The following is a 57,671-nucleotide window of genomic DNA, read 5'->3' as shown; positions in this document are numbered from 1 at the left end:
ACGTACCGCGTTCAGTTCAAGGACTTCAGCCTGAAGCAAGATAGCTTCCAGCAATTCATCAATACCCGTACCTGCTTTGGCAGACACATTGATGAACTGGTTTTCACCGCCCCAATCCTCTGGCATGATGCCGTATTGCGACAATTCAGTCTTCACGCGATCCGGATCAGCTTCTGGCTTATCGATCTTGTTCACCGCAACAACAACCGGTACGTTGGCCGCTTTAGCATGTTGGATAGCTTCGATGGTCTGAGGCATCACGCCATCATCTGCCGCTACAACCAGAACAACGATATCTGTTGCTTTCGCACCACGGGCACGCATGGAAGTAAACGCAGCATGGCCTGGGGTATCTAGGAAGGTGATCATGCCTTTTTCAGTTTTCACATGATAGGCACCAATGTGCTGGGTAATGCCACCCGCCTCTCCAGAAGCCACTTTCGTGGAACGGATATAGTCCAACAGGGAAGTTTTACCGTGGTCAACGTGACCCATGATGGTAACAACTGGCGCACGAGATTCTGCCAGTGTTTCACCGGTATCACGATCGCTCATCAGCGCTTCTTCCAGTTCGTTTTCACGACGCAGGATAACTTTGTGCCCCATTTCTTCGGCAACCATCTGCGCTGTTTCTTGGTCGATCACTTGGTTGATGGTGACCATGGCGCCCATGTTCATCATCGTCTTAATGACCTGGGCACCTTTGACGGCCATTTTGTTAGCCAATTCAGCAACCGTAATTGTCTCACCAATCACAACGTCACGGTTAACGGCAACAACCGGTTTCGTGAAGCTCTGCTGTAAAGTACTAGGTTTACGTTGTTTACCTTTGGTACGACCCACAGCACGCGCTTCTTCGCGATCAGCTTTCGATTCAGAATGTTTGTTATTCTTCTTCTGGCGGGATTTGCCACCACGGGAGCGGGAACGACGATCGCCTTCTACTTTGGCGTCATTTTCATCTTCCGCATCACGAGCATAGCGGGAAGTGGTTATGTGGTAGTCACTATTGTCATTATTATCAGAATTATCAGACCATTTGTCTTTATTCTCTTCTGCCATTCGACGTGCTTCTTCTGCAACACGCTTCGCTTCCTCTTCCACCTTACGGCGAACTTCTTCTTCAGCTTTACGTTTTAAATTTGCAGCTTCAGCTTCACGACGCGCTTTTTCATTTTGCGCAGCAGGATGAGTCTGAACTGATTTTGGTTTGTTTTCGGTATGTTGCTTAGTCACTTTTTCTTTTTCCGCCGCCTCACGCTGAGGCAGTTTAGCCTCTTCACGCTTGGCTTTTTCTTCTGCTACACGTCGAGCGCTCTCTTCTGCTTCACGTTTTGCCTTTTCTTCGGCTTCACGTTTAGCTTGCTCTTCCGCGAGTTTTTTCGCTTCAGCTTCAAGCCGCGCCTTCTCTTCTGCCTCGCGCCGAGCTTGCTCTTCCGCTTCACGCCTCGCCTGCTCTTCCGCGTTAACCTGTTCGGCATCGCGGTTTACATATGTGCGTTTTTTGCGGACTTCAATCGCTACCGATTTACTTTTGCCACCGGTGCCAGGAACGTTCAGTGTACTGCGTGTTTTACGCTGTAGTGTTAATTTACCCGGCTGACCGCCAGAACCGCCTTGTTCGCGGTTCAGGTAGGCCAGCAAAGCTTCTTTTTCTTTCTGGGAAACAGAGTCAGTTGCGGTTTTCTGAATGCCAGCATCAGCAAATTGCTGGATTAGACGTTCTACCGATGTCTGGATCTCTTCTGCCAGTAATTTTACGGTTACCTCTGTCATTCTGTTCCTTCCTGCTACAGTTTATTTATGCATCATCGCCAAACCAACAGATATTACGGGCTGCCATAATGAGTTCTCCTGCTTTCTCATCATTCAGTCCTTCGATATCAGATAAGTCGTCGATACCCTGTTCTGCAAGATCTTCCAGAGTACAGATGCCACGGACAGCCAGGTTAAACGCCAAAGTACGCTCCATGCCGGGCAGATTCAATAAATCTTCGGCAGGTTGCTGATCACCAAGGCTCTCTTTCTGAGCCAGTTCCAGCGTCGTTAAGGCCGCTTTAGCGCGTTCACGAAGAACTTCAACAGTTTCTTCATCAAGGCCTTCTACTGCCAGAAGTTCATTGATTGGCACGTAAGCCAGCTCTTCCAGTGTAGAGAAACCTTCCTCAACTAATACAGTGGCGAAATCTTCATCAATGTCGAGATGCTTAGTAAATGTATCAATAGAAGCATGAGCTTCTGCCTGATGTTTTGCTTGTAGCTCCTCCGCAGTCATGACATTCAATTCCCACGTGTCATCACCACGATGCTTTTTCAACAGTTGCGCCGCCAAACGAACGTTTTGGCCATTACGCCCAATCGCCTGAGCAAGATTACTGTTTTCTACGGCAACATCCATTGTGCAGTTGTCTTCGTCCACCACAATCGATGCAACATCCGCCGGAGCCATAGCATTAATGACAAACTGCGCAGGGTTATCGTCCCACAGCACGATGTCAATTCTTTCACCGCCCAACTCACTGGAAACGGCCTGAACCCTTGCACCACGCATACCGACACAAGCGCCAACAGGATCAATACGCTTGTCGTTGGTTTTCACTGCGATCTTGGCACGGGAACCCGGATCACGGGCAGCCGCTTTGATCTCAATGATCTCTTCACCAATCTCAGGCACCTCGATGCGGAACAGTTCAACCAGCATCTCTGGGCGAGAGCGAGTGATAAAAAGCTGTGCACCACGTGCTTCTGGGCGAACATCATACAGAACACCGCGCACGCGGTCACCTGGACGGAAGTTTTCCCGTGGCAACATATCTTCACGTAAAATGACCGCTTCAGCATTATTACCTAAATCCAAGGTAATGTTTTCACGGTTCACCTTTTTGACCTGACCGGTCACAATTTCGCCCTGTTGTTCACGAAATTGATCAACCACCATCGCACGTTCAGCTTCACGGACTTTCTGTACGATAACCTGTTTTGCCGTCTGGGTCGTAATACGGTCAAAAGTGACTGATTCAATTTGATCTTCAATATAACCACCCAGGTCAATTTCTGGGTCGTCAAATTGTGCAGCATCCAGGGTGATTTCGCGCGTTGGTTGAGTCACTTCTTCTACAACTAACCAGCGACGGAAAGTATCAAAATCACCTGATTTACGATCGATGCAGACGCGAACATCGATCTCATGCTCATACTTTTTCTTGGTGGCTGTCGCCAGCGCAATCTCTAATGCTTCGAAGATTTTTTCGCGAGGGAGTGATTTTTCATTAGAAACCGCTTCCACAACAGCCAGAATTTCTTTATTCATCCTAGTTGCCTCATCCGAACTTTAAAAGTGGGGTACCAGGTTCGCTTTCTGGATGTTGCTCAGTGCGAACACTTCGTCTTTTCCATTCACCGCAACCGTAATCATTTCACCATCTACAGCCTTGATGATACCTTGCCATTTGCGACGGTTCTGCATTGCCATGCGTAACATCAAACTGACTTCTTCACCAATAAAACGCTGGTAATGTTCAGCCTTAAACAGTGGACGCTCAAGCCCTGGTGAAGATATTTCCAGGTTATAAAGACCTGGAACCGGATCTTCAACATCAAGCACTGCACTGACCTGGTGGCTAACATCAGCACAATTATCAACAGTGATCCCCTCCTCACTATCGATATAGACCCGCAACGTTGATACACGAGCGCGAATAAACTCCAGGCCAACTAATTCAAAACCCAAAGCTTCAACTGGTGCTGAAATTATCTCTGTTAATTTTTGCTCTAATGTGGACAAGCCCACCCCCAAGACATAAAAAAAGGGCTATATTAGCCCAGTAATTCTGCTGTCAAATAACAAAAAACCCCGATACTCGGGGCTTTATGCAACTGGACCCTGTTTACTGCCAGCGGTCTCAACCAGCTTCTTTGTATACCTTTCAAAGCAACCTGTCAAATCAGGATAGATATTTCAATGGCTGCTGAAGATGACTGCTGAAAAGGTACATGTTATTAAGAAGTGGTTGCGGGAGCCGGATTTGAACCGACGACCTTCGGGTTATGAGCCCGACGAGCTACCATGCTGCTCCATCCCGCGTTCGAAAACGTGGCAAATCTTACGCTGATAATACTAAAAACGCAAGTTTCTAGATTAATGGTGCCGAGGACGGGACTTGAACCCGTACGCCCGTTGTTTAGGCACTACCACCTCAAGGTAGCGTGTATACCAATTTCACCACCTCGGCACTGATTTTATAGGATTGTTATACTGTTAAAATTAACAATCCTATTTTCAATTCTGTTACTGAATATTACTGTGGGATATCACTATTTGGTTTTGCTGGCGTTGCCGGAACTTCTGTCTGTTTTTCAACTTGTACAGGTTCGACAAGGTTATCCCATTTACTGCTGGAACCCGTTTTATTGCTGGTCATGTTACCAAGAATCAGGCTGATAACAATAAACAGCGTGGCAAAAACAGCCGTCATGCGGGTCATGAAGTTACCGGAACCTGATGAGCCAAACAGCGTGTTAGATGCACCCGCGCCGAAAGAAGCACCCATATCAGCACCTTTACCCTGCTGTAGCAGAACCAGAGCAATTAGCCCGATACCAACCAGCAAGAATATACCTAAAAGAGCTTCATACATATGTTGTACCCGTTTCCTCGTGGGACTTACCACAATTTCGTAGCGACGTTATATTACATCACCCGCTCACAAAATTAGAAAAATTAACTTATTGAGCGGGTGTGAATACTAACCAAAGCGTATCAGACACGCAAGATTAATTTTAAATACTGGCTCTAATCGGGTAAAAAATCAACAAATCAACCTGTTTTTTTCACAGCATCTGCAATACGATGCGCCAATGCAGTGACTTGTTCTTCATCTTCGCCTTCTACCATGACACGAATCAATGGCTCTGTACCCGATTTACGCAGCAAAACACGACCGTGGCCATTTAATTCCGCCTCAACAGATTTTACGGCGTCAAGCACTGATTCTGATTGCAGAGGATCGATATTACCCGTAAAGCGAACGTTAACCAAAAGTTGAGGTAACAGTTTCATGCCACTGCACAGGTCATGCAGGCTCATATTATTGCGTACCATGGCACTTAAAACTTGTAATCCTGCAACAATACCGTCCCCTGTTGTGGTTTTGTCCAGCAAAATCACATGACCTGAGTTTTCGGCACCCAAACGCCAGCCTTTTTCCTGCAATCTCTCCAGCACATAGCGATCGCCGACTTTCGCACGTTCAAATGGGATACCAAGCTGTTTCAGTGCCAGCTCCAGCCCCATATTGCTCATCAACGTGCCTACGGCTCCACCACGTAACTGGCCTTGCCTTAACGCTTCACGCGCAATGATATACAGGATCTGATCACCATCAACTTTTTCGCCCAAGTGATCAACCATGATGATACGGTCACCATCACCATCAAATGCCAGACCAACGTGCGCCTGTTCTTCCAGTACACGTTTTTGTAATAGCCGAACATCTGTTGCACCACATTCTTCATTGATATTGATGCCATTAGGCTCACAACCAATGGCAATCACCTCAGCACCCAGTTCTCTGAGAACATTCGGAGCGATATGATAGGTCGCACCATTGGCGCAATCCAACACCACTTTCAGTCCATTTAAACTTTGCTCACTGGGGAATGTCCCTTTACAAAATTCAATGTAACGCCCCGCTGCATCAACTATCCGATTTGCCCGCCCCAACTCAGCCGATTCCACACAGGTCAAGGGTTTTTCCATTTCTGCTTCAATTGCTTCTTCAACATCATCAGGCAATTTAGTGCCATCAATAGAGAAGAATTTAATGCCGTTATCATCGTAAGGGTTGTGGGAAGCAGAAATCACAATACCTGCTTCTGCCCGGAAAGTCCGTGTCAGATATGCCACAGCAGGTGTTGGCATCGGGCCGGTGAAGGATGCCGATAAACCGGCGGCGGCCAATCCTGCTTCCAGCGCAGATTCCAACATATAACCTGAGACTCGGGTATCTTTACCAATGATGATCTTGCGAGAACCATGACGCGCCAGCACTTTTCCCGCAGCCCAACCCAGTTTCAATACAAAGTCAGGGGTAATTGGGGTATTACCCACTCTGCCACGGATACCGTCAGTACCAAAATATTTACGGTTACTCATCAATTTCTTTTTCCTTTGCTGAACGTATTCTCTGCTCACAGCGTGTTTTTTGCTGACATCATGTTCTTTACAAACGGGATATTTTACAAACGATATGTTTTCTGAACATGTATTCTTTTCAGATACCTTACTCTGTATGGGCAATGTTGACAGACTGTGTTGCATGAACAATTTTCATTGCCTGAACCGTTTCTTTGACATCATGCACACGGATAATCTGAGCACCTTTCAGCGCTGCAATCACGGCACAAGCAACACTTCCTGTCACCCGCTCCTGCGGCGGTACATCAAGCAATTGACCAATCATGGACTTACGTGACATTCCCGCCAGAATAGGTAGTCCCAAATGATGGAATTCTTGCAAGTGAGCCAATAACTGATAATTATGCGATAAGTTCTTGCCAAAACCGAAGCCAAGATCAAGGATCAGGTTGTTTTTTGCGATACCGGCCGCAACACAGTGCTCAATTCGCTGCATCAGGAATGTTTTGACTTCCGATACAACAACTTCATAGTGAGGTTCTGTCTGCATTGTGCGAGGTTGCCCCTGCATATGCATCAAACAGACCGGTAAACCACTTTGTGCTGCCGCATCAAGTGCCCCGGGTTCCTGTAACGCACGAATATCATTGATAATGTGCGCCCCTGCTTTGGCGGATTCCCGCATAACAGCAGCTTTTGAGGTATCTACGGAGATCCAAGCATCAAAACGTTGAGCCAGCGCTTCAATCACCGGAACAACACGATCCAGTTCCTCCTGTTCACTCACCTCATTCGCGCCGGGACGGGTCGATTCTCCTCCCACATCAATAATGGTTGCACCCTCTTTGATCATCCAGGCGGCATGTTCCAGTGCGGTATCAAAGGTATTATGGATGCCACCATCAGAGAAAGAATCGGGAGTCACGTTCAAAATTCCCATTACTTGTGGGTGGGAAAGATCGAGGACGCTGCCTCTGGCAGTCAGTTTCATCGCTAGATGCCTTAATGTCAAAACCCCAGGACAAGCCTGGGGTTTAATTTAAGAAATAAATACGTTACGTTATGCGGTTGGATTTCCATCCACAGGCTTCGAAGCTTGCTGCGGAGATGGTGTGTTATGACGGTTATTATTATTACCGCCATTATTATCACCATCCCAACCTGCTGGTGGACGTACAGTTGTACGATTCATCAGATCATCAATCTGAGGGGCATCAATCGTTTCATACTTCATCAACGCATCTTTCATTGAATGAAGGATATCAAGATTATCCATCAGAATCTGGCGAGCACGTAAATAGTTACGATCGACGATAGCCTTCACTTCCTGATCGATTAAACGCGCTGTGTCTTCAGACATATGTTTTGCCTTGGCAACCGAACGACCGAGGAAAACTTCACCTTCTTCTTCCTCATACAGCAATGGCCCCAGTTTTTCTGAGAAGCCCCACTGGGTCACCATGTTGCGTGCAATGGATGTCGCCACTTTAATGTCATTGGACGCACCAGTAGAAACATTATCTACACCATAGATAATTTCTTCCGCTAACCGCCCACCGTATAAAGTTGAAATTTGGCTTTCCAATTTCTGACGGCTTGCACTGATTTGATCGCCCTCAGGCAAAAAGAACGTGACACCCAACGCACGGCCACGCGGAATAATCGTCACTTTATGCACCGGATCGTGTTCCGGAACCAAACGACCAATAATGGCATGCCCTGCTTCATGGTATGCCGTGGCTTCTTTCTGTTCCTCCGTCATCACCATTGAACGACGCTCTGCGCCCATCATGATCTTATCTTTGGCTTTTTCGAACTCAACCATAGAAACAACGCGCTTGCTACCGCGAGCAGCAAACAAAGCGGCTTCGTTCACAAGGTTAGCCAAATCTGCGCCGGAGAAACCGGGTGTACCACGAGCAATGATTGATGCGTCAATATCCGTATCCAGCGGAATGCGGCGCATATGCACTTTCAGAATTTGCTCACGGCCACGAACATCCGGCAGGCCAACCACGACCTGACGGTCAAAACGGCCGGGGCGTAACAAGGCTGGATCCAGAACATCAGGACGGTTAGTCGCTGCGATAACAATAATACCTTCGTTACCTTCAAAGCCATCCATTTCAACCAGCATCTGGTTCAGTGTCTGTTCACGCTCATCGTGTCCACCACCCAAACCAGCGCCACGTTGGCGACCGACTGCATCAATTTCGTCGATAAAGATGATGCACGGTGCAGCTTTTTTCGCCTGTTCAAACATATCACGGACACGAGAAGCACCGACACCAACGAACATTTCAACGAAATCAGAACCCGAAATGGTAAAGAAAGGGACTTTCGCTTCACCAGCGATAGCTTTCGCCAGCAATGTCTTACCCGTACCAGGAGGGCCAACCATCAGGATGCCTTTGGGGATTTTGCCCCCCAGTTTCTGGAAACGGCCAGGTTCACGCAAATACTCAACCAATTCGCCCACTTCTTCTTTTGCTTCGTCACAACCCGCAACATCGGCAAACGTGGTTTTGATCTGATCTTCCGTCAACATACGGGCTTTGCTTTTACCAAAAGACATCGCCCCTTTACCGCCACCACCTTGCATTTGGCGCATAAAGAAAATCCAGACGCCAATGAGCAGTAGCATTGGAAACCATGAAATGAAGAGGGTCGCCAACAGACCTTGTTGTTCTGGTGGTTCACCAACAACTTTTATCTGCTTATTGAGTAGGGTATCCAGCAGCTTTTCATCCTGAACTGGCATATAAGTGCTGTATTTTCCACCGTTGTCTTTCTTAGTGAAATCAATGTCACGACCCGAAATACGTACTTCGCTTATTTGATTCTGCGATATCTCAGTGATGAAACTAGAGTAATCTACCCGACGACCGCTAGAGTCGCTGGGACCAAAACTCTGGAACAATAACATCAAGACAACTGCGATGACTAACCAGAGAATCAGGTTTTTCGCCATGTCACTCAAGGGATTAACCTCATATTACAACTGTGTTAACAAATAGTAGTCAGGGTACTACACTTTCCGCCCTGTCGCTACAATGTATACTTCACGTGATCGTGCCCGCGAAGCTTCTGGTTTACGAATTTTTACCTTCGCAAAAAGGGAGCGTATTTCCCTCAGGTATTCATCAAAGCCCTCTCCCTGAAACACTTTGACAATAAAACTGCCCCCAGGGGCCAGCACATCACGACACATATCCAACGCTAACTCAATCAGATACATGGATCGGGGAATATCGACCGCGGGGGTTCCACTCATATTAGGAGCCATATCCGACATGACGACCTGGACTTTATTATCACCAACTCTCTCAAGTAATGTTTTCAATACAAGTTCATCGCGAAAGTCCCCTTGCAGGAAATCGACGCCAACTATCGGGTCCATTGGCAAAAGATCACACGCAATAACTCGTCCACTATGACCAATCTCACTCACTACGTATTGAGACCATCCACCCGGAGCAGCGCCTAAATCAACAACAGTCATGCCCAGTTTAAAGATTTTGTCGCTTTGCTGTATCTCATCAAGTTTAAACCAAGCGCGAGAGCGAAGCCCTTTTTTCTGCGCCTGAAGAACATATTTATCACTAAAATGTTCCTGTAACCAGCGACTTGAGCTTGCTGAGCGTTTTTTATTGGCCATTGTTCTTTCCAACTCTACTAATAGGGCGCCTTATTTTTTGCGCTCTCTTGTCAAACCACACCACACTTTTATGGTGATAGGTATGAGATGGCGGTAGAATATGTCGTTTTCAATCCCAACTAAGCAAAAAAACGATGACTCTTAACAAAAAACAAGTCCAATACCTGAAAAGCCTCGCTCATTCACTAAAGCCTGTCGTTATGATCGGCAACAATGGGCTGACCGAAGGCGTGTTGGCTGAAATCGAACAGACTCTTTCACATCACGAGCTTATCAAAGTCAAAGTTGCAGGCGAAGACCGCGAAATAAAAACTTTGATCGCTGAAGCGATTGTTCGTGAAACTGGTGCACATAATGTGCAAATCATTGGAAAAATGTTAGTTCTCTACCGTCCATCAGAAGAACGCAAAATTAGTCTACCTAAATAATCACGGCCTATTTATACAAAAGTGCCATATTGATTTGTGATGATAAAAAAGGCCAGCAACTGGCCTTTTTCTTTCACGCCAGCACAATATATACCAGCACAATAGCCGATGATCATGGTATTTTAGAGATAATCCACGTTCAAAACTTCGTATTCCACTTGACCGCCAGGCGTCGTAATCACAACCACATCATCCACTTCTTTACCAATCAGGCCACGGGCAATGGGTGAATTGACTGAAAGAAGATTTTCTTTGATATTGGCTTCATCATCACCAACGATACGGTAGGTCTGCTCTTCGTCGGAATCCACGTTCAGTACCGTTACCGTTGCGCCAAAAATCACTCGGCCATTGTTGGTCACCTTCGTGACATCAATCACCTGTGCATTGGAAAGTTTAGCCTCAATTTCCTGAATACGGCCTTCACAAAAACCCTGCTGCTCACGGGCGGCATGATATTCCGCGTTTTCTTTCAAATCGCCGTGCTCACGCGCCTCGGCAATTGAAGCAATAATTTGCGGGCGACGTACATTTTTCAAATATTCTAATTCTTCGCGCAATTTATCCGCGCCACGTACCGTCATCGGAATTTGTTTCATTTATTAAACCTCTAAATCAATCCTAAGCCCAAACAACATCTTCCTGATTTTTGTAATAACAGCACAATGAGCACACCCTATCAGGCGGGCTTACAGATAATTAATAAAATAATAAAAGAAGTGTAACTCAGCACAATCTGAAGTCCACATGCCTATTTACCTGCCAATCTATTATTCTAACTTAGAGTTGATGATGGATCATCGTTTACTTTTCCTTTCAATGACACCTTAGTATGATTAATACAAATATTCTTGGGATACCCCAACCTTCATATGCGAGACCTATGGCTCTTTTAAAAATTACCTGCAAAATAGCTTGTGTGCTCAGTTTAATCCTGAGTATTTTCAGTGCGAATGCCGCTTCCAATGTCTCTTCCATTGAGAAAAGTGCCCAATATTTGCCTACGGGAACTCATGTTTCATTTATTGCCCAAGCTGTTGGCTCAAAAAATCCCTTAATTGATTATCATGGGCAACAAATGGCGTTACCTGCAAGTACGCAGAAAATCGTGACAGCATTGGCAGCGCTATTGCAGCTTGGTAAGGATTACCGTTTTATAACAACCCTGGAAAGTAATGCCAATATTTCAGATGGTGTATTAGAAGGTAATCTAACGGCTCGCTTTGTCGGCGATCCCATGCTGACACGCTCACAACTGCGCAATATGGCCGAGGCTTTAAAACAATCGGGGATCAAACAGATTACTGGCGACCTTGTCATCGATGTTTCGATTTTCTCCAGCCACGATAAAGCCCCTGGCTGGGTATGGAACGATATGACCCAGTGTTTCAGTGCCCCTCCATCAGCCGCAATCGTGGATAAGAACTGCTTTTCTGTGTCACTTTACAGCTCAGAACAACCTGGCGAACAGGCTGTTGTCCGTGTGCCCTCTTTTTATCCTGTCGACGTATTGAGTGAAGTCAAAACCCTGGCTAAGGGATCACCAGAAGCGAAGTATTGTGAACTTGATGTGACATCAGGTGACTTGAATCGGTACACCCTTACAGGTTGCCTGACACAGCGCGATGAACCACTCCCATTGGCATTTTCCATCCAAAATGGGCCGAGTTATGTTGGCAAAATCCTAAAAAATGAGCTGAATACGGCGGGCATCGAGCTAAAAGGCTATATACGGCGCCAATCGGTTCCCCAACCAGCAGAAAAGATCCTCGCCATAAATCAGTCTGTACCACTCACTAATATGCTCAAAATCATGTTGAAAAAATCAGATAACATGATTGCAGATACCCTCTTTCGTACCCTTGGTCACCGTTATTTCAACGTCCCAGGAACATGGCGGGCAGGTTCCGATGCCGTTCGCCAGATTCTGAGACAAAAAGCCGGCATTAATTTAGGCAATACCGTCATGGTGGATGGTTCCGGCCTTTCACGCCACAATTTGATCGCTCCTACGACGATGATGGAAATATTACAATTTATTGCCCAGCATAATGATGAACTGGACTTCATCTCAATGTTACCCAAAGCGGGATATGATGGGACGTTGGCTTATCGCCCCGGCCTGCATGAAGCGGGACTTGATGGTAAAGTTTTTGCCAAAACAGGATCATTGCAAGGCGTTTATAATCTGGCAGGGTTTATGACTGCCGCCAACGGACAACAAATTGCTTTTGTCCAGTTTGTCTCTGCCTACTCTGTTCCACCGGAAGATCAGCGAACCCGCCGTGTCCCGTTATCGCGTTTTGAACACGATTTGTATAAGTCGTTATATCAAAACTATTAAACGTAATGCACACGAACGCAAGTAATGATGTAACACACATTGATCAAAATAAAAAAGGGCGATAATTACAGCGCCCTTTTGTGATATTTGAATGTTTATTGAAGATTACTGCTTATAGATAAACTCAACGCCTTCGTCATCTTCTTCATCCCAGTCATCATCCCACTCTTCATCAGATGCTTGCTGTAACTGTTCCTTATGGTAGTCATCCCACATGAATTCAACTTTTTCAGGCTGAGATTCTTCCGACGTTTCCAGACTACGGGGCTGTGCCTTCATGAATTCCATAATATCCCAGCAAAGCGCTTTCACACCCTGACGGTTTACGGCTGAGATCATGTAATAATCGCCTTCCCAACCAAGCGCATCGGCAATGGCTTTTGCCCGCTGTTGCGCTTCTTCTGGCTCCGTGAGATCGACTTTGTTAAATACCAACCAGCGCGGTTTTTCTGCCAGTTTTTCACTGTACTTATGCAGCTCTTTGATGATGATACGAGCGTTTTCAACCGGATCCGATTCATCAATAGGGCAGAGATCAATCAAATGCAGCAATACGCGGCAACGTTCCAGATGCTTCAAGAAGCGAATGCCCAATCCAGCACCCTCTGATGCACCTTCAATCAAACCAGGAATATCCGCGACGACAAAGCTTTGTTCGTTATCCATACGCACAACGCCAAGGCTTGGCACCAAGGTTGTAAAGGGATAATCAGCCACTTTAGGTTTTGCGGCCGATACCGCACGAATAAAGGTGGATTTACCAGCATTTGGCATGCCCAGCATTCCCACATCAGCCAGCAGCATCAATTCCAGCATTAGCTCACGGCTTTCTCCCGGTGTCCCCATTGTTCTTTGACGTGGGGCACGATTTACCGAAGATTTAAAACGAGTATTGCCAAGGCCGTGGAAACCGCCTTTTGCCACCATAAAACGCTGTTCATGATGCAGCATATCCCCAATCACTTCTCCCGTGGCAACATCACGCACACGCGTTCCGACCGGAACCTTAATGGTAATGTCCTGACCACGTTTGCCGGTACAATCGCGGCTTTGTCCGTTTTGACCACGTTCAGCGCGGAAAGATTTTTCAAAACGGTAATCAATCAGTGTATTGAGGTTTTCATCTGCCAGCAGGAAGACATCACCACCATCACCACCATCGCCGCCGTCCGGCCCACCTTTTGGAATATATTTCTCACGACGGAAGCTGACGCAACCATTGCCACCATCTCCCGCGACAACCAGAATCCTGGCTTCATCTACAAATTTCATCACTTTTCTCCGTAGGATAGCCACTATAAAACTGGATGGCAGCTAGTGCCCAGAGATGGCGTAATCCAGAATATAAAAAGCCCCGCAACACACATTGCAGGGCTTCTATTCGATTAAGAGTCAAAAAACTTATTCAGCTTCAATGCTGATAAACTTACGGTTTTTTGGACCTTTAACTTCGAACTTAACTTTCCCGTCAGCTAATGCGAACAGGGTGTGGTCACGGCCACAACCTACGTTGTTGCCTGCGTGGAACTTAGTACCACGTTGACGAACGATGATGCTACCTGCCAAAACAGACTCACCACCAAAACGTTTTACACCCAGACGTTTGCTTTCAGAATCGCGACCGTTACGAGTCGAGCCGCCAGCCTTTTTGTGTGCCATTAATCTGCTCTCCTAAAATCTTAAGCGATGCCAGTGATTTTAACATCAGTGAACCACTGACGGTGGCCCTGCTGCTTACGGCTGTGTTTACGACGACGAAACTTAACGATTTTAACTTTCTCGCCACGACCGTGCGCAACAACTTCAGCTTTAACTTTAACGCCTTCAACTACTGGAGCGCCGATTTTGATGTCTTCGCCATTAGCGACCATCAGTACCTGGTCAAACTCAACAGTTTCACCTGTTGCGATGTCCAGCTTTTCCAAGCGAATTGTTTGGCCTTCGCTTACTCGGTGTTGTTTACCACCACTTTGGAAAACTGCGTACATATAAACTCCGCTTTCCGCGCACCCCCTAAAAATGCTTTCCAGAGCGCGCTATAAAATATTCACAATAGGGCGCGAATTCTACGCAAAAACCGCCTAGAAGACAAGTGCAGAATTAGAACAGATGAGAAAAAAACAGAGTTTTTCAATTGTCATTTATTTGAACGGTTTTTCAAGTACAATCGATATATCTTGATATCTATTGATATGCTAATTAATGAGCACAGCTCTGAATCAGAGTCCAAAGCCAAAACATGAATTTAGAATCGATAATTAAACTTACCGCTGATGATATGGCAGCGGTTAATGAAACCATTCTTAACCAATTAAATTCTGACGTTGCGCTGATCAACCAACTTGGTTACTACATTATCAGCGGTGGTGGCAAGCGCATTCGCCCAATGATTGCCGTACTGGCAGGTAAAGCCCTTCATTGCGCAAGCGAAAAACACATCAAAGTTGCTGCTTTGATTGAATTTATCCATACGGCAACCTTGCTGCACGATGATGTCGTTGATGAATCTGATATGCGCCGAGGAAAAGAGACAGCCAACGCCATTTATGGCAACGCTGCCAGTGTCCTTGTCGGCGATTTTATCTATACGCGCTCATTTCAAATGATGACCGATCTTGATTCCATGCGCGTATTAAAATTGATGTCTGACGCTACCAATGTCATTGCTGAAGGCGAAGTCATGCAGTTGATGAACTGCAATGATCCGGATATTTCAGAAGATGACTATATGCAGGTCATTTACAGCAAAACCGCCCGCCTGTTTGAAGTCGCTGCCCACTCAGCCGCCATTCTCGCCAACGCCACGCCTGAGCAAGAAGCCGCACTGCGTGATTATGGCCGTTATCTGGGGACCGCATTTCAATTAATTGACGATCTGTTGGATTATGACTCAGATAACAGCACACTCGGCAAGAATACGGGGGATGACCTGAACGAAGGCAAACCAACATTACCCCTTTTGCACGCCATGAACCACGGAACGCCGGAACAATCTGCACTGATCCGCCGTGCCATTGAACAAGGTAATGGCCGCCATTTGTTGGATACGGTACTGACAACAATGAAACAGTGTGGTTCACTTAAATACACCCGCCAACGGGCAGAAGAAGAAGCTGATAAGGCAATTTCAGCATTGCAAGTACTGGAAGATTCTCCATACAAGGCGGCCCTTGAGGGATTGGCTCATGTCGCCGTACAGCGACTTTCCTGAACGAAATCAATCAGTGCCCCAGATAATTCAATCTGGGACACTGTCTTTATTATCAATATCTTGAATACCGACATATTGGACAAGGCTGGCTAGCCCTTTTCTCAAAATGAACTTAACCATGCGTTCCCTTTCGGATTTGCTCAACTGGTAATAAGCCTCCACCCAAATCATAAAGGGGTCTTGTCGCTTATTCCGATAGTATTCGACTGAACTTTCACTCACAGTCAATAGATTCAGTACTTCTTCGGGCAAACTGTTGACATTATATTCGAGCGCCTTTCCCTGTACTCCACGCTTACGGCGTTGTTCCCAACCCTCGCGCCTGGCCATCAGATTGACTCCTTGGGGAGACGATGGCAGCCCTGCGAGGCCGATGAGCTCCTTTGCAGAATACCATTCTTTTTTCATCTCTTTCTCCTCGCTTGATACTGGAGCAGTGAAGAGAAAGCCAAATTTTAAACATCTGGCTTTTCAAAAGCTGTCTCAAGTAGCTATGATTTTTTCCAAAAAACTTCTTATGCCATCTCGTAATATCACTTCGGTAATTACCTCCTTTTCTTCCTCTGTGAGTAAATTAAATGCACTTACCCAAATGGATAGAGGATCTTGTTTCTGAACCTGATAGTCTGCTGATGTTTCATTCAGTTCCAAAGCGGTCAAAGTGGATTCAGGAAAACAAGAGTAATGGTATTCAATGGCTCTGCCTTGAACACCCGATCGTTTTTGCCTCAACCACTCTTCACGTTTTGCTTTGGCATTAACTCCTTGTGGTGATCTAGGTAACTCACCTACACCGGTCAACTCCATTGCCGTATACCACTCTTTTTTCATAATGTTTCTCTATTTTTGTAACCAAGTTCAAAAAAGAAGTTATTAAGAAAAAATTAGAAATATTTTTAGAAAAAATAATGTTATTTTATTTTCTTAATAACAGGTTCGTGTTCGTTATTAATTTCACATTAACGCTTTAGTTATACCACTAATGTGGCTTCAAATTTAATAGAAAAGGATTAAAAAAATGATTTCTATGAAATCGGATTGGCATCCTGCTGATATTATTGCCGCTTTACGTAAACGTGGAACGACGTTAGCCGCCGTTTCCCGTAAAGCAGGGCTGAGTTCATCAACTTTGGCGAATACACTTTCTCGCCCATGGCCCAAGGGAGAATGGATAATAGCGAATTACTTAGAACTGCATCCGTCTGAAATATGGCCGAGTCGTTATTTCGACCCCCACACAGGAGAACTACTAGAAAGGAAAGTTAGAGAGAAAAAGAATAATTAGCTATCAATATCATTATTGAAAGAAAAACCGCTAGTGATTTCTAACTAGCGGTTTCAGTTATCTAATATATTTAACTTAATTCGTATATTAATAAATAATTAATAAATGAATTAGCTGTTAATAAACGTCTCACCCAATTCAATATCTTTTTTCAGAACATCCAGCATGTTATCTAATGCCTTTTGTTCGAAATCACTCAATTTGCCAATATCTAAACGCTCTTCGATACCATTTTTACCTAAGCGAACAGGCTGCGCAAAGAAACGAGCGTATTTACCCTCACCTTCAACATAGCTGCACTCAACAATATTACTTTCGCCTTGCAAGCCACGGATCAGAGACAAGCCCAAACGTGCCGCTGCCTGTCCCATAGACAGTGTTGCAGAGCCGCCACCCGCTTTCGCTTCAACAACCTCAGTACCTGCATTTTGGATACGCCTGGTCAATGCTTCAACTTCTTCATCAGTGAAGCTAACACCTGGAATTTGAGACAGCAAAGGCAGGATAGTAACACCGGAATGCCCGCCAATAACCGGAACGTCTATTTCTTCTGCTTTCTTACCTTTCAATCCGGCTACAAAGGTGTTGGAACGAATGACATCCAAAGTGGTGACACCAAACAAGCGGTTTTTATCATACACCCCTTCTTTTTTCAGTACCTCAGCGGCAATCGCGACCGTGGTATTGACCGGGTTAGTGATAATGCCAATTAATGCTTTTGGACAAGTTTTAGCAATCTGCTGAACCAGATTACGAACGATACCGGCATTGATATTGAACAAATCGGAACGATCCATACCAGGTTTACGCGCCACACCCGCAGAAATCAATACGACATCTGCACCGACCAGTGCAGGGGTTGCATCTTCGCCAGCAAAACCAGTGACTTTGACTTCCGTTGGGATATGGCTCAGATCGGCTGCCACACCTGGGGTCACCGGAGCAATGTCATACAAGGAAAGGTCTGAACCTGAAGGAAGCTGGGTTTTGAGTAGAAGGGCAAGTGCCTGACCAATACCACCGGCTGCACCGAGAACTGCAACTTTCATCCTGATACTCCTTAAATATAAGTACTGTAATCACTACGTATTAAAAACAATCTGTTAACAGCCAGATTATCCACTTAATGACCTGATGATGGAACACCAAAGTTGCTTTATTCTAGACAAAATGCTTATCTGTTAATGAGATAATGGACACTTTTTTGAGAATTATTTCAGCTGTATTCCTCATCAATTAGCGAATGACCTTACTCTTCCCCTGCTCACTAAACAACACCATTTAGTTAACAATACATTTACTCTGCTTAAATAGCGTTTCAAAATGAATAGGCGAGAATCTTGTCCCGTGCACCGAGCGGGACAAGATTACAAACTCTTACTATGATGAATATTTATTTAAATTGGCGAAAAGAAAGTCGAGTAAAAAGAAAATAAGCAGAAATAAAATAATCACCATCGCCAGACAATCTTCTTCTCTTTCTTGAATAAAAATTCACTTTTTCGCATAATGTTAGCCTGATAACGGATTCAACGATGGTGAAATATGCGTGTTCCTTCGAAACAGGAAGATTTGGTAAAAGCTTTCAAGGCATTATTGAAAGAAGAAAAATTCAGCTCTCAAGGTGAAATTGTTTCAGCACTTCAGGATGAGGGGTTTGAAAATATCAACCAATCTAAAGTTTCCAGAATGCTGACGAAATTTGGTGCTGTCCGAACCCGTAATGCAAAAATGGAAATGGTCTACTGCTTACCGGCAGAATTGGGCGTTCCCACTGCCACCAGCCCATTAAAAAATCTGGTATTAGATGTCGATTATAATCACTGCGTTGTCGTCATACGAACCAGCCCTGGTGCAGCACAATTAATTGCACGCCTGTTAGATTCATTGGGGAAAGCCGAAGGCATTCTTGGCAGCATTGCTGGTGATGACACCATTTTCTCTACCCCAGCACAAAATTTTACGACGAAGCAACTCTACGAAGCCATTCTCAACCTGTTTGAACAGGAACTTTAATCTTGCAGGTCTGCCACATAGGCCAATCAAATTATGTGCACGGTACATGCCTTACCGTAGGAAATATTGGCCTGAAAGATTAAAGAATATGTGATGAAAAGGGGATCGTCCTATGGGCACGATCCCCTTGTTACTGAGTATCTTATAATGAATTAAGCTGCGTTTGCTTTTTTCTTCAATGCCGCCAGTAGCTTCTCATGAATGCCGCCAAATTCACCGTTACTCATCATCAGAATATGGTCACCCGGCTGTGCCGTTTCGACAATCATCCTGACCAAAGTATCCGTATCTGCACTCCAACGAGCAGGTTGAATACACTGTTCAGCAATTTCAACCACCTGCCACGGAATATTGGTCGGCTGATAGAGAAAGACTTCATCCGCGCGTCCCAAAGAAGGCGCAATATCATTTTTGCTCATCCCCATTTTCATGGTATTCGAACGAGGCTCCAGTACAGCAAGAATGCGGGCCATGCCACCAACTTTGCTTCTCAGCGCTTCCATTGTCGCTAAGATGGCCGTTGGATGATGGGCAAAATCGTCGTACACCGAGATACCATTGACTTCGCCGCGTAATTCAAGGCGACGACGGGCATTCATAAATTTGTCCAGCGCCTGACAAGCATCCGCAGGTTGAACCCCCACATGATGGGCTGCTGCAATCGCCATCAAGCCATTATGCATATTGTGTTCACCGACTAATGACCACGTCACTTCTCCAACCGGTTCCCCCTGATGGAATACTTGATAATGACTGCTGTCCTGACTGGTTTTCTTCACCTGCCAATGACCGCTTTCTCCAATCTGCTCCAGCTCACTCCAGCACCCCATTGAGAGTACATGCTTCAAGTTAATATCATTATCAGGAACGATGATCTTACCGGTACTCGGCACAACCCTGACGAGATGGTGGAATTGTTTTTGAATAGCACCCAAATTTTCGAAAATGTCGGCATGATCAAATTCAAGGTTGTTCATGATCAGTGTGCGGGGGCTGTAATGAACAAATTTCGAACGCTTGTCAAAAAAAGCACAGTCGTATTCATCCGCTTCAATCACAAAAAACGGGCTTTCACCCATTTGTGCTGAAACCTCAAAATTCCCTGGTACACCACCGATCAGGAATCCGGGTTTATAACCACAGTCTTCCAAAATCCAGGCCAACATACCCGCCGTCGTTGTTTTGCCGTGGGTTCCTGCGACAGCCAATACCCAACGCTCCGGTAATACATGATCATGCAGCCATTGCGGACCAGAGGTATAAGGAATACCACGATCCAGCACGGCTTCCACACAGGGATTGCCGCGTGTCATAGCATTACCAATGATCACCATATCTGGAGCAGGATCGAGCTGTGCCGGATCGTATCCTTGGATAAGCTCGATGCCCTGTTTCTCCAGCTGCGTGCTCATGGGGGGATAGACATTGGCATCGGAGCCAGTGACTTCATGCCCCTGTGCGCGTGCGAGGATCGCCAATCCCCCCATGAAAGTACCGCAAATGCCAAGAATATGAATACGCATTATTTCTACCTGATATCATGAACTGTATCACTATTCTAACCACCAAATCAGAGATTATAAATGCAATAGCCTATGAATCATTTGATTCTTTGGCTAAACTGCCTGCGTATAAGTGCAGCACAGGCAAAACAAAAAGTGAAGCACACTCCCTAAAACCACAATTAAATTCAAGGCCCTTGTCATGAAAACATTAGGCGAATTTATCGTCGAAAAGCAGCAAGATTTTCCGCATGCAACAGGTGAACTGACTGCACTGCTGTCTGCCATCAAATTAGGTGCCAAAATTATCCATAGGGATATCAATAAAGCGGGTCTGGTGGATATTTTAGGCACAAGTGGCGTCTCTAATGTTCAGGGAGAAGTTCAGATGAAACTGGACTTATATGCCAATGAAAAACTCAAGGCAGCCCTGAAAGCACGCGGCGAAGTGGCTGGTATTGCTTCCGAAGAGGAAGATGAGATCGTTGTTTTTGATGGCGGCCGAGCAGAAAATGCGAAGTATGTTGTTTTGATGGATCCATTGGATGGTTCTTCAAATATTGATGTCAACGTTTCCGTTGGGACGATTTTCTCCATTTACCACCGAATTACCCCGATAGGTCAGCCAGTCACCGAAAACGATTTTCTGCAACCGGGGGATCGTCAGGTTGCAGCAGGTTATGTGGTTTATGGTTCATCGACCATGCTGGTTTATACCACAGGCTGCGGTGTCCATACTTTTACGTATGACCCTTCCCTTGGTGTGTTCTGTCTGACCCATGAGAAAGTCCAGTTTCCAGAACAGGGTAATATGTACTCTATTAATGAAGGGAACTACATCAAGTTCCCACTGGGTGTGAAGAAATACATCAAATATTGTCAGGAACAAGACGAAGCAACCCAACGTCCTTATACGACCCGTTATATCGGTTCTTTGGTTGCTGATTTCCACCGCAATCTGTTAAAAGGTGGCATCTATATCTACCCAAGTACGGCAAATCATCCAACCGGAAAACTGCGCTTACTTTATGAATGCAACCCAATCGCATTTCTGGCAGAACAAGCCGGTGGTAAAGCCAGTGATGGCACCAGCCGTATTCTGGATATTGTGCCAAATAAACTGCACCAACGAGTACCTTTCTTTGTCGGCACAAAATCTATGGTAGAAAAAGCAGAAAGTTTTATGGCGAAATATCCTGATGAATAAGCGGTTTGATTAAGCCATAAATTAGAATGAAGTCATCATGTAAAAGAGGTAATATTTGCGCCTCTTTTATTATTCATTTTTTCCTGTTTCAATCACGCTCTTCCTGAAACCAATTTGATTATATATTCCCTCTGATACGCCAGTCATTACTGAAAAAATACTGCTTTTGCATAAAGTTTTTTTTGCAAGATAAAATGCAATTTCAACGCAAATAAATCGATAACTTTTTGTTATCGGTTGATAATAATTTTTCATTACGCACAACAACAAAATTTTTCCTAATGTATGTAGGTATGGGAAATATTATCTTTTTATATTAATTAGATATCTATACCCAATAAAACTGAAAATTGGAACATCAAAGGTGTAATGCTAAAGCGCTGGCGACAGCCCATATTTTATGAGGAATTCATATATGGACTCGTATATTAATCATAAAGTTTTTAGGCTTTCTATTCTCATGTATTCGTTTTTTTTACCTTTTGCGTCTACGAGTGCGCTTTCAGCAGGTGAAAAATCGCAAGAGAATAGAATAAAAGAAACAACACTATTACAAACACTAGCCCATGAAAATCACACAAATAAGGTGGAGAACAATCAAGCGACTATTGATGAAAAAGTGGGTGTCATCGCACAAAATATCCATAGGGTGACTAATATTTTATCCTCCTCACCCTCTCAGTTAACTGAGCAGGCAAAATCCTACGCATTGGGGAAAGTCAATAGCGCTATCTCCACAGAAACGCAAAAATGGTTGTCCAGATTTGGCTCTGCCAATATTCATCTTTCCATTGATAGAAAAGGAAAATTGGATGACAGTGCCTTGGATCTGCTGTTACCTCTCTACGATAATAAAGCAGAATGGCTATTTTTCTCTCAGTTAGGTTATCGTCATCATGATAGTCGCGATACCCTAAATATTGGCCTTGGTGGACGTTATTTCACGTCCAGTTGGATGTATGGCTTAAATACCTTCTTTGACAATGACTTTACGGGTCAACATCAACGGTTGGGAGTTGGAAGTGAGGTTTGGACGAATTATGTTAAATTGTCTGCCAATACTTATTGGCGTTTGAGCAAATGGCGTGAATCACCAAAAGAGCTGGACTATGAAGAACGACCCGCCGACGGCTACGATATCAATGGGGAATTTTTCTTACCTGTTTATCCCAACCTTGGGGGGAAATTGAGTTATGAACAGTACTTCGGTGATAACGTCGCTCTGTTCAATCGGGAAACCAAGCAAAAAGATCCTAGCCTTACGCGATTTGGCCTGAATTATACCCCTGTTCCTCTGGTGACAATGGGCGTGGATTATAAACTCGGAAACAGTGGACACAGTGAGACACTCTTTCTGGCCAATCTGAATTACCGCTTTGGTATCCCTTTTGCGGATCAGGTTTCACCAGGTAGTGTTGCTTCCATACGCACACTGGCTGGAAGCCGTTATGATATCGTGGAAAGAAACAACAACATCGTGCTGGACTACAAGAAAAAACCCAAATTCAACCTTGCCTTGCCAGGTACCTTAGTCGGATACAGTACCCAACAACATGTTTCAATCATTCCTAATATTACCGCTGAAAACAAACTGAAGAAGTTATCATGGCAGGCTGATGAAGCGTTCCATAAAAATGGAGGAGTGATCATACCGGGTAGTCAATCTGCTGACATCGATCTACCGAAATATTCTGCCAAGGGGATAAACAGCTATACCCTGTCTGCTACTGCTGAAATCTCAGATAGCGATAAGCCTACGACAACTCACATGAATGTGGTTGTAGAACCTTTTGCCATTAAAGATCCAAGCATCACACCAGGCAACGACCCGATGATTTCCAATGGCAAATCGGCTTATGATCTGGCCGCCACAATCACCTATGGCAATAAAAATAACCCCGTTATTATTCAAAATAGAGTCATGCCAAATGTAAAATGGAGCATCGACCCGCCGGATCAACATACAAAATTGAACTGGGATCCATCAGGCAAAACCAATGATAAAGGTCAGTTAACTGCAACATTGACTAGTACCAAACCTCTTGAACCAAAGACGAAGATTTATCTGTCAGTGGATGATCAACCTAATTTAGAGGTAAAAGGCGACACTTCGCCCACTTTTGCCGTTAAGGCCAAAGACTTTGTGTTTGACCAAAAAGGACCTTATGAGGCAACGGAAAACAAACCCATCATTGTGACTGCGACCGTGTTCGATTTGGATGGTAATACACTCAGTAAGAAAATGGATATGAACTTACAATGGACCACAGAGCCTTCTGACCTACAGGGATTATCGATTAAACCCGCTCCGGGCTATGAAAACTCCACGGATGAAGACGGAAAAATCAAGGCGATTGTGACCAACACCCAAGTGGTGAAAGGCGCTAAAGCCGGTGTGTTGATTAATGGAACACATCAAAGTTTCTCTGAACCATTCGATTTTATCGCACCGGAAAATCTAGAGCTTGAGTTCGATACGATAACGCAATCACCTATGGAGCCAATAACCGCTGACGGAAAGGAACGCTATACCTATAAGATGAAGGTTTTCGATGCGGAAAGTAAACGTCCATTAAGAAATCAGACCCTGAGCAAACTTAAAACCGAACTATTGAATACGCAAAAATTTATCGTTCCAGCGGAGGTCAGACTTGAGATACCGACAAATCCAACCACCGATGCCGAGGGTTATTTAACTTTCTATATGACCAGTCAAGTCGGTATGGATGATATTTACTTCACCATATTCCCAGACGCATCCGGTGAGAATAGTGCAGCAGGCCAAAAATCCATGCCTGTCAGCTTTAATCCCATTCCCAAACCAGTGGGAATTCTGATGCAAGTACCAGACTCACCAAGTCCCAAATATATCCCAGAGCAGGAAAGACCCTATAACGTGCATGAAGATCTCATTGTTCAATTGACAAAAGATGGGAAAACTAATTTGCATGTTAACAGCGATCAGACTGGCAGGATAAGAACAACAAACATCACTTCTTCCGATCTCGATTTGGTGAAAGTGGACAAAACAACAGGGAATATAAAATTCCTCAAACAGAATTTCTCCGCTAAAAAATGGCCAGTCACCGTTACACTCACCAAAAGAGATAACGTCACAGGCATAACATCCGGTTATTACTATACCTTCAAGCCAAAAAGGTACATATTTTTCCCTGACAATCCACAGTCTCCGACTATTGACTTGACGGCAATAAATGAGCTTTGTGATAATAGTGACCCTGCATTGAAAACAAGCATCGGGAATCAACAACCTGTCCCACTGACGGTATTTGATCTCGGCGCATATCCTCAAGTAACGACTTCGTCTTCATTGAGCTATGAATATGACGAAAAGCATTTCCCTTACCTTGGACTCAAGAGTCTCATTGACAAGCTAAATTACAGCATTAAAGGTACTCGTCTGTTGCATACCTATTTCTCAGGAGGCAGACCCGGTGACTATACCACCTTCTATGGATATGACTACATTAACCGGACAGTCGTGTCAGAAGGTAACAATAATGACGATAAACAGACGATACCCGTTTGTGTCATCCGCGTTAATAGTTATGGTGAAACTTATCCACAGTAAACCACGACTAATATAAAATCAGCGCAGACTCAATAATCATTGAGTCTGCGCTTTTATTATGCTCTTAAGCCAGCGCCACAACCGAAAAATCCGAGGAATTTTGGCCTGTTTTGGCTATAATACCCGGCACTCCATTTTGGTTTGAAATTGAAGGAAACCGTTTTATGAGCCTAAATCATGTACCGGCCGGCAAAGAGCTACCTGAAGATATTTATGTCATTATTGAGATCCCAGCAAATGCAGATCCTATTAAATATGAAGTAGACAAAGAGTCTGGTGCCCTGTTTGTAGACCGTTTTATGTCAACGGCGATGTTCTATCCATGTAACTACGGTTATATCAACAATACCCTGTCTCTCGACGGTGATCCGGTTGACGTATTGGTTCCGACACCATACCCATTACAGCCAGGTTCTGTTATCCGCTGCCGTCCAGTGGGTGTCCTGAAAATGACTGATGAATCCGGTGAAGATGCAAAACTGGTCGCTGTGCCTCATACCAAACTGAGCAAAGAATACGATCACATCAAAGATGTCAATGATCTGCCAGAACTGCTGCGCGCCCAAATTACTCACTTCTTCGAGCACTATAAAGATCTGGAAAAAGGCAAATGGGTGAAAGTTGAAGGATGGGACAATGTTGACGCGGCTAAGGCTGAAATCTTGTCTTCTTTCGAACGCGCTGCCAAAAAATAATTCTGGCTGGTAATTGCGGATGTTAATCCCCAGAACCTCTGCCCAAATCGGGACAGAGGTTTTGGCTGCGTTCCTAATGCTTATTCTTCTCCGTGGCGCTTTAGCCAGTCACCACTGGTTATCCTCTGTAACCCCTCAACTGATAATTTATAGAGGTAGATCCATGCTTTACCATAAGGTGTTTCAATCAGTTCCCTTTCGTACTCCTGAGCGTATTTTTTCAACTCATCCAATTCAGTCAGGATGGATGGCGTAATACGATAGACTTCACATTCGATTGTTCCTTCGCCACGGACAACCGCCGGATAATGCCCCAGATCATAAATTTCATAACCTTCTAACCGGTGTTCGCCTAACAATTGGGCATCTGTCATCCAGTGGTGATTGCCTTGTTTTCGCCTCAGGCTACCATAAACAATAACTCGCATCTTTAAAACTCAAACTCATAGAGCAGATCTAAAGCCTGATCAATACCAGATACTGCTTCCAGATACAATCTTGGCATAACACGATAACGTAACGTCAGGGTTGCCAAAGAATCAAAAATGCCCACGCCATATTTCACCTGTAAGTCGTTGGTAATTCTGCCACTGACCACCACCTGAGATTTATCCCCCACCCCTTGGGTATCCAAAGCCAAATCAGAAACGCCAAAAGTTTCCCCAATCTTACCGACTAATTGCCCACTCTGGGCAATGCCCAACCCAATCAGCATCGCAGCCATTTGCGAGTTGTCAGAATCCCCTTTTTCTAACCCTTCGCCCCGTAACAAATATGACAAGGCCTCCTGTTGTGATTTGACGGGATCAGAAAAAACGTCCACTTTCGGTTTATCTGCCAATCCCGTTACCCGCACACCTGCGATGACTTTATTCGCTGTCGATTCAGGATTACGGATAGCTTCAATATTTAGCAATGGCTGATCCGGTGGGCCAGAGAACATAATGGTCCCCTTACGCACTTGTAAATCCTGTCCATAAGCATGGAAATTCCCTTCCGGAATATCAATCTGGCCATTCAGCCCCAATCCTTGTTTATCCTGAAGGACTTTCAAAGCACCTTTAAGTTGTGCCTTCAAGCCAAAGGCGCTCAGGTGCACATCATCGCCAATATGCACATTTAAGTTACTTTGAATCAAAATAGGTGATTTTTTCTTCTCGATGGGCTGGAGGTGCTTATCCAGCATCACTTCATCCGCGGAAACCCCTACCGCAGACTCCGGTAACTCCTGAACGGTAATACGTGCCCATGGGATATCCACATTACCGTCAAGTTTCAATAGGTTTGGTTTCGCTTCCAGCACCAAATTTGGACTGACATCGACCTTCACCATCGGAGGGAGTGTGATACGGAATTTGTCACCATTGGCTGCCACTCTGGCATACCACTCATCCAGACTACGCCAATCAGCATAACCACTCAGATTTAATTGCCCCTTGGGCGTTCTAATCATGCCATACAAATCAGAACTGGCACCGGCAAAATGAATCGCCAGCTGGCCTTGGGTAATATCGAATGGCAGCCAATGATTGCTCATTTTCACAACATCAACGCTAAGTTGACCAAAGAGCAACGGATGCTTCACATTTCCACCAATACGTAGATTGGCGTTTAACCCGCCTTCCCCTTTTTCGCCTTTACCCAAAATCGGTTTAATCAGCTTTAAGGAAAGTGCCTGAATATCAACATTTCCTGATAATTTTCGGCTACCCTCTAAATCAGCAACCTGCACATCGCCTTTCAACTGCCCATTACCCGCCAGTTTGAATAACCATGCCAAATTCGCCTTGCCATTTGCCAAACCCGCATTTAAGGTGACGGTTTCAAAATTAACCGGTAAGGTATTCCCTTCCACAACCTGACGAACTTGTACCCCGTTCCCTTGAAGAGCCACTTTTGCTTGTGGCCATCCCTGATCTGCTGTCCATCGGATATCAGCATGACCGTTGAATACTCCCTTAAGTTGGGTACTTTTATCAAGGAATGGCTGGATCATCGCCAAATCGAAGTGCTCGAGCGCCACTTGGGCATGACCGCTACTTCCCGCCTCAATCGGTTTTGAGATACACAGGCGCGCATTGGGATTAAGCCAGCAATGCGTTCCGACGATAGCTTTTTGTTGCAAGTTGAAGTAATCAACGGATATCGCCGGACTTAAACGCCACTCACCAACCGGCGTAGTCAAGTCAGTATGGTTGATATTGCCTTTCCAGTGCTCCTTTTGACGATCAAAGCTACCATCAAGTGCCAACTGGCCAGATACCGGCGCACCGTCAATTTTCAGTTGTAAATGATGTTTCTTTTCCGAGCCATTCGCAGTGAGCATCAAATTTTTGATCGTGAGATCCGCCTGTTGCCATTGACGCACCACGACCGATAGCTGGCCTTGGATCTGTTCAGCTGAGCGTATATCACCTTTAATCGTGGCACTATCCACCCTTAACTCATGCCAGCGCAACCCACGTGCATTTAAATCCGCCATGATTTGCGGCGCTTTGATATTGCCACGCAGTTTGACCTCACCGGTCATAAAGCCAGCCAGACCTGGCAGTAAGCCGTTTAATTGCGGCGCATGAATTTCACCATCAAGTTTCCACGCCTCAGCCGTCATCCGTCCTTGGACATTCACGGTATTACGCCCAATGACAACATCGAGTTGAGGAATATCCCACTGCCCTGCTGCATTGCCCGACGCCTTACCCTGCGCTTTGATCACATTCTGCTTCATATGACCATTAAGGGAAATTTCAGGGATCTGAAGCTGCCAGCTTCCCCCATACAAACTGCCGCGCACAGCGACTTTACCGTCTATTTTGGCGGGCCATTCCGGCCACTGTTTAGCCGTATTTATGCCATCCAAAATGAACCTGGCATTCCAACTGATGGCTTTACTCCAATCCATCACACCGGCAACATCGGCCTTACCCTGCAATGTCGCCAAACGCAAACGTGTTAACCGAAGCGATTCCTCACTGCCCTTGGCGTCCAACGTTAGCAATGCCGGTGGCAGATCATTGCCCTTAATCTCCGAGCGGAGAGAAAGATCGTAACGACTGGCTTGGCCATTCAAACGTAATTTGACGCCATCAAGCTGATATTCGGGCTTACCCTGCAATGGCCATTGCAGTTGCTGGCTTTTCAAGGTCAGACGCGTAGGCAAACCGGCTGTTGCCAATTCAGTCTGGGCATCCAAACTGGCGGTTATCGGGCCGGAAAGATTCAATGCGAGATCAAGCTGCTGCAATAAAGCACCTTTTAGCGTTAAATCAATCTGCTGTCCTTTTAAGTCGCCCAAACCAACATGATTGACCTCATCGATATGCCCCTTCACTGCCAAATTGACCGGCCAGTGTTCAGACAGTTTTGCCGTCCCCTGGAATGCCAGTGAGCCTACCGCGGTTTGTAAGCCCAACGTTTTTATCTCGACTGCCTGCCCATGGTTACTGGCCTGTAGCTGCAAATCATTGATCTTGATGTCAGTATCACCCGTTAAACGAAGCTGACGACCGTGGACACTTTCCAGCGTGATATCAAGAGGAATGGGCATATCAGGTAATTCCGCCAGCAGCGGCTTGGCAAATAACGCCTTTAAGGTTTCACCCAATGATTTTTCCGGTTCAGCCTGCGGCTTGGCTGTTTGCGCTATCTCAACTTTTTCAGATGCGCTTGTTGGCAATGCCAGGCGCAGGTGATTAATTTCCGTTGGCTTGAATATCAGTTGCTTTTCCTGCCACTGAGCCGCCGTTTTAAACTCATCCAATACAATGGCGATACCATCGACCTGCACATGCGTATTTTTCAAAGACAGCAAGTCGAGTGAGATAGGATACGGTGTCTGTAATTCAGTCAAGGGTGCCGATTCAGTCTCAGGTGCCGATGGCGGAAGTTCAGCAGTATTCACCGAAACCGTGACTCCTTCCGTTGTCAGCGCATTGACACACACTTGGCTGTGTTTCAGGCAGGAAAGCCGTAGAGAGAGGTGTACATTATCAGCCTTAACGTTAACGCCCGGCATCTGATATTTCACGCCTTGTAGGGTTAAATCGCGCCAACCGCCACTGACACTCGCAATATCCAATCCGGGAACCCAACGTGCCGCACTGTTAACCATAAAATGCAAACCCGTTTGGCTACCAATCAGCCCGACAACGGCCATCAATAACAGGCCAACCATCAGCAGGAAAACAATACTGACCCTTTTTGCCCACTTCATAGTTCAGCCCCTAGCCCGATATAAAATTCAACATTATGGCTATCTGGATCTCCGATTGGCGTTGCCAAATCAAATTTTATCGGCCCTACCGGTGAAGCCCAACGCACCCCCATGCCTGCGCCGGTTTTAAAATTACTCCTTCTAATATCATTCACCGCTTCACCCGAATCAACGAACAACGCACTCCACCAATTGCCATAGATATTGTATTGATACTCCAACGAACCAACGGCCAACTTAGATGCCCCGGTGAGTTTACCCTGACTGTCTGTCGGTGAGATTTTCTGGTACTTATAGCCACGAATACTGCGATCCCCGCCGGCAAAGAAGCGGAGATCCGGTGGCACTTGGTCGAATTCATTGGTTTCTATCCAGCCCAAATCCGCCCGCACCACAAAGCGGTGATTCTCGCGATACGTTCTTATCCAGACATGATGTGCCTGTAACACGAAAAAATCGACATTGGATCGCCAAGTGGTATCAGAAATATCAAATGAGTAACGCTGGCTATCTCCCCAATAAGGCATTGTGCCGCCACGCTGGCGAATACGGCTGAGGCTGACGCCCGGATACAGCAACACAGTGGTATTGGTGACATTGGCTTGGGTAAAGTGGCTAAGACTCCAGCGCAGGTTAACACCGTACTGCCAACCGGTGAAACGATCCCAGTTACGGGAAAGGTTTAGGGTCGCAGTATCCGCAATCGTATCGTTAATATCTTTACGTTTATAACCTGTCTGTAACTGATAATATTCTTCAAGGGGATTGACCTTAAGCGGCATTTTGTAGGATGCGTCGATGATTTGTTCTCGTGCCGAAAGGTTAAGGCTGGTACTCAAGCTGTGCCCGCGGGAATTGAGCCACGGTTTTTTCCATTTTGCCTGAACACGCGGCCCGACATCCGTTGCATAGCCACCGCCCAATTCAACATAGTTGGCCGAACGGGGAACCAAGGAAGCATTTAACGGTAATACCTTATCCTGACTGTTACGCCCTAAGTGAAAATCCGGCACCACTACCGCAGAGTTGAACCATCCGGTGTCAACCAAACGGCGGTTAAACTCGGCTAATTGTTCTGAGGTATAGTATTCACCTTGTTTGAAAGGGATCAGGTTATGCAGGTAAGTTTCACGAATTTGCGATCCGTGGAATGTCACTGGGCCAAAACGGTAACGTTGCCCGCTATCGAAATCAAAATCCCAAATCGATTCGTGCAGGGCTTCGGCTACCCCCAACTCACTCTTTTTCATTACGGCATCAAAATAACCTTTCTTAACGGCCAAATTCGTCAATGCACTTTTAAAATCTTCATATTCACCGTGATTGAGTATCGTCCCCTCTTTTGGCCTATTTTTTCTGATCAGGGTGGCATAATCTTTATCCGTCTTAGCGCCCCCTGCCAAATCAACATTCACTTTAGCGACTCGCACGGGTTCGCCAAGTGTAACCTTTGCAGTTAAAACGGGGCGGGCAGGCGGGGTATTCTCTTGATAGGTAAATTTAACGGTAGGCTCATAATATCCCAATGGACGAAGCCCTTGTCGTATCGCTTTCTCCACACGCGCCCGAAAACGGCCATCAGGAGAAACTTCATCGGTACTGATATTGGAAAGCTGAACTCTGGTATTTTTTTCTAATTCGCCAGAAAGCCCTTCTACTTTCAATCGTAAATTTGCACTATAAGCCGATGGAGTGACGATAGAGACAAAAAGCGCACCTATGAGGGGATATCGTGACACTCGAACTCCTAATATTTATCTACCTGTAGGGTATACTCGTCATGCTTCAAGGTGCATTGATTATCTCCCCGCAACGCGGAGAGATAATCAGCGGTTTTCGTTTTACGAGCTGCAACCTGAAGTTTATCGGGTATAAGATCCAACAATGAAAAAAATGCCGTAATAAATTAATTCTGGTAAAGTTTTAAAGATATACAAGCAACATATAATGATAAAACTTGTGCATATACAGGAGATAATCTTGCCAAATTCAACCAATGAAAGACAACATGTTTCTTCACAAGATACCCTGACGGGCAGGAGCACGCCATTAACGGTATCACCCTACCATGACATCACACAGCATGCGATAAATAACATTCCTGAAAATATGGAAATTGCCTATGTCGGCATGGGGTGTTTCTGGGGCGTGGAGCGCCTTTTCTGGCAACAGGGAGGCATTTACACCACCTCTGTGGGTTACAGTGGCGGCACGACACCCAATCCGACTTATGAAGAAGTGTGTACTGGCTTAACGGGTCATGCTGAAATCGTCAGGATCGTCTTTGATCCCAGCAAAATCACTTATTCACAATTACTCATGTTGTTCTGGGAAAATCACGATCCTGCCCAAGGTATGCGTCAACATGGTGATATTGGTACTCAGTACCGTTCCGTCCTTTACACGGTTTCACCACAACAATATGAGCAGGCAATTGCCAGCCGAGATCAATACCAGCAAGCAATGACACAAAATGATGACCAACGTACCATCACCACGGAGATTCGCGAAGCCGGGCCATTCTATTTTGCGGAGGATTATCACCAGCAATACCTGCATAAAAATCCTGAAGGCTATTGCGGATTAGGCGGGACTGGGATCTGCTTCCCGCCATCGCTTGGTAACTAGCTGATTTATTAGCCCAATGTTGTCATCATTGGGCTAACTACCTGAAACACGCCCAACCTGAAACCCAGTCAAAGTGGATATGGCAGGCTCACCTCAGCCTCTCCTGTTGTAACCAGTATTCCATCAAATTTCCTCGTGTTATCCCCTCTAAATCGCTTTTCATTATAGTGAGAGTATTTCCAGATGATGATCCCTTATCCCGCGCAGCGCGCAGGATAAGGTTTATTCCTATCATTTTGGAAAGGCATTTAGTGACACTTGCTGTCACTCTGGAAAAAGCATTAACACAACCCTATAATAAACATTAATGTTGTTATTTTTACTTTATTTGTTAATTTATTAAACTTATATGTTATCATTATAGCATTAGCTCAGGAGAGCAAATGAAGTACAGTGAGTTCAAGCGATGGCTGTTACAACAAGGAGCCGAGTTCAAAAAAGCGCCTGGTGGTGGCAGTCATCAAAAAGTTAATTTGAATGGTCTGCGTTCGGTTTTCCCCGATCATGGTTCCAAAGAGATGCCAGAACCGCTTCGCAAGAAGATATTGAAAGACCTAGGGCTATAAGCCTCAAAATAAAAAAATTAATACAAATATATTTTGGTGATTTTAGTCGAAAAACCAAACAGAGGTAGTCAAATGTCCATATTCCATTACCCCGTTAAATTAGAGCATGATGAATCGACAGGTGCCTACATCGTATCATGCCGTGATCTGCCCTTGATGAACTCAGTGGGTGAGTCTATTGATGAGGCCCTTTTGGAGGCCGTTGAAGGTGTGGTAACCGCTATAGCAATAGAAATTGAAGAGCGCCGCCCTATTCCTCTAGGTAGTACACCACTCAATGGTGAATGCGTTATTAGTGTACCTGTACTGGTAGCGATGAAAGCCGCTTTGCATAATGCCATGATAGAAACAGGTACTCGCAAAGCTGAACTGGCTCGCAAAATGGGTCAGAAACCCACACAAATCGACCGCTTGCTTGATGTTGAGCATTCATCAAAAATTGAAACCGTCGAATTGGCATTACACCAACTAAACCGCAATGTGGGCATTTCTGTAATGACCACAACAACCCTATAAATAACCCGCGATCAAAAAACGGCCGCAAGGCCGTTTATTATACTAATGTTATGTATCATATTAACTTTATTACATTACCCATTAGTCGATGAGCGGTTACAAAAAATCATCCCATTTCGGTTTGTAAACGCAATACTTGCTGATTAACTTCACTCATTACATGGAAATGTCGTTTATCTTTTATTTTCGGGGGTAGAATTTTTCCATAATTGAATTCAAAAGCGCCCATATCCTGAATATATAATCGCCCACGAAATAGGGTTTTTACGTAGAGAGCAATTTTCATTGGGTTATAATGGCGAAAGATTTTCATCTCTGTTTTTCCTCCCATGCTTCTTACGATACATGCTATTGCATAACATCTATTACACAACATATTCAGTGAATCAAGAAGACACATCACTATTATGCCAACTGTATAGACTACGTATATGGAAAATTGTTCCCCTGAATATCAAGAACCAATCACTGTTTTAATGTAACATTATGATATTAATGATCATTATATTACATTTTTCTTCTTGCTTACTGATCCCTTATTCTGAATGTTATCAAATTGTTTATTTTTTTGAGGACAGACCAGTTAACAAACGCTATGCTGAATATGACATTCCCTGATAACATGCCGCACCATGATAAATAAGGAATAAATATGTTAAAAAACATTGTGTTATCTGCAATATTGAGTGTAACACCAATATTCGCATTCGCCCATAACATCACGTTAGAACACCCCGTTCCCGCGGTCAGTGTGACCGATAAAGGTGAACTGTTGCTAAACAATGACAAGTTCAGCTACCAAAATTGGAGCAGTACTGAGCTGGCGGGAAAAGTCAGGACGATCCAGCATATTGCTGGTCGTAGTTCCGCAAAAGAGATGAATGATCCTTTGATTCAAGCCTTGAAAGAGGCTAATTTACCCAAGGATAAATATCAAACGACCAGTATCGTGAATACCGACGAAGCCATTTTTGGTACGGGCGTTTTTGTGCGCAATAGCCTTGAAGACAGCAAAAAACAGTTTCCGTGGTCACAATTTATTGTCGACAGTAACGGGCTGGCTAAGAAAACTTGGGGGCTGGAACCGAAAAGTTCGGCCATCATTGTGCTGGATAAACAGGGTAACGTGAAATTTGTCAAAGATGGCAAGTTAAATAACGAGGAAATTACGCACGTTATCAGCCTTATCAAAGCAGAATTGCAAAAATAGCCCACTCATTTTGATGTCGTACAGTGATAATGGTTCTGCCTGCTGTGAGCCATTATCACCTTAATCTTTATCGCCTTGGCATCAAAAAATACTGACCCTGAATCCTGGATTGAGAAAAGATTCGCGCGGCGTGTAATTCAGTGTTTTCCCCGCCCAATCCGTGACATGCGCTCCCGCCGCAATAGCAATGGCATGACCGGCAGCGGTATCCCAAATATTGGTTGGCCCAAAGCGTGGGTAAAGTTGGGCTTTTCCCTCTGCAACCATGCAGAACTTAAGTGAAGATCCGACGGAAAGGGTATCGTGCACGCCGAGCTGGGAAAGATAATCTTGCAACTCCTCATCATCCCTGTGAGAACGGCTGACCACCACGATTGGCGGCTTCGCTGACATCACTTTAATGGGAAGCCTCTGGCCATTAGTTTCTTTCCACGCCTGACGCCCTTGTGCTGAATATAAGACATTCTGTACAGGGACATAGATAACGCCCATCACAGGTACGCCATTTTCTACCAATGCGATATTGACGGTAAACTCGCCATTGCGACGGATAAACTCTTTCGTACCATCTAATGGATCAACCAACCAATAACGCTGCCAATTTTTCCGCTCTTCCCATGCAGGTGGTTCTTCTTCCGATAACAACGGAATATCAGGCGTAATGCGCAATAATCCCGCTTTAATGATCTTATGAGCGGCAATATCTGCGGCAGTCACCGGTGAATCATCCATTTTACGTTCTACTTGCAACGGCTGTTCAGCCTGATAGGTCGCCATGATCGCCGCGCCTGCTTCCCGTGCCAATTGGCAGATTTGTTGTAGCATCATTCACCTCTGCATTTATTGTTCAGCTATCCGCTTATGCGTTCAAATTGCAACTTTTTTGGCAGTACTGCAAATTAAATATGCTTAAAAAAATAGCCGGCTAACCGACTATTTTATTCGTTATCAATAGCATTGCAGAATCAATGAATTACAGAATTTCCAATAATTCCACTTCGAAGATCAGTGTACTATAAGGAGGAATGGATGCCCCTGCGCCACGCTCACCATAAGCCAGATTGTGTGGAATATAGAGTTCCCACTTAGAGCCGACCGGCATCAGAGTCAAGGCTTCAATCCAACCTGGGATCACACCGCTGACAGGAAATTCGGCTGGCGTACCGCGCTGTACTGAACTGTCAAATACCGTGCCATCAATCAAACGGCCTGTATAGTGAACACGAACGCGGTCAGTACGGGCAGGGATAGTGCCATCACCTTGGGTCAGGACAGAAAATTGCAGACCCGATTCAGTGCTGCTGACGCCTTCACGCTGAATATTTTCTGCCAGGAATTTTTTGCCTTCTTCTGCCATCGACTGCTGACGTTCACGTCGAACGCTGTCAGCACGTTCATGTATCTCACGTAATGCACGATGCAGTTCTTCTACAGGAATAGCAGGAGAACGACCTTCCAGCGCATCACACAACCCTGCCAACAGTGCTTCTGGTTCTAATCCTTGTAAACCTGATTCCTGTAATTGTTGCCCAACCTGCAAACCAATACCGTAACTTGCCCGCGCTTCAATAGACTCAAAAGAAGGTGTTGTCATGAAAATACCTGTGATTAAATAAGTGAAGGTTCAAGCATAACAGCACTATCTGGGCGGGTAAACGCGTGAAGGGGTTTTATTGAACTATCATCATGACTGTCACCATGTTTGATAATGGAATAAAGATAATCTTGCAAAATCAATGATAGATTTTTCATCATCATGTTGAACATGGTAAATATTGCGCCCAGTTAACGTCCTTTGTATCTCATCAAAAGCCTTAGACTCTGATTGGGTGAGATTCTCTTTTACATAAACCGTGAATAAGACCTTTCTGATACTCAAGATATTTTCACTTGCAGCCCTAGTGATTCTGGCTACCCAAGAATCACAATGCTCAATCATTCCACTGGCCTCCTGTTGAGCAAACGCAAGTGGTTTTATAACACAAACAATTTTTTCTTTCTGTTTAGCGACAAATGGCAAAGTAAATTTAGATAACTCACCATCAACCTTTTCTTTTTTAAATAAATTTTTTAAATCATCATAACGATTTAATCTGTTTTTCAGCTCTCTGGTAAGAATGTTTTCCTTACGTTCTTTACTATATTCTGAATGATTGATAAATCTATTATAGATATCAGTGAGTTCTTGCTCTGGGTTCTCAGACAAAATCACTTTTGGCGGGCTGAAAAAGAAAATAGATTCTCTGGGAGCAATGAAGGTATTAAAAAAATCTGCAATTTTGTAAGGGTCATGGATATCGCGAACCATCTCTTGTGCAAACATTAATTCCTTATGTACAGCATCTCTGGCATAAGGAAAAATTGAATCATCCCGAAAGAAATGACGAACTCTTTTATCATTACTTTTTGTTAGCCTAAAATGAAATTCTCGTAGTTTAGGCATACACATAACCACGCCAATATTAACAAACTCTTCAGTCTCGGCAAAAGGGGCATACCTCACGATACTGTATAAGCATGGGTTAGTCATATAATGCTGCTCCTAAACTCTTCTGAGTACCCTCTGTTTAATATCTTATTTATATTATTAATAATGAATTGATAATCAAGATCTTCGTACCACTCACTTGGAATTTTAACAATAGAATTATTAAAACAATACAGAATATTTTCTACAACATTATCTAATTCGCATTTATCCACCCTATCAAAATACCAACTTCTGTTGATTGGAGAAAAAATATGGTAATCAAATTCATTCAACTCACAAGATGACATAAATGCCAAGTTATGATCGATGAGATAGTATCCATTTGTTTTATAATTATAAATTATATTTACATTGCCACCTTTTTCAGTCAGATTTCTATCTGAATTATTGATTAAGCGATCAAAAAAGTATATTAACTTTTGATAACTTTTTTCTATCTTTGTATGTGCCTGATGATAGGTGATACCGGCTGAATCAGGAATATATTTTGTAGCAAACGCATGTCCTTCTGAAAGTTCTCCGATTAAACAAGGCATAAATGCCAGCAATTCTCTCGATACATAGACAACTTTAATCTCTGGCATAGGAAGATTGATACTTTTAGCAAGGTAAGAAGCCATCAACTCATGGATAAGTTGAAGTTTCGGCATCTTGGGTTGTGATTTCACCACATATAAATATCCATCATCACATTTACACAAATATGGTTCCGTCGAGCCATCTGACATTTTTCTAATGATTTCAACTACATTAATTACATCTGAGATCATGGCCGCTCTATAACCTCATTACTGATATTAGCTGTACACGTACTCACTCTATACCAAACAGGTTGGAATGAACTACCTTACATTAATCTGATTAAGGTTTCGTAAGTTATTGGCGAAAATGCGGAGGGTATTCAGGTTTTAGGGAAACAACAAGTATGGAGGGGAAATGATTTTGCGATACAAAACAAAAAACGCTGGCAATGCCAGCGTTTTTTGTCACATGTTCGGAAACCTAATCAGCGATTAAGCTTCTGGAACGATGTTAACGTTCAACTGTGCAAATACATCGCTGTGTACCTGGAAGTGAACTTCGTGCTCACCAACAGTACGCAGAACGCCGTTGGACAGACGAACTTCGCTCTTAGATACTTCAACGCCAGCCGCAGTTACTGCATCAGCGATGTCACGAGTACCGATAGAACCGAACAGTTTACCTTCGTCACCCGCTTTAGAAGCGATGGTAACAGAGCCCAGTGCATTGATTTTCTCTGCACGAGCTTCTGCCGCTGCCAGAACGTCAGTCAGTTTAGCTTCCAGTTCAGCACGACGAGCTTCGAAAAATTCGATGTTTTTCTTAGTAGCAGGAACAGCTTTGCCCTGTGGTACTAAGAAGTTACGGGCATAACCCGCTTTAACGTTAACTTGGTCACCCAGGCTACCCAGGTTCGCTACTTTATCAAGCAGAATAATTTGCATTACCTTATCCTCTCAAAGTCGTTAATGGACTGAACCTATTACTGATGACGATCAGTGTAAGGCAACAGAGACAGGTAGCGTGCACGCTTGATAGCACGAGCGAGCTGACGCTGGTATTTTGCACGAGTGCCGGTAATACGGCTTGGTACAATTTTACCACTTTCGGTAATGTAGTTTTTCAGCGTAGCAATGTCTTTATAATCGATCTCTTGTACGCCTTCCGCGGTGAAGCGGCAGAACTTGCGACGACGGAAATAACGTGCCATTTGGCTAGTCTCCAGAATCTATCAATTCAATCTGCTCGGCATGAAGAACCAGTTTGCTAAGACCATTACGCCCATAATGGGAATTAATGAATCCTGAAACAGTGATTCGACTGCCGACCGTTATACTGTGAGTATATTCCTGTAACAACTGTCCGCTGGCAATGACGGGCATTCTGCACCATGACTGCCTGCTAAATCCGGCTTCCTGTTGCTGTGAACGATGTTCAAGCACAAACTGACAATGTGGAATACCGGATGGACTGACTCTTCGTATCGGTGTCTTGCACACTGTGCCAGAAAGCACCAAACGATTGGTTGTCACAATAATTACTCTTCAGAATCCCCAGCTTCATCAACATCATCAACCAAGTCTTCTTCCAAGACCAGATCACGGCTGCGACGTTCGTCTTTAGCCTTAACCATTGGTGATGCTTCAGTTACTGCGTGCTTAACGCGCATAACCATGCTGCGGATAACGGCATCGTTGAAGCGGAAGTTAGTTTCCAGCTCATCAATCGCTTCTTGTGGCGCTTCAACGTTCATCAGAACGTAGTGAGCCTTGTGCAGTTTGTTGATTGGGTAAGCCAGTTGACGACGACCCCAGTCTTCCAGACGGTGAATCTGACCTTGCGCGTTAGTGATAGTCGCACTGTAACGCTCGATCATGCCCGGAACCTGTTCGCTTTGGTCAGGATGGACCATAAAAACGATTTCGTAATGACGCATTAGATTGCTCCTTACGGATTATTCAGCCTCCTGTCAGGGTCAGCCGTGGCCCATGGAGGCAAGGAACGTGTTTAGTACGGCTGAAAAATTGACGCGTCACTATACCCGTACAATATAAAAAACTCAAGGTACGGGCAGAGAAAAACGTTTATTCTGATTTCAAATCACTTCTCTGACGCACGATTTCAAACAAGCACACGCCTGTGGCAACCGATACGTTCAGGGAAGAGACGGAACCTGCCATTGGAATACTGATCAATTCATCACAATGATCACGTGTCAGACGACGCATTCCTTCACCTTCCGCCCCCATCACTAGCGCCATCGGGCCAGTCAGCTTGCTCTCGTATAAAGCGTGCGTGGCTTCTCCCGCCGTTCCGACAATCCAAATATTGTGTTCTTGCAGTACACGCAATGTCCGCGCAAGGTTAGTCACCCGGATCAGCGGTACACTTTCTGCCGCGCCACAAGCCACTTTTTTCGCTGTTGCATTCAGTTGTGCAGAGCGATCACGCGGAACGATAACCGCATCCACCCCCGCCGCATCCGCAGTACGCAAGCACGCACCCAGATTATGTGGATCGGTAACACCATCCAGTACCAGCAGGAATGGGCGATCCAAGCGAGATAATAAATCCGGCAAATCATTTTCCTGATACTGACGCCCCGGCTTGATGCGAGCAATGATCCCCTGATGTACAGCGCCTTCTGTTTGGGCATCCAACCATTGGCGATTGGCAATTTGTACCGCAATGCCGAGACCTTCCAATTCCTGCAATAATGGCGTTAAACGGCGATCTTCACGCCCTTTCAACACATAAACTTCCATGAAACGTTGTGGATCGCGCTCCAGCAAGGCTTTAACGGCATGGATACCGTAAATAATTTCACTCATGACTGACTGATACCTAACTTACTGATATTTTTAAGATACCGAAAAATAGCGGGCGGCTGCATTCGCCACGCCCTGATTAACGATGGTATGGATTCACTTTTCAACTTGCGCTTTTTTTCGCCCGCTTCGCTTTCAGTTTTGCCGTAATTTTTTTCGTCTTGCTTGACGGTTTTTTCTTTTTGCCTGACTTATCACTTGGCTTGGACGCTTCAGGCTTCTCCGCACGTTTCTTTTTACGGAAAGGGCTGTCTGGCTCAAAATTGGCTGATTTTTTATGATCAAACCCTTTTTTACCATTTTTACGCTCCGGCGCGCCTTTTTTCGCCTTATTGCGTGCCGTTTTCCCCTGATTACGGGCTTTGCGCGTCGTTGAAAGCAAGGTGAAATCAATCTTACGCTCATCCATGTGAACGGCTTCCACCCGGATCTCGACTTCATCGCCGAGGCGATAAGTTTGCCCGGAAGACTCACCAATTAAACGCTGGCCGACATTGTCATATCGATAATAATCGTTATCCAATGTCGAAACATGCACCAAACCGTCAATAAACAGATCATGCAAGCGGACGAAGAAACCGAAGCCTGTCACGCTGGTAATCAATCCGGTGAAAATATTACCCACCTGATCCTGCATGAAGTCACATTTTAGCCAGTCTGCCACATCTCTTGTCGCTTCATCAGCACGGCGCTCAGTCATGGAACAATGGTTACCCAATTGCAGCATCTGTTCCAGATCGTTGTGCCAGCCACCGGTTGACGTCGAGCGAGGCTCAACAGCACCGTTTTCTGATGCGTCATTTTCTTGTGCTAATAAATACTTGATCGCCCGATGCAGCGCCAAATCAGGATAGCGGCGGATTGGCGAAGTGAAGTGGGAATAAGAGCGCAGTGCCAAACCAAAGTGCCCCCGATTCTCCGGCTCATAAATCGCCTGCTTCATGGAGCGCAACAGCATCGTTTGCAGCAATTCACGATCTGGCCGATCAGCGACGGCTTTCATCAATTGCGCATAATCTTTCGGTTCTGGCTTTAAGCCTCCCAACAAGCTCAATCCCAGCTCATTGAAGACCGAACGCAAATTCAGGATACTCTCTTCTTTTGGCCGATCATGGATACGATATAACGCGGGTTCATGGTGTTTTTCAACAAAGCGAGCGGCAGCAATGTTCGCCAGGATCATGCACTCTTCAATAAGTTTATGTGCATCGTTGCGTACAACGGGTTCAATCCGCTCAATCCGGCGCTCTGCATTAAAGATAAACTTGGCTTCTTCCGATTCAAATGAAATCGCGCCACGCTCTTCACGCGCCTGTTCCAGTGCCTGATACAACTCATGCAGATGCTCAATATGTTTTACCAGCGGTTTGTAATGCTCACGCAGCTCTTGATCGCCCTGCAACATCCTCCACACTTTTGTATAGGTCAAACGGGCATGTGAATTCATCACCGCTTCATAAAACTTATAGGAAGAAAGTTTGCCTTGGGCGGAAACTGTCATTTCACACACCATACACAGGCGGTCAACTTCTGGATTGAGGGAGCACAATCCATTGGACAGCACTTCCGGCAGCATCGGTACGACTTGGGACGGGAAATAAACTGAGTTACCACGGCTGCATGCTTCACTATCCAACGCCGTTTGCGGACGAACATAGTAGCTGACATCGGCAATGGCTACCCACAACCGCCAACCGCCACCGCGTTTTCTTTCGCAATATACCGCATCGTCAAAGTCCCGTGCATCTTCGCCGTCAATGGTCACCAGCGGCAACTCACGTAAGTCTACCCGGCCTTGTTTGGCCGATTCCGGTACATTTTCATCCAAGCCAGCGACCTGTTTTTCTACCATTGGCGGCCAGCTATGGGGAATCTCATGGGTACGCAGCGCAATTTCAACCGCCATGTTCGTTCCCATAGTTTCGCCCAATACTTCAACAACTTTGCCGATGGCTTTAGTCCGGCGAGTTGAGCGATCGGTCAATTCAACCACCACGACATTGCCCATTCTCGCCCCGCAGGTTGCTTCTTTCGGGATCAAGATATCGAAACACAGACGGCTGTCATCAGGGACTACAAATCCCATGCCCGCATCCATAAAATAGCGGCCAACAATTTGGCTATTCTTTGGCTCCAAAATCCGCACGATGCGTACTTCAATGCGGCCTTTTCTGTCCGGACGCAGAGGTTGTGCCAGTACGACATCACCGTGGATCGCCATTTTCATCTGTTCGGCTGACAGAAAATAGTCTTCTTTGTGGCCTTCCACACGCAGAAAACCATAGCCATCACGGTGGCCAATTACCGTGCCTTTCAATAAATCCAGCCGCTCTGGCAACGCATAACATTGACGACGGGTAAAAACCAATTGCCCGTCACGTTCCATTGCCCGCAAACGCCGGCGCAATGCTTCCAGTGCATCTGGCGTGGTTAACTGAAGTTCTTGTGCTAATTCCTGACGGCTTACCGGAGTGGTGTGTTTAGAAATGATATCCAAGATATATTCACGGCTTGGGATAGGAGATTCGTATTTTTCAGCCTCTCGTTCCCGAAAAGGATCTTTTGACATCGTCATTCCTCTATTGTCATCAGCAAGCTGTTTATCCCCTTGCTTCACTTAACCAAAAGCAATTGATAAAGGGGACGATTGTCTTTGACCATATCGGCCACAGTATATTTATCCAACTCTTCCAAAAAATTTTCTACCGCTTGATTCAAGACTGACTTTAAGCGACATGCAGGCGTGATTTGACAGGCACTACAGTTAACCAATGACAGTGGCTCCAAGAAACGAACCACATCACCAATTTTGATCTCGTTGGCAGGTTTGCCCAAACTGATGCCGCCATTTTTTCCTCTGACAGCATTCACCAATCCCAAGTGACTCAGTTGATTGATGATCTTTACCATATGGTTACGCGAAACACCGTAAACTTCAGTGACTTCTGTAATGCTTGTCATTTGGCCTTCTGGTAAAGAAGCCATATAAATCAAGGCACGTAATCCATAATCGGTAAAACTGGTTAACTGCACACTCACCTCTGGGAGACTGAATACCACGGCGTTTATTTGGAACCAAAAAATGTAGGTTTATTGGTTTTCGTTAGTTGATCATCATTATGTGGGTATTTTAAAAATTAAGCAAAACAGGGAAAAACAAAAACCGGGCAATAAGCCCGGTTATATACGCCTAAAAGATGAAGCTATCGATTAAGCATCAAAGGGATCACGCAGGATCATCGTTTCTGCACGATCTGGGCCTGTAGAAATAATATCAACAGGAACGCCAGTCAGATCTTCTACACGTTTGATGTAGTTCAATGCAGCTTGTGGCAATTGGCTGTGATCTTTCACGCCAAAAGTGCTTTCATCCCAGCCAGGCAGGGTTTCATAGACGGCTTCAAGACCTTCCCAGTTCTCTGCTGCCAGTGGCGTCGTATCAATGACAGTGCCATCAGCTTGACGATAACCCACGCAGATTTTCACTTCTTTCAGACCATCCAGCACATCCAGTTTAGTCATGCAGAAACCAGACAGGGAGTTGATTTGGATCGCGCGACGAATAGCAACGATATCCAACCAGCCAGTACGACGGCTACGACCTGTTGTCGCACCAAATTCCTGACCTTTCTGACGCAGGTATTCACCTGTCTCATCAAACAGCTCAGTTGGGAATGGGCCTGCGCCAACGCGGGTGGAGTAAGCCTTGATAATACCCAGTACATAATCAACGTAACGTGGACCCAGACCGGAACCCGTCGCAACGCCACCCGCAGTGGTGTTGGAAGAAGTCACATAAGGATAAGTACCGTGGTCGATATCCAGCAGTGTACCTTGCGCACCTTCGAACATCACCAGCTCACCTTTCTGAGTTGCTTTGTAGAGCAGGTCAGAAACGTCAACTACCATGCCTGTCAGGATATCGGCAACAGCCAGAATGTCATCCAATGTTTTCTGATAATCAACAGCAGGTTCGTTGTAGTAGTTAACCAACTGGAAATTGTGGTACTCGATGATCTCTTTCAGTTTAGCGGCGAAAGTTTCTTTATCAAACAGATCACCCACACGCAAACCACGACGTGCGACTTTGTCTTCATATGCAGGACCGATACCACGGCCAGTTGTACCAATCGCTTTGGCACCACGCGCTTTTTCGCGGGCGTTATCCAATGCAACATGGTAAGGCAGGATCAGCGGACAGGCTTCAGAAATAAGCAGGCGCTCACGTACAGGAACCCCACGTGATTCAAGCTCTTTCATCTCTTTCATCAAAGCATCTGGTGCTAAAACGACCCCATTTGCGATAATGCTAATGACATTTTCACGTAAGATCCCGGATGGGATTAAGTGGAGAACGGTTTTTTCACCGTTGATGACTAGTGTATGGCCCGCGTTGTGGCCCCCTTGATAACGAACTACGTACTTAGCTCGTTCAGTCAGCAAGTCGACGATTTTACCCTTGCCCTCGTCACCCCATTGGGTGCCCAATACGACAACGTTCTTACCCATTTCAAAAGTTCACTCGGTTGCTTAAAAATGGATTCTACCATCTCATTTGGCACCTTTCAGTATTTTTTGTTACTTCTGTTATTTCGTTTCGTCATATAAATGGGCTGCTAAGTAAACATTGGTAATGACAGACGTACAAAAATAAGCCACTGTCGTTTTTGACAGTGGCTTATCGTGGGCTAGAATGCGGCTAAGTATATTAACCGCATTCCGCCAGTTTGATGATGCTAAACTTTAGGTAATTTACCTAGCGAAATCACTTAATCCGCAGTACGAGGACGTAGATCCTCAGGGGCTTTCATATAACGGAAAAAGTCAGTGTCTGGGCTGAGTACCATCACATCATTCCCCTTACTCTGGAAGCTCTTCTCGTAAGCACGCAAGCTACGGATAAATACATAGAATTCAGGATCTTGGTTGAACGCATCAGCAAATAGTTTGGTTGCTTCCGCATCACCTTCACCACGTAAAACCAATGCCTGACTCTGTGCTTTTGCCTTAATTTCAGTCGCTGTTTTATCAGCAACGGCGCGTATCTTCTCTGCTTCTTCCAAACCTTGTGAACGCAGGAGACGTGCTTCTGCCTCACGGTCAGCACGCATACGCTGGTAAATGGCTTCTGAAATTTCCTGTGGCAAGTTGATCTGTTTAATACGAACGTCAACAACCTCAATACCTAATGCAGCCATGCTGCTTGGGTTAATGGCTGGTTGCTTGCCTTTTGTCTCTTTTGCTACCAAGGCCGCCGCAGAGGCGATTGCACTATCGGCATCCGTTGCCCCACCCTCTTCATGGGTTCCCTGATTCAGGGCATCACGCACATCGCTCGTTAAACGACCACGGGAGTCAGTCACAATGCCACGGACATCAAGACGACCAATTTCAGAACGCAAACGGTCACTGAATTTACGTCTCAGCATCATTTCAGCGCGGGAGATATCACCGTTCCCCGTTGCCAGATAGTAACGACTAAAATCGTTAATGCGCCACTTCAAGTAAGAATCAACGATCAAGTCTTTATTTTCACGCGTCAAGAAACGGTCGGCCGTGATATCCATAGTTTGAATACGGGCATCAAGGGTTTTGACTGTTTCCACAAACGGAATTTTGAAATGCAGACCAGGCTCATAAATGGCCGGCTTATTTTCTGCATCACGTACAACCTTACTAAAACGCAGAACAATACCACGTTCGCCTTCTTTCACAGTAAAGATTGATGCATAGAGAACAACCAATACCGCGATAATCGCAACAATGAATGAATTACGCATGATTATGGTCTCCCTACTCTGACCGTATCACCGCGCAGGTTATCGCTACCGTTATAAGTGCTGGATTCCCGTCGTGGCGTTGATTGATTCTGACGAATCATCTTCTGTACCGCTGTGTCACTGGATACATTTTGCTGAACTTTCGCCGGATCATTCACCGCTTGATCTAATGGCAATAGCAGCATGTTGTTACTCTTTTCGGTTGCAATGACTTTACGTGTATTACTTAACACACGCTCCATTGTCTCGATATACAAACGTTCACGAGTAATTTGTGGTGCTGCTTTATATTCAGGCAAAATTTTGGCAAAACTCGCCACTTCACCCTTAGCATTCAATACGGAGCTAACTTTATAAGCTTTGGCATCTTCAATAATACGCTGCGCTTCACCTTCCGCTTTAGGTAATACTTCGTTTTCATAAGCCTTGGCTTCACGAATGGTTTGCTGCTTCTGTTCACGCGCTGCGATAACATCATCGAATGCGGCCTTAACTTCTTCTGGCGGACGAGCAGCCTGGAAGTTGACATCAACTACTGTAATACCCATATGGTATGGACGGATAGTCTCTTCCAGTACCTTCTGAGTATCGTTACGGACAACAGTACGCCCTTCCGTCAGATTGGTTTCCATTGAATATTTGCCAACAACACCGCGCACGGCACTGTCGGTAGCTTGACGCAGGCTATCATCAGGATTGGTCACACTAAAGAGATAAGCTGCCGGATCAGTGACACGGAATTGAACGTTCATTTCAGCCAAAACCACGTTTTCATCCGAAGTCAGCATGGCACCCTTTGTTGCCAAATCGCGAACAGCTTCAACGTTGACAGCTCTGACCTGATCGATGAACGTCATTTTCCAGTTCAAGCCAGGCTGTACAACATGACTAAACTTACCAAATCGAGTGACTACACCACGTTCTGCTTCTTTAATCGTATAGAAACCACTTACAACCCAAACAGCAACTGCAGCAGCAACGGCAAGGCCAATAAGACGCCCGCCAAATTTAGCGTTCTGCTCAGAACCATTTCCACCTTTGTTTCCACCGAGACCACCGAGTTTTTCACTCAGTTTACGGAACAGATCGTCGAGATCAGTTGCCCCACGGTTACGACCACCTTTATTGTTGCCGCCGGAGTTGCCGCCATTATTATTGCTGCTTCCCCACGGGTCGCGGTCCTGTCCGTTATTACCGGGCTGATTCCACGCCATGTTTTAGCTCCACTTTCTAGTTTTTACTGGTTTTTCAGAGGTGACTGCTCTCCACCCAGATGGGTGAGGCTTCCCACTTCACAGACCGTTGCCTGTCCCTGACAGGTCTAGCAGCGGCCTCCGTGGGCAGAAACGACGGACTTCATCGTTTTTGTAAGCAACCAATATTATTGGGTGATACTTTTGACAGTGCTGATTCTGTCACTGCAATTCTGGCACAGTCATTTCATCACCGCCATTTCATCTCTGCTACTCCATGACTATAAGCACCTTGAAATGGCAGATAAAATGATACCTTGTTTGTTGTCTTGCGCCAATCAATCAGACAACATTCAGACAACATAGTCTGGTAAATTGGGTTCTTGTTTGCACAGACGACGCCAATCAACGATAGGCATCCTGACTTCAACACCCACCTCACCATTTTCTTCCATCCATTCACGTTCAATGGCCTGAAGCTGATAAAAACGACTGCGCAGACGCCCCGCCTCAGGTGGAAGATGCAATTTATAGTGTGCGATTTCACCTGAGAGGCGCTCAGTCAACGCTTGCAATAACAGAGGTATACCTTCGCCAGTTTGTGCTGACAACCAAACTCTGACCGGACGATTTTCTTCATCACGATCAATACGGGGAATAAAATCTTCCAGCATATCGATTTTATTCATTACCATCAGTGAAGGGATTTCATGGGATTCAATCTCTTCAAGCACACTGTCAACAGCGGTAATATTTTCATCGACGCGAGTATCAGCCGCATCAACAACATGCAGCAATAATCTCGCCTGCCGAGTTTCCTGCAACGTCGCCTTGAACGCGGCCACCAAATCATGAGGCAAATGGCGGATAAAACCGACGGTATCCGCCAAAACAACCGTGCCAACGTCATCCACCTCTATTCGGCGCAATGTCGGATCCAAGGTGGCAAAAAGCTGATCAGCCGCATAAACTTCGGATGAAGTTATTGTATTAAATAGACTGGATTTCCCCGCATTGGTGTAACCGACAAGAGAGACGGTTGGGATATCGGCTTTATTGCGTGCCTGACGCCCCTGTTCACGCTGTTTTTCAACTTTGCCAAGGCGTCCCAAAATCTGTTTGATTTTGTCACGCAACATACGGCGGTCACTTTCCAACTGGGTTTCTCCGGGTCCACGCAGCCCGATTCCCCCTTTTTGGCGTTCAAGGTGAGTCCAGCCCCGTACCAGACGGGTGGACAGATGACGCAATTGTGCCAATTCGACTTGTAACTTGCCTTCATGCGTTCTTGCCCGCTGGGCAAAAATATCCAGAATCACACCCGTGCGATCAACAACACGACACTGGCACAAGCGTTCAAGATTACGCTCCTGTGCTGGGCTGAGGGCATGGTCAAATAACACCACATCTGCACCACTGTTTTTGACAGCTTCAGCAATCTCCTCTGCCTTGCCCTCTCCGACAAAATATTTCGGATGAGGTGCCTTCCGGCTTCCCGTTACAATCTGCACAGGAGAAACACCTGCGGAAGTCACCAATGACTCGAACTCACTGAGATTTTCCGTATCTTTTTCCTGTGAGAAGAAAACATGCACCAGAACGGCTAACTCTCCGCCTTCATAACGATCAAACAACGGTGCAACCCCTCAGGCTGAGTAAAAATCCAATAAGAAAAAACATAGGTAAAGTCTCCCTACCTATGTTTTTATTTTCAGGCACAGCGACTGATTTATTCAGCGCCATCGCTTTCCTGTTGTACCGCTGGGTTAGTGCCAGCGTGATAATTTCCAACGCCAGTCGGCACACCCTGGTTGTTACTATGATGAGACACCGGACGGGAAGGCACAACAGTAGAGATGGCATGTTTATAAACCATCTGACTCACCGTGTTTTTCAGTAAAATGACAAATTGGTCAAAAGATTCAATCTGACCCTGTAATTTGATACCGTTGACCAAATAAATAGAAACCGGGACCCTTTCACGTCGTAAAGCGTTCAGGAATGGATCTTGCAGAGATTGCCCCTTAGCCATTCTATATTTTCCTTATTTTGTTGTTTTTCACTAAGAACCTATTGGTTCGAAAAGAAGTAACTACTCAAAAATAACACTTTCGTACCGATCATTTGTACTGATCAATTGTACACAATCAATGAATTTATGTACTAATAACCTGCATGACTGTGTTTAGATTTTGTTTAGGTTGATCACTATCCAACCAAGTCACATTGTCCCAACTCCTGAGCCACGTGATCTGACGCTTTGCCAATTGGCGTGTCGCACAGATACCGCGATAAACCATCTCATCATGAGATATTTCGCCCGCGAGGTAAGACCACATCTGACGATAACCAACACAACGAATGGAGGGTAAATCTGTATGCAAATCACTACGAGCATAAAGCGCTTTCACTTCATCTTCAAACCCTGATTTGATCATTTGTTCAAAACGGGCTGCGATGCGTTGATGCAAAGTTTCACGGCTTGCCGGCGCGATCGCAAACTGATGAACCTGATAAGGCAATACTTCTCCAGACGTTTCAGTCAATTCAGTTAAAGTCTTACCCGAAATCCGAAAAACTTCCAGTGCACGAGTAAGACGTTGTGGATCATTCGGATGAATCCTTGCCGCAGAAACGGGATCAATGTCCTGTAATTGTCGATGTAAAACGTCCCATCCCAGCTCCACTGCCTGTTGTTCAATGTGCGTCCTGATCTCAGGGTTCGCTGAAGGCAAAGGCGATAATCCTTCCAACAATGCTTTGAAATATAGCATGGTTCCACCAACCAGGAGTGGAATTCTCCCAGCCGCTGTGATCTTTGCCATTTCTTTCAAGGCGTCACGGCGAAAATCAGCAGCAGAATAGACTGCCGTGGGGTCAAGAATATCGATCAAACGATGCGGGGCCAGTGCCTGCTCTTCTGTAGACGGTTTTGCGGTTCCAATATCCATTCCGCGATAAATCAACGCAGAATCGACGCTGATTAATTCAACCGGAAGACGCTGACGTAAAGCGATCGATAACGCCGTTTTTCCTGAAGCCGTTGGCCCCATGATAAAAATGGCTGTCGGCAGATGTTGAGTTTTTAAATCACTCATGATTAAAAAGTGCCACCACTGCTTGTAAATCAATTAATTGTAATAACCCATCCGGCGGCGATCCCACCAGTTGCGGGCAAAGGCGCTCGACCTCAGCCAAAAGCTGGACGGCTTGCGCGATGTTCCACGTTTCATGCTCGCTACCCACATGACGGGAAAGCCAAATGGCCACCTGTTCCACAGAAGCCGTTGACTGTTCCCCTAGATAGCCCAACAGTTCCGGCAAGAGTTTAGGCAGGTTCTGTTGGCGCAGAGGCAACGATACCGCATGAATGGTCACTTTTCCATGCGCGACTGTCGATTCAATCCCAAAAGTCTTTAATAAGTCACTATTCTGCTTCAGTGCCTGCATTTCTGACTGATCGAGAGCCAGTTTCAGCGGGATTAATAAGGGCTGAGATTTTAATCCCTGCTCCCCTGGGGTCAGTTGCGCCTGTTTTAGCCAGCGTTCAACCACTGGCAGGGAAAGCAGACCGATTCCCAAGGGGGATTCGATCAAGGCATAGCTTGCGGCATAAATGCACAATACTTTGCCAAAGCTATATCTTCCAAGATCTAATTTTCCAAGCTCAGATTTCCCCGATCCTGATGGCACTGGTGTGGCAGGAACAGCGATTGGCTGAGAGGTCGGCTCACTCCTTTCTGGAAATAACACACGTTTTTCTTCCGGTGAAGATTGCATCATATTTTGATACAACTCACCCTGTTTTTTCTGGTAGCTTTCCTTATGATGTGCTTGCGATGTGCCACGATCATGATGTTCATGCCGTCGTGAAGGTGCCTCATCAGCTCGCTCATTACGCTTGCCGAGAAAATGATTTTCTCCCGCAGAAGGGCGATTCTCCGGCACCCAGCTTGCAGCACTTTCTTGGCAACCCAGCGCCAACTCATCTCCTCCAGTGCGTTGTTTCAGTACCGCCGCCACGCCTTGGTAAATAAAATCATGGACTAAGCGAGCCTGATGGAAACGGACTTCATGTTTGGCGGGATGCACATTGACATCCACTTGGCGCGGATCGATTTCAAGATACAAAACATAAGCGGGTTGCTGTTCACCCTTAATCAAATCCTGATACGCTTGACGAATCGCATGATTAATCAGGCGATCCCGCATCATGCGCCCATTGACATAGCAATATTGGATATCGCTGACTGCCGTATTCACGGGATCAGCGACCCAGCCCTTAATGGACAAGGCATCATGCTGCCATGACAACGCCAGCGCCTGTTGCACAAACGCGGCGCCACAAATCGCGGCCAAGCGGCGTTCATACTGAGATTCATCTTTGGCAGGGCGATACTGACGCACCAATTTTCCATTGTGATTCAGATTGATGGCGACATCCAATCGCGCCAGCGCTATCCGCCGTATGACTTCATCAATGTGACCAAACTCCGTTTTCTCGGTTCTCAGGAATTTTCGGCGAGCCGGCGTGTTATAAAACAGATCCAATACTTCAACGGTGGTTCCCACCGGATGAGCGGCAGGTTTCACCGTCACCTCCATATCACGGCCTTCAGCATAAGATTGCCACGCTTCTGTCTGGCTTTCAGTACGGGACGTTAATGTCAGCCTTGAAACAGAGCTGATACTCGCCAGCGCTTCCCCACGAAACCCCATACTGACAATCGCTTCCAAATCATCCAATGAAGCAATTTTACTGGTTGCATGGCGTGCCAGCGCCAGAGTCAGATCTTCCTGACTGATCCCACAACCATTATCGCGGATCCGAATCAATTTCGCGCCACCCCGTTCAATGTCAATATCAATACGGGTTGCACCGGCATCAAGGCTATTTTCCACCAATTCCTTGACCACAGAGGCAGGGCGTTCAACCACTTCACCGGCAGCAATCTGGTTTGCTAATTGTGGGGGTAATATCTTGATAGCCATATTTGACCTTACTTACGTTTTGACTTTGACACAGACTATTTACTTTGGTGCAGACTGCAATGGGTTAGCCTGAAAATAGTGACGTAACCCCAAGTGAATGGCTTGTGCCAGTTTTTCCTGATATTGATTGGAGCCTAATAGTTCTTCTTCAGACAAGTGACTGATAAAGCCCGTTTCGACTAAAATAGACGGGATATCCGGCGAACGCAAAACACCCAGGCTTGCATGTTCTGGTGTGCGCTTATGCAGAGAACCAATTTTAGCGAGCCGGTTCAACACCTGCACAGCAACATCATAACCAACACGTTGTGAATGCCCAAATTGCAAATCGAGCACCGCCTGACTCAGATAAGGATCCGTCCCATTGGCAAGCGCATCTCCCGCACCGCCCAGTAATTCCGATTGTTTCTCATGCTGTTCCAGCCAATTTCCCATTTCACTGTTTGCACGACGGTTGGAGAGCACCCAAACCGAAGCACCTCTGGCGCTGCGATTGGGTGCGGCATCGGCATGAATCGAGACTAACATATTGGCTTTATGTTTACGGGCAACTTCGGAACGCCCCGCCACAGAGATAAAATAATCGCCATTTCGCGTCAACACCGGCTTGAACATGGGATCATTGCGCAAAAGGGCTTCCAACTTACGGGCAACATTAATCGTTACGTTTTTTTCTTTCAATCCCCGTTGCCCAATCGCACCCGGATCTTGCCCACCATGACCCGCATCAATAGCAATGACAATCGAGCGAGTTATTTTTTCTGGCTCAGATTGGCCAGCCTGTTTTTTCACACCTTGTTCACGCTGATTCGAGACGGGCTTAGTGTCTTTTCCTGTCAATGCAGCATTATTTGTAAGTAATCGCTTACTATCATTTTGTAAGGTATGATGATTGGATACCGCTGCGTCGCTTGCAACTCCCTGGGTTTTCAGGGTCAGCACCACTTGCGATTGATGTCCAGTATTTTTCATTGAGGACGTTTTCACCACAGAAGTGGCCGTGACCTTATGTGTTAACGCCAAGACCACTCGCTGATGATGTACATCAGGTGACTGGCTGGAACGCACAAGTTTTATCAGATTCTGGCCGGATAAACGCATCGGCAACCCAATAACTTTACTGGATTGGCGAATATCCACCACCAATCGTTCAGGAGAATGCAAAGGAAAGAATCGATAATCAGGATACCCGCCGGTGAATTCCAACGTCACGACGGCCTCAGAAGAGCCATTATTCACATGGATATTCGACAACGTCGCCGCTGAGGCTGTCGTCATAACCAACTGGCTCAACATGAAAAACAAAACACAGGCCATCCCCCAATGGGCACGCCATTTTTTGCTGATATTTACGTAAAAGGCATTCACGAAAAAGGCATTCATCATGGTCGGGTATCCCTTCATAAGGACTTCAAATTATCCAACAGACTTTCACCATATTTAGATAACGCAACAAAACGTGCCTGTCGCCCTTCACTGTCGTAACTCAAGTGCAGCTCGATATCTGCATCCGGCAAAACGCCCGCTCCCTGCTGGGGCCACTCCACCAGGCAAATGGCTTCCTGATGGAAATAATCACGGATACCCATAAATTCCAGCTCTTCAGGGTCAGCCAGACGGTAAAGATCAAAATGATAAACAGGCCGTGGTTGTAAGGCATAAGGCTCAACTAACGTATAAGTCGGACTTTTCACATGCCCCTGATGGCCGAGAGCTTGCAGAAAACCACGACTAAATGTAGTTTTTCCCGCACCAAGATCGCCATATAAATAAATAACATAGCCGCGATCGCCAACTGCCGCCACTGCGTTACCCAATGCAACGGTGGCATCTTCATTTGGAAGTGATAAAACGAGTTCTTTCATTGAAAAATATCTATGTTGATTTATTGGATTAGAAACGAATCAGGTAGACATATCAGTTAAATAGCTAACCAATAACCATAACATAATTTAGACGTGATCATTGAGAATCTTCTGCACTACCAAGTGTTAAGCTAAGTATTCAACTGGCGTGAAGAAAAGTGTCTGCGTGTCGCGGAAGGTCCGGCAATTTGCCGTATCAAGACTGGGAGTGCTCAATAATCAATCAGCCGAATTTCTTATAAAAAAACCCGTTCGTTTCCTTGTGAATAAAAATAAAAATACTTTGCTGATCAACTAACAAACAGAGAATAAACACTGATCATGTTATTTTTAAATTAGGTTAATTACTTTAATTAATCAATAAGTTAAGTTTGAACTATGGTTGTGAATGATAAGCCTAAAAAACCAAACACGAAGAAGCCTCCTGTGGATAACTCTGTGTAACAACTAGAGCATCATCAGGTGACTCAGCAGGGTAATCATGTTAAATACTGTGGATAAAAAACAAGAATTGAATTCTCGTGGACAACACCAGAAATCAGCAGCGAAATAAAAAATCCACTCATCCATTCTAGACGCTAGTGGAGAAATTTTCCTCTGCCTCTTCAAAAATGAGGCGGCATTATGGACCTGTTGGAATAGGATAGCAAGTGCTTTATCGACAATTTATATTTGGTAGAGATTGTCTTGCAATAAGTACCAACATCTCTACGCTGACGCTATTTTCCTATCAACTATTCCTTGATTCAAGTCGCAATTTTTCGATGATAAATCATTTAGATTTATCTTAACCTGGTATCAACGGCTTCATTGGAGCAACGACAATGTATATACCAAAAAAAATGGAAATGACTGACCAAGACAGCATGTCGACATTTATTATCAACAACAGCTTTGGATTATTGATTTCTCCCGCACTAATAGGCACCCATCTTCCTTTTGTTTTTACTCCCGATAAAGGAAAGATGGGCGTGTTATATGGGCACGTAGCCAAAGCTAATCAGCACTGGAAAGAATTTGATGGTCAGCGAGTATTAGTGGTCTTTACCGGGCCACATGCTTATATTTCTCCAACTTGGTATAAAACACACAATGCTGTTCCAACTTGGAATTATTCAGCAGTACATTGCTATGGGGTAGTAGAAATCCTAGGAAACGAAGAGACAAAATGGGTCATGGAAACTCTGGTCAATACCTTTGAACCTAATCTGATAGAGAACAAAGAACTTATGCCAGACGCTTACCTCAATCAGAAAATGCAAGCGATAGTCGGGTTCAAAATCTGGCTCGACGAAATTCAGGCTAAAGAAAAGCTCGGCCAACATAGAAGCCAAGATGACCAACGTGGTGTTTATACGGCGTTGAAAAACAGTACAAAAAGCGATAACGTAAAACTGGCTAATTACATGAAAAGGCGTCATATTGGCACTGGCGATTAAGGTGTTCGCCAGTAGGTCTGTGGCGCAGTAAGCTATTTCACTCCCCTCACTGGACTCAGCAAACACGCAAGCCCCACACTAATCTGAATGAGTGCACAAACTATAAACAGCAGATCTATCCTGCCTCCCGAAACCACATACCCTGAAATAGCCAAACCGAAAGGTAAACCTAATTTAAATATTGTGCCAGTAATACCCATTACTCTTCCTATATTCTCTTTTTTAACACTTTCTTGACGGTAAGTGTAAACGAGAAGAGCTGTGATTATTTCGAAGAAATTCGTCCAGAAAAAAGCAAAAATCAACATTACAGAGTGGTTAAAAAATAGAATCAAAAGGTAGCCAAATGCCTGAAGGATCATAGTGACAACCAACACGAATCCTAAACCAAACCGGCTTCGTAGGTGAACTGTCAATAGAGAACCTAGTATTCCTCCTATTCCGCCCGCAGATACCATATAACCAATGTTAACAGAATTCATGACCAGAACCGTTTTGGCATAATAGATAGCTTGCAAAGAAAATACTATTGAGCAAGTATTTAGCACCATTATAGCCAGCGCCATATGATATAATGGAACATTAGCTTGTAATATCTTCCAACCTTTAACGATAGACGTTCTTATATTTTCAGGGGTTCTGAATACTTCTTTTTCGTAAGGCATTTTGAACAAATAACACCAGGCAATAAACAGAAATAATGCTATCCATAGAAAAGTAATATGGGCGGATGAGAATAAAATAATCACACCAGACAGCAAAGGACCAAGTGCCTGGAACAGGCTACTCAGTGAACTCATACTGGAGATCGCTGCACTTTGTAAATTTTCAGGTAGTACATGTTTCAGCATTCCCATTCTGGCGTTAAGGTAACCAAAGTTAAAAGCCATCATAAAGAACGCACAAGGGAATAGTACCCACAATGGGTTTGGACTAAACTCGATGGCTAACCAGCCAGCCAGCAAACACACAACCTGTCCCACAATCATCCATTGAGACCAGACCTTACGATCCACTCGATCAATCAAAGCTCCAATCACTGCTGCCAGGAGAATATAAGGTAGAAACTCGGCAGCACGCATCCAGCCCATGATTTCCGATGAGCGGGTGATATCGTAGATTAATAATGGTAATGCTAGCTCATAAACCTTCCCCCCTAAATGACAAAACAGCGCACCTGAAAATAGCATCCGAAACTGCTTATGTTTCCATATAGCCTTTTCCAAAATGTTTCTCCACTACACGACGGTCTCTGTTTTATATAACCGCTAAAATCTGGTTGTCGTATGTCATTTCAGAACACCATATCTGGGCAGTGCATAACGATTAAGGGGCAAACACAGAGTTTGTGTTT

At 45.2% G+C, this 57,671-nt stretch carries 54 protein-coding genes and 2 tRNA genes (1 of these 56 running past the window's edge); 13 read left to right on the top strand and 43 right to left on the bottom strand.

The window, feature by feature from the left end:
• The 10 genes from infB to rlmE all read right to left on the bottom strand — a co-directional run.
• A protein-coding gene (gene infB / locus PSI15_RS04600) for a translation initiation factor IF-2 (protein WP_273582486.1) crosses the window boundary here: on the bottom strand, positions 1 to 1,776 show its 5' portion. The gene continues 990 nt to the left of window position 1, outside the view; only the first 1,776 of its 2,766 coding nucleotides appear in the window; the start codon lies at positions 1,774 to 1,776; its stop codon lies beyond the left edge, outside the window.
• 25 nt (positions 1,777 to 1,801) lie between these two features.
• Positions 1,802 to 3,310 (bottom strand): transcription termination factor NusA, encoded by a 1,509-nt coding sequence (gene nusA / locus PSI15_RS04595; protein ID WP_273582485.1) that lies wholly within the window; start codon positions 3,308 to 3,310, stop codon positions 1,802 to 1,804.
• 21 nt (positions 3,311 to 3,331) lie between these two features.
• Positions 3,332 to 3,784: a ribosome maturation factor RimP gene (gene rimP / locus PSI15_RS04590; protein WP_273582484.1), complete on the bottom strand. Its 453-nt coding sequence runs from the start codon at positions 3,782 to 3,784 to the stop codon at positions 3,332 to 3,334.
• 223 nt (positions 3,785 to 4,007) lie between these two features.
• A tRNA-Met gene (locus PSI15_RS04585) sits at positions 4,008 to 4,084 on the bottom strand.
• A 58-nt stretch (positions 4,085 to 4,142) separates the two neighbouring features.
• Positions 4,143 to 4,232 (bottom strand) — tRNA-Leu (locus PSI15_RS04580).
• Positions 4,233 to 4,298: 66 nt separating this feature from the next.
• Positions 4,299 to 4,637, bottom strand: coding sequence for a preprotein translocase subunit SecG (secG, locus tag PSI15_RS04575; protein ID WP_273582483.1), 339 nt, complete (start codon positions 4,635 to 4,637; stop codon positions 4,299 to 4,301).
• A 179-nt stretch (positions 4,638 to 4,816) separates the two neighbouring features.
• Positions 4,817 to 6,154, bottom strand: a complete 1,338-nt coding sequence (gene glmM / locus PSI15_RS04570; protein ID WP_273582482.1) for a phosphoglucosamine mutase — start codon at positions 6,152 to 6,154, stop codon at positions 4,817 to 4,819.
• Positions 6,155 to 6,281: 127 nt separating this feature from the next.
• Complete coding sequence (gene folP, locus PSI15_RS04565; RefSeq protein WP_273582481.1) at positions 6,282 to 7,127, bottom strand: dihydropteroate synthase; 846 nt, start codon at positions 7,125 to 7,127, stop codon at positions 6,282 to 6,284.
• Between the two features lie 69 nt (positions 7,128 to 7,196).
• A complete protein-coding gene (ftsH, locus tag PSI15_RS04560; RefSeq protein ID WP_273582480.1) occupies positions 7,197 to 9,116 on the bottom strand; it encodes an ATP-dependent zinc metalloprotease FtsH in 1,920 nt (639 codons plus the stop codon).
• A gap of 48 nt (positions 9,117 to 9,164) precedes the next feature.
• A complete protein-coding gene (gene rlmE, locus PSI15_RS04555; RefSeq protein ID WP_273582479.1) occupies positions 9,165 to 9,794 on the bottom strand; it encodes a 23S rRNA (uridine(2552)-2'-O)-methyltransferase RlmE in 630 nt (209 codons plus the stop codon).
• Between the two features lie 134 nt (positions 9,795 to 9,928).
• On the opposite strand from rlmE, the gene yhbY reads away from it, so the two are divergent.
• Positions 9,929 to 10,222, top strand: a complete 294-nt coding sequence (yhbY, locus tag PSI15_RS04550; RefSeq protein ID WP_038218890.1) for a ribosome assembly RNA-binding protein YhbY — start codon at positions 9,929 to 9,931, stop codon at positions 10,220 to 10,222.
• 122 nt (positions 10,223 to 10,344) lie between these two features.
• Here the strand turns inward: yhbY and greA are convergent, their stop codons facing one another.
• Positions 10,345 to 10,821, bottom strand: a complete 477-nt coding sequence (greA, locus tag PSI15_RS04545; protein WP_045968309.1) for a transcription elongation factor GreA — start codon at positions 10,819 to 10,821, stop codon at positions 10,345 to 10,347.
• Between the two features lie 284 nt (positions 10,822 to 11,105).
• Here greA and dacB point away from each other — a divergent pair, with 284 nt between their 5' ends.
• Entirely contained in the window at positions 11,106 to 12,566 is a 1,461-nt protein-coding gene (dacB, locus tag PSI15_RS04540; RefSeq protein WP_273582478.1) for a serine-type D-Ala-D-Ala carboxypeptidase, read from the top strand.
• Positions 12,567 to 12,671: 105 nt separating this feature from the next.
• On the opposite strand, the gene cgtA is transcribed toward dacB, so the two are convergent.
• The 3 genes from cgtA to rplU form a co-directional block, all read right to left on the bottom strand.
• Positions 12,672 to 13,838 carry an Obg family GTPase CgtA gene (cgtA, locus tag PSI15_RS04535; RefSeq protein WP_273582477.1) on the bottom strand — a complete coding sequence of 389 codons (1,167 nt, stop codon included), beginning with the start codon at positions 13,836 to 13,838 and terminating at the stop codon, positions 12,672 to 12,674.
• 129 nt (positions 13,839 to 13,967) lie between these two features.
• Positions 13,968 to 14,225: a 50S ribosomal protein L27 gene (rpmA, locus tag PSI15_RS04530; RefSeq protein ID WP_011148617.1), complete on the bottom strand. Its 258-nt coding sequence runs from the start codon at positions 14,223 to 14,225 to the stop codon at positions 13,968 to 13,970.
• A 20-nt stretch (positions 14,226 to 14,245) separates the two neighbouring features.
• Positions 14,246 to 14,554, bottom strand: coding sequence for a 50S ribosomal protein L21 (gene rplU, locus PSI15_RS04525; protein ID WP_045968299.1), 309 nt, complete (start codon positions 14,552 to 14,554; stop codon positions 14,246 to 14,248).
• A gap of 251 nt (positions 14,555 to 14,805) precedes the next feature.
• Between rplU and ispB the strand changes: the two genes are divergently transcribed.
• On the top strand, positions 14,806 to 15,777 hold the full coding sequence (gene ispB / locus PSI15_RS04520; protein ID WP_273582476.1) for an octaprenyl diphosphate synthase: 972 nt from the start codon (positions 14,806 to 14,808) through the stop codon (positions 15,775 to 15,777).
• A gap of 27 nt (positions 15,778 to 15,804) precedes the next feature.
• Here the strand turns inward: ispB and PSI15_RS04515 are convergent, their stop codons facing one another.
• A complete protein-coding gene (locus tag PSI15_RS04515) occupies positions 15,805 to 16,185 on the bottom strand; it encodes a DNA-binding protein (protein WP_273582475.1) in 381 nt (126 codons plus the stop codon).
• Between the two features lie 75 nt (positions 16,186 to 16,260).
• Positions 16,261 to 16,608, bottom strand: coding sequence for a DNA-binding protein (locus PSI15_RS04510; RefSeq protein ID WP_273582474.1), 348 nt, complete (start codon positions 16,606 to 16,608; stop codon positions 16,261 to 16,263).
• Positions 16,609 to 16,795: 187 nt separating this feature from the next.
• On the opposite strand from PSI15_RS04510, the gene PSI15_RS04505 reads away from it, so the two are divergent.
• A complete protein-coding gene (locus PSI15_RS04505; protein WP_273551951.1) occupies positions 16,796 to 17,062 on the top strand; it encodes a helix-turn-helix domain-containing protein in 267 nt (88 codons plus the stop codon).
• Positions 17,063 to 17,172: 110 nt separating this feature from the next.
• On the opposite strand, the gene mdh is transcribed toward PSI15_RS04505, so the two are convergent.
• On the bottom strand, positions 17,173 to 18,111 hold the full coding sequence (gene mdh, locus PSI15_RS04500; RefSeq protein ID WP_273582473.1) for a malate dehydrogenase: 939 nt from the start codon (positions 18,109 to 18,111) through the stop codon (positions 17,173 to 17,175).
• Positions 18,112 to 18,607: 496 nt separating this feature from the next.
• On the opposite strand from mdh, the gene argR reads away from it, so the two are divergent.
• Positions 18,608 to 19,078 (top strand): transcriptional regulator ArgR, encoded by a 471-nt coding sequence (argR, locus tag PSI15_RS04495; protein WP_273552217.1) that lies wholly within the window; start codon positions 18,608 to 18,610, stop codon positions 19,076 to 19,078.
• Positions 19,079 to 19,230: 152 nt separating this feature from the next.
• On the opposite strand, the gene mpl is transcribed toward argR, so the two are convergent.
• Positions 19,231 to 20,601 (bottom strand): UDP-N-acetylmuramate:L-alanyl-gamma-D-glutamyl-meso-diaminopimelate ligase, encoded by a 1,371-nt coding sequence (gene mpl / locus PSI15_RS04490; protein WP_273582472.1) that lies wholly within the window; start codon positions 20,599 to 20,601, stop codon positions 19,231 to 19,233.
• A gap of 181 nt (positions 20,602 to 20,782) precedes the next feature.
• On the opposite strand from mpl, the gene fbp reads away from it, so the two are divergent.
• The 3 genes from fbp to ppa all read left to right on the top strand — a co-directional run bounded on the left by fbp (position 20,783) and on the right by ppa (position 26,074).
• On the top strand, positions 20,783 to 21,787 hold the full coding sequence (fbp, locus tag PSI15_RS04485; RefSeq protein ID WP_273582471.1) for a class 1 fructose-bisphosphatase: 1,005 nt from the start codon (positions 20,783 to 20,785) through the stop codon (positions 21,785 to 21,787).
• Between the two features lie 460 nt (positions 21,788 to 22,247).
• Positions 22,248 to 25,379, top strand: coding sequence for an inverse autotransporter beta domain-containing protein (locus PSI15_RS04480; RefSeq protein WP_273582470.1), 3,132 nt, complete (start codon positions 22,248 to 22,250; stop codon positions 25,377 to 25,379).
• Positions 25,380 to 25,543: 164 nt separating this feature from the next.
• On the top strand, positions 25,544 to 26,074 hold the full coding sequence (ppa, locus tag PSI15_RS04475) for an inorganic diphosphatase (protein WP_273582469.1): 531 nt from the start codon (positions 25,544 to 25,546) through the stop codon (positions 26,072 to 26,074).
• A gap of 80 nt (positions 26,075 to 26,154) precedes the next feature.
• Here the strand turns inward: ppa and PSI15_RS04470 are convergent, their stop codons facing one another.
• The 3 genes from PSI15_RS04470 to tamA are packed head-to-tail and all read right to left on the bottom strand — an operon-like array spanning position 26,155 to position 32,026.
• Positions 26,155 to 26,502 (bottom strand): gamma-glutamylcyclotransferase family protein, encoded by a 348-nt coding sequence (locus tag PSI15_RS04470; protein WP_273582468.1) that lies wholly within the window; start codon positions 26,500 to 26,502, stop codon positions 26,155 to 26,157.
• 2 nt (positions 26,503 to 26,504) lie between these two features.
• Positions 26,505 to 30,287, bottom strand: a complete 3,783-nt coding sequence (gene tamB / locus PSI15_RS04465) for an autotransporter assembly complex protein TamB (protein ID WP_273582467.1) — start codon at positions 30,285 to 30,287, stop codon at positions 26,505 to 26,507.
• Positions 30,284 to 32,026: an autotransporter assembly complex protein TamA gene (gene tamA, locus PSI15_RS04460; protein ID WP_273582466.1), complete on the bottom strand. Its 1,743-nt coding sequence runs from the start codon at positions 32,024 to 32,026 to the stop codon at positions 30,284 to 30,286. Before tamA ends, tamB begins: the two co-directional genes overlap by 4 nt.
• Before the next feature lie 241 nt (positions 32,027 to 32,267).
• On the opposite strand from tamA, the gene msrA reads away from it, so the two are divergent.
• The 3 genes from msrA (at position 32,268) to PSI15_RS04445 (ending at position 33,997) form a co-directional block, all read left to right on the top strand.
• On the top strand, positions 32,268 to 32,915 hold the full coding sequence (msrA, locus tag PSI15_RS04455; protein ID WP_273582465.1) for a peptide-methionine (S)-S-oxide reductase MsrA: 648 nt from the start codon (positions 32,268 to 32,270) through the stop codon (positions 32,913 to 32,915).
• A gap of 383 nt (positions 32,916 to 33,298) precedes the next feature.
• Positions 33,299 to 33,481 (top strand): type II toxin-antitoxin system HicA family toxin, encoded by a 183-nt coding sequence (locus tag PSI15_RS04450; protein WP_273582464.1) that lies wholly within the window; start codon positions 33,299 to 33,301, stop codon positions 33,479 to 33,481.
• A 72-nt stretch (positions 33,482 to 33,553) separates the two neighbouring features.
• Positions 33,554 to 33,997, top strand: coding sequence for a hypothetical protein (locus PSI15_RS04445; protein ID WP_273582463.1), 444 nt, complete (start codon positions 33,554 to 33,556; stop codon positions 33,995 to 33,997).
• Positions 33,998 to 34,103: 106 nt separating this feature from the next.
• Here the strand turns inward: PSI15_RS04445 and PSI15_RS04440 are convergent, their stop codons facing one another.
• Positions 34,104 to 34,310, bottom strand: coding sequence for a DUF1107 domain-containing protein (locus PSI15_RS04440; protein WP_045968269.1), 207 nt, complete (start codon positions 34,308 to 34,310; stop codon positions 34,104 to 34,106).
• 339 nt (positions 34,311 to 34,649) lie between these two features.
• On the opposite strand from PSI15_RS04440, the gene PSI15_RS04435 reads away from it, so the two are divergent.
• A complete protein-coding gene (locus tag PSI15_RS04435) occupies positions 34,650 to 35,207 on the top strand; it encodes a YtfJ family protein (RefSeq protein WP_273582462.1) in 558 nt (185 codons plus the stop codon).
• A gap of 81 nt (positions 35,208 to 35,288) precedes the next feature.
• Here the strand turns inward: PSI15_RS04435 and cysQ are convergent, their stop codons facing one another.
• From cysQ to tsaE, 20 genes are all read right to left on the bottom strand, one after another.
• The gene (gene cysQ / locus PSI15_RS04430) at positions 35,289 to 36,032 is read right to left on the bottom strand and encodes a 3'(2'),5'-bisphosphate nucleotidase CysQ (RefSeq protein ID WP_273582505.1); all 744 of its coding nucleotides are present in this window, start codon (positions 36,030 to 36,032) and stop codon (positions 35,289 to 35,291) included.
• A gap of 148 nt (positions 36,033 to 36,180) precedes the next feature.
• Positions 36,181 to 36,801 (bottom strand): peptidylprolyl isomerase, encoded by a 621-nt coding sequence (locus PSI15_RS04425; protein ID WP_045968265.1) that lies wholly within the window; start codon positions 36,799 to 36,801, stop codon positions 36,181 to 36,183.
• Positions 36,802 to 36,900: 99 nt separating this feature from the next.
• Positions 36,901 to 37,737, bottom strand: coding sequence for a DUF3037 domain-containing protein (locus PSI15_RS04420; RefSeq protein WP_273582461.1), 837 nt, complete (start codon positions 37,735 to 37,737; stop codon positions 36,901 to 36,903).
• On the bottom strand, positions 37,734 to 38,468 hold the full coding sequence (locus PSI15_RS04415; protein ID WP_273582460.1) for a HipA family kinase: 735 nt from the start codon (positions 38,466 to 38,468) through the stop codon (positions 37,734 to 37,736). The genes PSI15_RS04420 and PSI15_RS04415 overlap by 4 nt, the downstream gene beginning before the upstream one ends.
• Positions 38,469 to 38,711: 243 nt before the next feature.
• On the bottom strand, positions 38,712 to 39,164 hold the full coding sequence (gene rplI, locus PSI15_RS04410) for a 50S ribosomal protein L9 (RefSeq protein WP_273582459.1): 453 nt from the start codon (positions 39,162 to 39,164) through the stop codon (positions 38,712 to 38,714).
• A gap of 38 nt (positions 39,165 to 39,202) precedes the next feature.
• Positions 39,203 to 39,430: a 30S ribosomal protein S18 gene (rpsR, locus tag PSI15_RS04405; protein WP_000135199.1), complete on the bottom strand. Its 228-nt coding sequence runs from the start codon at positions 39,428 to 39,430 to the stop codon at positions 39,203 to 39,205.
• Positions 39,431 to 39,434: 4 nt separating this feature from the next.
• Entirely contained in the window at positions 39,435 to 39,752 is a 318-nt protein-coding gene (priB, locus tag PSI15_RS04400; RefSeq protein ID WP_065814087.1) for a primosomal replication protein N, read from the bottom strand.
• A gap of 5 nt (positions 39,753 to 39,757) precedes the next feature.
• Positions 39,758 to 40,156, bottom strand: a complete 399-nt coding sequence (gene rpsF, locus PSI15_RS04395; RefSeq protein ID WP_047962417.1) for a 30S ribosomal protein S6 — start codon at positions 40,154 to 40,156, stop codon at positions 39,758 to 39,760.
• A gap of 148 nt (positions 40,157 to 40,304) precedes the next feature.
• Positions 40,305 to 41,051 carry a 23S rRNA (guanosine(2251)-2'-O)-methyltransferase RlmB gene (gene rlmB / locus PSI15_RS04390; RefSeq protein WP_273582458.1) on the bottom strand — a complete coding sequence of 249 codons (747 nt, stop codon included), beginning with the start codon at positions 41,049 to 41,051 and terminating at the stop codon, positions 40,305 to 40,307.
• A 100-nt stretch (positions 41,052 to 41,151) separates the two neighbouring features.
• Entirely contained in the window at positions 41,152 to 43,617 is a 2,466-nt protein-coding gene (rnr, locus tag PSI15_RS04385) for a ribonuclease R (protein WP_273582457.1), read from the bottom strand.
• Between the two features lie 44 nt (positions 43,618 to 43,661).
• Positions 43,662 to 44,081, bottom strand: a complete 420-nt coding sequence (gene nsrR, locus PSI15_RS04380) for a nitric oxide-sensing transcriptional repressor NsrR (protein WP_045968251.1) — start codon at positions 44,079 to 44,081, stop codon at positions 43,662 to 43,664.
• Between the two features lie 177 nt (positions 44,082 to 44,258).
• Positions 44,259 to 45,557: an adenylosuccinate synthase gene (locus PSI15_RS04375; protein ID WP_045968249.1), complete on the bottom strand. Its 1,299-nt coding sequence runs from the start codon at positions 45,555 to 45,557 to the stop codon at positions 44,259 to 44,261.
• A 260-nt stretch (positions 45,558 to 45,817) separates the two neighbouring features.
• Positions 45,818 to 46,828, bottom strand: coding sequence for a protease modulator HflC (gene hflC, locus PSI15_RS04370; protein WP_045968247.1), 1,011 nt, complete (start codon positions 46,826 to 46,828; stop codon positions 45,818 to 45,820).
• A 2-nt stretch (positions 46,829 to 46,830) separates the two neighbouring features.
• Positions 46,831 to 48,042, bottom strand: coding sequence for an FtsH protease activity modulator HflK (hflK, locus tag PSI15_RS04365; RefSeq protein WP_045968245.1), 1,212 nt, complete (start codon positions 48,040 to 48,042; stop codon positions 46,831 to 46,833).
• 332 nt (positions 48,043 to 48,374) lie between these two features.
• Positions 48,375 to 49,655 (bottom strand): ribosome rescue GTPase HflX, encoded by a 1,281-nt coding sequence (hflX, locus tag PSI15_RS04360; RefSeq protein WP_045968243.1) that lies wholly within the window; start codon positions 49,653 to 49,655, stop codon positions 48,375 to 48,377.
• A gap of 95 nt (positions 49,656 to 49,750) precedes the next feature.
• Entirely contained in the window at positions 49,751 to 50,053 is a 303-nt protein-coding gene (gene hfq / locus PSI15_RS04355; RefSeq protein WP_273582456.1) for an RNA chaperone Hfq, read from the bottom strand.
• Positions 50,054 to 50,177: 124 nt separating this feature from the next.
• A complete protein-coding gene (gene miaA, locus PSI15_RS04350) occupies positions 50,178 to 51,119 on the bottom strand; it encodes a tRNA (adenosine(37)-N6)-dimethylallyltransferase MiaA (protein WP_273582455.1) in 942 nt (313 codons plus the stop codon).
• The gene (gene mutL, locus PSI15_RS04345; protein ID WP_273582454.1) at positions 51,112 to 53,013 is read right to left on the bottom strand and encodes a DNA mismatch repair endonuclease MutL; all 1,902 of its coding nucleotides are present in this window, start codon (positions 53,011 to 53,013) and stop codon (positions 51,112 to 51,114) included. Before mutL ends, miaA begins: the two co-directional genes overlap by 8 nt.
• Positions 53,014 to 53,052: 39 nt before the next feature.
• Positions 53,053 to 54,417, bottom strand: coding sequence for an N-acetylmuramoyl-L-alanine amidase AmiB (gene amiB, locus PSI15_RS04340; RefSeq protein ID WP_273582453.1), 1,365 nt, complete (start codon positions 54,415 to 54,417; stop codon positions 53,053 to 53,055).
• Positions 54,414 to 54,878: a tRNA (adenosine(37)-N6)-threonylcarbamoyltransferase complex ATPase subunit type 1 TsaE gene (gene tsaE / locus PSI15_RS04335; RefSeq protein WP_273582452.1), complete on the bottom strand. Its 465-nt coding sequence runs from the start codon at positions 54,876 to 54,878 to the stop codon at positions 54,414 to 54,416. Before tsaE ends, amiB begins: the two co-directional genes overlap by 4 nt.
• A gap of 824 nt (positions 54,879 to 55,702) precedes the next feature.
• Between tsaE and PSI15_RS04330 the strand changes: the two genes are divergently transcribed.
• Complete coding sequence (locus tag PSI15_RS04330; RefSeq protein WP_273582451.1) at positions 55,703 to 56,317, top strand: FMN-binding negative transcriptional regulator; 615 nt, start codon at positions 55,703 to 55,705, stop codon at positions 56,315 to 56,317.
• A gap of 32 nt (positions 56,318 to 56,349) precedes the next feature.
• On the opposite strand, the gene PSI15_RS04325 is transcribed toward PSI15_RS04330, so the two are convergent.
• Entirely contained in the window at positions 56,350 to 57,543 is a 1,194-nt protein-coding gene (locus PSI15_RS04325; RefSeq protein WP_273582450.1) for an MFS transporter, read from the bottom strand.
• Positions 57,544 to 57,671 lie beyond the last annotated feature (128 nt).

The sequence above is a fragment of the Xenorhabdus sp. PR6a genome (genome assembly GCF_028599065.1).
Classification (GTDB): domain Bacteria; phylum Pseudomonadota; class Gammaproteobacteria; order Enterobacterales; family Enterobacteriaceae; genus Xenorhabdus; species Xenorhabdus doucetiae.
Note: the sequence above shows the minus strand (reverse complement) of the source record. Positions and strands in the feature narration are given on the sequence as shown.

What these genes read in the sequence shown, in the direction of transcription:
- nusA (WP_273582485.1), bottom strand. Translation starts at nt 3,310, where the DNA reads ATGAATAAAGAAATTCTGGCTGTTGTGGAAGCGGTTTCTAATGAAAAA.
- secG (WP_273582483.1), bottom strand. Translation starts at nt 4,637, where the DNA reads ATGTATGAAGCTCTTTTAGGTATATTCTTGCTGGTTGGTATCGGGCTA.
- glmM (WP_273582482.1), bottom strand. Translation starts at nt 6,154, where the DNA reads ATGAGTAACCGTAAATATTTTGGTACTGACGGTATCCGTGGCAGAGTG.
- folP (WP_273582481.1), bottom strand. Translation starts at nt 7,127, where the DNA reads ATGAAACTGACTGCCAGAGGCAGCGTCCTCGATCTTTCCCACCCACAA.
- rlmE (WP_273582479.1), bottom strand. Translation starts at nt 9,794, where the DNA reads ATGGCCAATAAAAAACGCTCAGCAAGCTCAAGTCGCTGGTTACAGGAA.
- yhbY (WP_038218890.1), top strand. Translation starts at nt 9,929, where the DNA reads ATGACTCTTAACAAAAAACAAGTCCAATACCTGAAAAGCCTCGCTCAT.
- greA (WP_045968309.1), bottom strand. Translation starts at nt 10,821, where the DNA reads ATGAAACAAATTCCGATGACGGTACGTGGCGCGGATAAATTGCGCGAA.
- dacB (WP_273582478.1), top strand. Translation starts at nt 11,106, where the DNA reads ATGGCTCTTTTAAAAATTACCTGCAAAATAGCTTGTGTGCTCAGTTTA.
- cgtA (WP_273582477.1), bottom strand. Translation starts at nt 13,838, where the DNA reads ATGAAATTTGTAGATGAAGCCAGGATTCTGGTTGTCGCGGGAGATGGT.
- rpmA (WP_011148617.1), bottom strand. Translation starts at nt 14,225, where the DNA reads ATGGCACACAAAAAGGCTGGCGGCTCGACTCGTAACGGTCGCGATTCT.
- rplU (WP_045968299.1), bottom strand. Translation starts at nt 14,554, where the DNA reads ATGTACGCAGTTTTCCAAAGTGGTGGTAAACAACACCGAGTAAGCGAA.
- ispB (WP_273582476.1), top strand. Translation starts at nt 14,806, where the DNA reads ATGAATTTAGAATCGATAATTAAACTTACCGCTGATGATATGGCAGCG.
- PSI15_RS04515 (WP_273582475.1), bottom strand. Translation starts at nt 16,185, where the DNA reads ATGAAAAAAGAATGGTATTCTGCAAAGGAGCTCATCGGCCTCGCAGGG.
- PSI15_RS04510 (WP_273582474.1), bottom strand. Translation starts at nt 16,608, where the DNA reads ATGAAAAAAGAGTGGTATACGGCAATGGAGTTGACCGGTGTAGGTGAG.
- PSI15_RS04505 (WP_273551951.1), top strand. Translation starts at nt 16,796, where the DNA reads ATGATTTCTATGAAATCGGATTGGCATCCTGCTGATATTATTGCCGCT.
- mdh (WP_273582473.1), bottom strand. Translation starts at nt 18,111, where the DNA reads ATGAAAGTTGCAGTTCTCGGTGCAGCCGGTGGTATTGGTCAGGCACTT.
- argR (WP_273552217.1), top strand. Translation starts at nt 18,608, where the DNA reads ATGCGTGTTCCTTCGAAACAGGAAGATTTGGTAAAAGCTTTCAAGGCA.
- mpl (WP_273582472.1), bottom strand. Translation starts at nt 20,601, where the DNA reads ATGCGTATTCATATTCTTGGCATTTGCGGTACTTTCATGGGGGGATTG.
- fbp (WP_273582471.1), top strand. Translation starts at nt 20,783, where the DNA reads ATGAAAACATTAGGCGAATTTATCGTCGAAAAGCAGCAAGATTTTCCG.
- PSI15_RS04480 (WP_273582470.1), top strand. Translation starts at nt 22,248, where the DNA reads ATGTATTCGTTTTTTTTACCTTTTGCGTCTACGAGTGCGCTTTCAGCA.
- ppa (WP_273582469.1), top strand. Translation starts at nt 25,544, where the DNA reads ATGAGCCTAAATCATGTACCGGCCGGCAAAGAGCTACCTGAAGATATT.
- PSI15_RS04470 (WP_273582468.1), bottom strand. Translation starts at nt 26,502, where the DNA reads ATGCGAGTTATTGTTTATGGTAGCCTGAGGCGAAAACAAGGCAATCAC.
- tamB (WP_273582467.1), bottom strand. Translation starts at nt 30,287, where the DNA reads ATGAAGTGGGCAAAAAGGGTCAGTATTGTTTTCCTGCTGATGGTTGGC.
- PSI15_RS04450 (WP_273582464.1), top strand. Translation starts at nt 33,299, where the DNA reads ATGAAGTACAGTGAGTTCAAGCGATGGCTGTTACAACAAGGAGCCGAG.
- PSI15_RS04445 (WP_273582463.1), top strand. Translation starts at nt 33,554, where the DNA reads ATGTCCATATTCCATTACCCCGTTAAATTAGAGCATGATGAATCGACA.
- PSI15_RS04440 (WP_045968269.1), bottom strand. Translation starts at nt 34,310, where the DNA reads ATGAAAATCTTTCGCCATTATAACCCAATGAAAATTGCTCTCTACGTA.
- PSI15_RS04435 (WP_273582462.1), top strand. Translation starts at nt 34,650, where the DNA reads ATGTTAAAAAACATTGTGTTATCTGCAATATTGAGTGTAACACCAATA.
- cysQ (WP_273582505.1), bottom strand. Translation starts at nt 36,032, where the DNA reads ATGCTACAACAAATCTGCCAATTGGCACGGGAAGCAGGCGCGGCGATC.
- PSI15_RS04425 (WP_045968265.1), bottom strand. Translation starts at nt 36,801, where the DNA reads ATGACAACACCTTCTTTTGAGTCTATTGAAGCGCGGGCAAGTTACGGT.
- PSI15_RS04420 (WP_273582461.1), bottom strand. Translation starts at nt 37,737, where the DNA reads ATGACTAACCCATGCTTATACAGTATCGTGAGGTATGCCCCTTTTGCC.
- PSI15_RS04415 (WP_273582460.1), bottom strand. Translation starts at nt 38,468, where the DNA reads ATGATCTCAGATGTAATTAATGTAGTTGAAATCATTAGAAAAATGTCA.
- rplI (WP_273582459.1), bottom strand. Translation starts at nt 39,164, where the DNA reads ATGCAAATTATTCTGCTTGATAAAGTAGCGAACCTGGGTAGCCTGGGT.
- rpsR (WP_000135199.1), bottom strand. Translation starts at nt 39,430, where the DNA reads ATGGCACGTTATTTCCGTCGTCGCAAGTTCTGCCGCTTCACCGCGGAA.
- rpsF (WP_047962417.1), bottom strand. Translation starts at nt 40,156, where the DNA reads ATGCGTCATTACGAAATCGTTTTTATGGTCCATCCTGACCAAAGCGAA.
- rlmB (WP_273582458.1), bottom strand. Translation starts at nt 41,051, where the DNA reads ATGAGTGAAATTATTTACGGTATCCATGCCGTTAAAGCCTTGCTGGAG.
- rnr (WP_273582457.1), bottom strand. Translation starts at nt 43,617, where the DNA reads ATGTCAAAAGATCCTTTTCGGGAACGAGAGGCTGAAAAATACGAATCT.
- PSI15_RS04375 (WP_045968249.1), bottom strand. Translation starts at nt 45,557, where the DNA reads ATGGGTAAGAACGTTGTCGTATTGGGCACCCAATGGGGTGACGAGGGC.
- hflC (WP_045968247.1), bottom strand. Translation starts at nt 46,828, where the DNA reads ATGCGTAATTCATTCATTGTTGCGATTATCGCGGTATTGGTTGTTCTC.
- hflK (WP_045968245.1), bottom strand. Translation starts at nt 48,042, where the DNA reads ATGGCGTGGAATCAGCCCGGTAATAACGGACAGGACCGCGACCCGTGG.
- hfq (WP_273582456.1), bottom strand. Translation starts at nt 50,053, where the DNA reads ATGGCTAAGGGGCAATCTCTGCAAGATCCATTCCTGAACGCTTTACGA.
- miaA (WP_273582455.1), bottom strand. Translation starts at nt 51,119, where the DNA reads ATGAGTGATTTAAAAACTCAACATCTGCCGACAGCCATTTTTATCATG.
- mutL (WP_273582454.1), bottom strand. Translation starts at nt 53,013, where the DNA reads ATGGCTATCAAGATATTACCCCCACAATTAGCAAACCAGATTGCTGCC.
- amiB (WP_273582453.1), bottom strand. Translation starts at nt 54,417, where the DNA reads ATGAAGGGATACCCGACCATGATGAATGCCTTTTTCGTGAATGCCTTT.
- tsaE (WP_273582452.1), bottom strand. Translation starts at nt 54,878, where the DNA reads ATGAAAGAACTCGTTTTATCACTTCCAAATGAAGATGCCACCGTTGCA.
- PSI15_RS04330 (WP_273582451.1), top strand. Translation starts at nt 55,703, where the DNA reads ATGTATATACCAAAAAAAATGGAAATGACTGACCAAGACAGCATGTCG.